Consider the following 57,671-nt stretch of genomic DNA (forward strand, 5'->3'; position numbering starts at 1 on the left):
GGACCGCGCGCTTGTAGGCGTCGTCCGGTCCACCATCCCGCCGCGTGTCGGCGCTGTAGAGAGCCGCGGTGAATCGGGTGCACACCTCGCCGGGGTCCAGGTACGCGAACCCGGCCTGCGAAGGCGGCGGCACCGGGGCAACGACGCCAGCCGAATTGGGGGCGGACGCGGCCCTGGTTGTGCTCGGCGCGGTCGGCGCCGGCCGTCCGCCGCCGGAACAGCCGGTAACGGACAGCGTCAGGACAAGTGCCGCGACTGCTTGAGTTCGCGCGTTCATGGTCACGACGGTGCCGAAGCGCGTAGGCCGTTACCGCTGCCAGTCGGGGCTGGTAGCGACGGTAACGGTGGCAGCAATCCCAGGGTCAAGTCTGCCGTCAGCCCTACCCGGCCAAGGTCCAGGGCAGATGCCCAACCGAGGGCATCATGACCTTCGGGAGACTGCTGTGTTTGCTCACTACCTCGCTGGGGCTGCGCTCGACGCCCTGGCAGTCCCTACTCCCCCGCCCGCCGCCCCACCCGGCCTCGAGGCCACAGGGAATCTGTTCATCGGCTGGATGAAATGGGTCCTCAAGGTCGTTGGCGTTGGCGGCATGCTTTATTGCGGGATCATGATGGCCGTCGGTCGCCGGAACCGGTCGGCGTTCGCGGCCGACGGCGCGGCTGGTATCCCGTGGGTGCTGGCCGGGCTCACGTGCGGCGCGGTTGGGGCCGTGGTCGTCGGCGCAGTTCTGCCGGGCTGAGTCATGACCTACGACGTCATCACTCGCGCCCACCGCACCACGCGTCGCCGGGTTACCGCCCTCTGTCTGGCCACTGCGGCGGTGCTCGGCGCTGCGGCCGTGGCAATGGCGTTCGACGCGGACTCGGATCGTCCTGCTTCCTCGACCTTGAGACCGGTGCTGGTCCGTCCCGAGACCACCGCCAACGGGCAGGCAGTTCTGCCTCGTGACCTGGATTGGGTTGACGTCGCGGGAGTCTCGATGCCTGTGTCGCGACAGTCCGGTCCTCGCGTCTCTAGTGAGGGCCAGGCTCGGGGATTTGCACACGACCTTGGTGGTGCCGTGCTGGCCGCCGTACACATCGTCGTGCGCGTGAACCCGCAGGTCGGTCCGGCTGTTTTCGAGCCCGCACTGCGTACTCAGATCGTCGGAGCCGACGCGGCCGCGATGCGGGTTCAGGTCAGGCAGGCGTACGACGAGCTGCGCGGCCAGACGAGCGTGGCGGATGGGCAGCCCGTCGGACGCCTGAATGCGACTCTGCTCGGCTACCGGATCGTCAACTACACCGAAGACGAGGTCGTCCTTCGCTTGCTGACCGAGGCACCAGACGGCTCGGGTAGGTCGCTGATGGTCAGCACCGAGGTGCATATGCGCTGGACGGGTTCGGACTGGGCGCTGCTGGCACCCGCCGGCGGGACGTTCGACCAGGCCGTGACCGTCGTCTTGGATCCGTACACCGCCATGTTCCTTCCCTTCAGCGCAGGCGGGTGATCGTCGTGCCTTTCTGCAACCCCTTCATGCCCGCGACCTGCGCCGGCGTCATCGTCGATGGCGTTCAAGCCCCGGGTGCCGTCCGGGATTCAATGGTCGACGCGCTCCTCGATGGGTTGGCCGACGCGACGAAGGACGCCATTCAGTGGGTCGCCGGCCTGCTGACCAGCTGGACGCTCATCCCGTCGAACGACCTGTGCCCGACTAGCGGATCTGACCCGGGTCAGTGGGCTACCGACTGGGTGGCCCAGTGCAACGGTGCTGCTGGGCCTGCGCAGCAGCTGCGTGGGTTCATGCTGCCGATCACGATCCTGGTCTTGGTGGGTGGATTGGTGTGGCAGGGCATCACCGTCGTCATCAGCCGCAAGGGTGCGCCGCTTCTGCAGGCGGTCCGCGGAGTCTGGAACACCGCCCTCTGGGGCAGCGTCGGCGTTGCCGGCACCCACCTGGTCCTCAAGGCCGGGGACAGCTACTCGACGTGGTTGCTGAACGAGGCGATCTTCAAGGAGTCCAACGAGCCACCCAACGAGGCGATGAGCGCCGCGCTCGGGGCCCTGCTGCTTCCTGGCACCGAGGTGGCCCCGTTCGTAATGATCCTCGTCGGTGTCGTCGTCATCCTCGCGGCCGTGGTGCAGACCATCCTGATGGTCTTCCGCGAAGGCGCCGTGGTCATCCTGGCCGGACTGCTTCAGCTGGCAGCGGCGGGCTCCATCACCCGAGGCACCAGTCAGTGGCTGCACAAAACTCTCGGCTGGTCGATGGCGCTCGCGCTGTATAAGCCAGCGGCGGTGTCCGTGTATGCCACCTCGTTCGTGATGATGCGCGGCAACGGTCGGGACTGGCTGATGGGTCTCGGCATGCTGGCCCTGTCGGTGATCGCCCTACCCGCGCTGATGAAGTTCTTCACGGTCTTCACCGGCGGCGTCGCCTCCGGGGGCGGAGGCCTCGGCATGGCCGGCGCCGGCGCTGCCGCGGGCCTGCACGCCGCCTCCTCGATACGCGGAGCGGCCGGCGGTCACAGTGCCGGCGACCACGCCCGCTATATGGACTCGAGGGGTCCTGGTAACGGCGGCGGCAACGGCCCCACCGGGGCCATGCCGACTCCGGCCGCGTCCTCGCCCACGAGCGGATTCGGTGGGGGTACGACCGGTGGCGCTCCGACGGTGATCAGCGGTAGCGCCACTGCTGGCGGCATGCCGGGTCCGGTAACACCCACGGCCACCGTGCCCGCCGGTACCGGTGCTACCGCGTCTGCCGGTGGCAGCGCCGCGGCCTCGGGTGGCGCGGCGGCTGGCGGTGGCACCGCGGCGGCCGGGGCGGCGGGAGCTGCGGCCGGGCCGGCGGCACCGGTGGTCATCGGTACCGTCCTGGCCGCGCAGGCCGGGGCCGCGGCAGCGAAGGCGGGCGCGAACACGGCCAGCTCCGCGATGCGGGACGGGAGTACGCCGTCATGAGCAGCGACCAGGCGCAGATTCGTACCTACGGAGGTTGGCGGCGGGCGCGGGGCATGGGGCTGTTCGGCCTCGGGCCGACGCAGACCTTCGTCGTTCTCGCGGCGATCACCACGCTGATCATCTCCGGATCGATGGGACTGCGGGCGCTGGCCGTTGCCGCCGGTCCCTGTGTGCTGCTCGTGGTTCTACTGGTCCTGCGGTGGGACGGGGTGCCGCTGTCAGCCGGAATCGCACAGCGAGTGCGATGGCTGATCGGCACCAGCCGCGGCTACACCTCGTACCGCTCCGGGGTGATGGTGGCCGGCGAACACGCCTGGCAGCTTCCGGGTGTGCTCGCCCCGACCACCCTGCTGACCGTCGAGGACGAGGGCAGCGGCCGGTACGGGGTGGTCTATAACCGCCGGTTGGACACCATGACGGTGACGCTTCGCTGCGCGGCCACCTCGACCTGGCTGGCCGATCCCGACGCGAGCGCGGCGTGGGTGGCCAACTGGGGCGGCTGGTTGGCGAACCTGGGCTACCTGCCGATCGTCGACCACGTCACAGTCACCGTGGACACCGCGCCGGATCCGGGTTCCCGGTTGGCCGATCACGTCAGCCGACGGATCGTCCCGCACGGTCCGGCTTCCGCCCGGCGGGTGCTGCAACGGCTGGTGGAGGTGTCCCCGGCAGCCGCCGCCGACGTGGAGACCCGGGTGTCGGTGACCTTCAAGCCCGGTGCCTCCCCCAGCAAACCCAAGAACGTCGACGAGGCTCTGGAGGAGATCAGCCGGGCCTTGCCGGGTCTGCAGGACTCGCTGGGCAGCTGCGGACTGACCGTCCTCGGCCGAGCCAGCGCGGAGACCATCTCGGCCATCGTGCGGACGGCGTTCGACCCGGCCAGCCGAGGTGACATGGCCCGGCTGGCGGCGACTCCGGGTCTTGATCTGAGCCGGTGGTTGGACTGGGACACCGCCGGACCGGTGATGGCCGAGGAGCACCTCGACCGGTACGTGCACGACTCCGGCACCTCGGTCTCGTGGGCATGGCACGAGGCACCACGTCAGCACGTGCACGCCGACGTCCTCGCCCGGCTGCTAGCTCCTGGCCCGTACCCGAAGCGGGTTTCGCTGCTGTACCGGCCTTTCCCCGCTGGGGAGGCCGCTCGGATCGTGGAGAGCGAGGTCAACGCCGCAGCGTTCCGGGCGGCGTACAACCGGGCGCAGAAACGCGACGAGTCCGCTCGCGACCACGCCGATCGGGATCGGGCCTTGCAGACCGCGCGGGAAGAGGCGACCGGGTCTGGGGTGGGTCTGATGTCGCTGTTCGTCACCACCACCGTCGTCTGCGCCGACGACCTAGGCCGGGCCATCGCCGACGTCGAGTCCCGCGCCGACGTCGCCAAGATCCGGCTGCGGCAGCTGCGCGCCAGCCAGGCCGCCGGCTTCGCCACCACCCTGCCCTGCGGCGTATGCCCGCCGCAGCTGGCCCGCCACTGGCCCCGCTGACTTCAAGAGCAGGAGCAATCAATGAAGAGCACCGCCGCCGTAAGTACGGCCGCGCCGGCGCCAGCATGGGGTGTACGGACACCCGGCGCCGGCCGAGCCAGCCACATCTCCCCCGGCATGGAGTACCAGGGCACCACCGTTCAGCTCTGCGGCCTGTTCCCCTTCGTCGCCGGCTCCGGAGCACCCACGATCGGCGTACCGATCGGGCGGCACATGCTGTGGGGCGAGGTCGTCTGTCTTGACCCTCTCGAGTGGCTCCGCGAAGGCCTCATCACCAACCCCGGTGTGTTCGTCCTCGGCCAACCCGGCGTCGGCAAATCCACGGTGGTCAAGCGGCTCATCACCGGCATGACCGGGTTCGGCACCAGCGCCCTGATCCTCGGCGACACCAAACCCGACTACACCCGACTCGTCGAGCACCTCGGGGGGCAGGTCATCCGGGTCGGCCGCGGCCTCGACCGGCTCAACCCACTGGACTCCGGCCCGCTCGGTAGTGCACTCGCCCGCATGGGCAGCGCCGACGCCCGGCAACTGCGCCTCGAAATCCGGGGCCGCCGCATGTCCCTGCTGCTGGCGCTGTGCGCCCTGGTGCGCGGGCGGGCGCTGAACAACACCGAGGAGATCGTCCTCGGACGGGCGATCGACGTACTCGCCGAACGCCTGGACCACGACCCCACGGTGCCCGACGTGCTGAGCCTGGTCGAAGCCGGCGCCGACGAGCTGCTCACCGCCGCCCGGGCCCGGACCGACGGCGAGTACCGCCGCCGTGTCGACCAGCTGGTGCCTACCTTGGCGCTGCTGTGCGAGGGCAGCCTGCGCGGGGTGTTCGACGGCCCGACGACCAAGCCGCTGGACCTGGATGCCCCGGCTGTCAGCGTTGACATTTCCCAGGTTGCCGCTGCCGGTGACCAACTGGTAGCGGCCGCGATGCTGTGCACCTGGGCGTACGGCTTCGGCATGGTCGACGCCGCTTCGGTGCTGGCCGACCAGGGCCTCGCGCCACGCCGGCAGTACCTCGGCGTGATGGACGAGCTGTGGCGAGCCCTGCGCGGGGCATCCGGCCTCGTCGAGCACGCCGACGCGCTCACCCGGCTCAACCGGCAACGGGGGATGGCCAGCGTGATGGTCACCCACTCCCTCGCCGACCTTGACGCCCTGCCCACGCCAGAGGATCGGGCCAAGGCGCAGGGCTTCATCGAACGGTCCGCCATCAAAATCCTCGCCGGGCTGCCGCCACGTGAACTGAACCGGGTCAACGAGGTGATCAAGCTGTCCGCGCCCGAGCGGGAACTGGTGGCGTCCTGGGCTGCGCCGGAGGCGTGGTTCGCCGGGTCGGTGCATCCCGGCCGGGGCAAGTATCTGATCAAGACCGGTGAACGCAACGGGCTGCCGGTGGCGCTGACTCTCGTCGGCGACGAGTGGGAGCTCTACGACACCGATGCCGCGATCCGACAGGTGCAACCATGAACACCCGGCCGGTCGAGCCGCGCGGCAGTGCCGGAGGTCCGCTCACCCCGTTCCTGATGCTGGGGCTGGCGTGGGCGGTCATCGCCCTGACGTGGCTGTCCTGGCTGGCCGGGCGGATCGCCGCTGCTGCAACCGGGCGGCGAGCCAGTGGGCCCGGCTTCGGATCGGCGTACCTGGATCACCTGCTGCGTACCAAATGGTCACTGTTGTGGCCCGGGGTGTCCCCCACCGTTGTCGGTCTGGTCTACGCGGTTCTGCTGCTGATGCTGGTCGGCCTGGTCACCCTCGCGGCGGTCTGGTGGCAGGGGCGCAGGCCCGACGCCGAAGACCCACTGCCGGCGCTGGCCGGCCCGGCCGAGGTGCGGGCGATGACGCTGCCCGCGGTGGCCGCCAAGACGCGGCGTCTACGGCATGGCCTGGCGAATGCGGCGGTGAAGGAGATCTCCGCCGAGTCCGCTGGGGTCGTGCTCGGTGCGCATCGGCGGCGGCGCGGCTCAGGTCCTCGGCTTTACTCCTCCTGGGAGGACGTCATCCTCGCGGTGATGGCGCCCCGCGCCGGAAAGACCACCGCCCTGGCCGTGCAGTCCATCCTCGGCGCGCCGGGGGCGGCCCTCGCCACCAGTAACAAGCCCGATCTGTGGGCTACGACAGCAGCCGTCCGCTCGGAGCACGGCACCGTCTGGGTGTTCGACCCGCAGTCCATCGCCCACGTGCCCCAGGGCTGGTGGTGGAACCCGCTCGCCGCAGTGGAGGACGTTGAGGATGCCCACCGGTTGGCCAACCACTTCGTCCAGCAGGTCCGCAACTCCCAAGGCAGCGATGACTTCTGGATCCAGGGTGCGCTGGACCTGCTCACGTCGCTGATCCTGGCTGCCGCGCTGGAGGGCCGCACGCTGACGTCGGTGCAGGCATGGTTGTCGGACTCCACCTCTCGGGAGCCTGCAACGATCCTCAAGAGCCATGGGTTCGGCGCTTCCGCGCGGGCGATGTCCGGCCGGCAGGCCGGCGCACCGGAAACCCGCGAAGGGCTCTACGAGACGGCCCGGACCGCTGCGTCGTGCCTGGCCAACCCGACCATCATGGCCTGGGTAACCCCACCGGACCTGCCCCTCCAGGCACTAGACGTCGAAGCGTTCGTCGAGAGCACCGACACCCTTTATCTCCTGTCGAAGGACGGCGCTGGAGCGGCGGCACCGCTCGTCGCTGGTCTGACCGACCAGGTGCTGCGTGCCGCGGTGACGCTGGCCGAGGCGCACGGCGGCCGACTCGATCCGCCCCTGGTCGCGTGCCTGGACGAGGCCGCGAACATCTGCAAGATCGCGGACCTGCCGGAGCTTTACAGCCACCTCGGCAGCCGCGGCATCATCCCGCTGACCATCCTGCAGTCCTATCGGCAAGGGACCAGGGTGTGGGGTGAGCGGGGGATGGACGCGCTCTGGTCGGCCGCCACCGTCAAACTGGTCGGCGCGGGCATCGACGACGCGCGGTTCGCCGAGGACCTGTCCCGGCTCGTTGGCGAGCACGACGTAACCGTTGCCTCCCGCACCCGGGACAGGAAGGGCCACACCTCGTACCAGACGTCGGTGCGTCGGCAGCGGATCCTCGATCCGGCGCGGATCCGGGCGCTGCCGAAGGGCTCGGCGTTGTTGTTCGCCACCGGCGTGAAGGTGGCCATGCTCAACCTGCTGCCCTGGTACGACGAGCCGAGCGCCGATCGGCTGACCACGGCCGTCGTCGCATCCACCGCTGAGATGACCCGTCAGGCGCAACGCGCCCGCGCCGCCCGACGCGACCGAATGGCGCAGCGCTCCTGGCGGGGACGGGCCGGCTGAAGCTAGCCAACTGACATCCCCGGTACCCGCCGCCGCGCAGGGCCTGGTCGCGGCATTTGACGCCGACCCGGCGGGCCGTACGGCGGTGGATCGGGCGTGGCACCTGCTCCGACAGCCTCGATTTCCCGGCCCGCTGCTGGCGGCCGCGTTCAGCGCCGGTGCCGACCCGGCAGACCTGCTGCGCCGGCCGTACGGCAGAGTCAGCTGCGCGCGGCCCACAGCGACAGGCGCAGCCCATGCTCGACACGGTGCTCGACCACCGCCTCGCCCGGCTCGTCGAACGGCATCCCAGACTGCTGGAGGACATCGCCGGCAGGTGTGCCGCGGTACGCATCGTGGTGCCGCTGGCATTCGAGGCGGTGAGTCCGCCCGAGGCCACCCGGGTGGCCCGACGCATCGCCGCTGGCACAGGTGTCGGGGTCGACACAGTCGCGAATCACTGCACTCGCGCAGCTAGAGGACGCGCTATGCGACCTCCGCCTGTCTAGCGAGCCTGCCCGGATTCCCGACACGACTTGAGGGCGCAGCCGAAGGATCATCTGGACAGCTGCGTCGCCCGCAATCTGGATGGCGGCCGAGCGAGTGATCAAGCCGGTAATACCTTATAACAGAGCGTTCTGCCGCGGCATTTTACGAACTCTAACCTGCCGACCCCAGCAGTAAGGCGGCCGGACGCAAGCGAGGCACGGCCAGCGGACGCCGCGCCTGCCCGGGAGGCCGGTTCTAGTTAGCGTCATAGGGTCATCGGCATGCGCATGCCGCCGTTGCCGAAGCCGTCGCCCCCGGCTCACCTCCGACGGCCTCGCCGCCGGAACAACAGAAGATCGAGCACAGACGTTCCGGTCTCGGCGGTCTTGCCGTCCCGCGCTCCGTCAATCGATCCGTCTGTCGTCATGTATCGCTCACGATGTCGGTAAGGGGCTCGGACCGCTTAACATCGAGCCGACGGACCGATCGGGAGGTGAATGGGTGCGGAGCCGGCGGCGGTGGATGACGGCAGCGCTGCTGACCGCCCTGGCCGTATTGCTGACCGAAGGGCTCCTCGCTTTCTCGGTTAGCGCAGCCAGTAACGTCGACGTGACTTGGCCGTACGGCCTGGAGACGATCCGGCGCCACCCCTTCCGGTGGGCCAGCGTCCTGCTGGTGATCGTCGTCGTTCTTTGCATGCTTGCAGCCTGGCTGACCGAGCGGTCGTTGAAATCTGAACAGGACGATGTTGCCAACGCACCTGGACCGCGCCGCGATCCCGTTCCGTTCGGTGCTAGGCGGGCGGTCGTCGGACTCGAACGAGGGATTCCATGGATCCGCGAAGGGGTGGTGCGCTCCACCGTCGACAGGTTGCTCGCCAACGGCCCACCGGTTGTGTTGGTCGGGCTGCCCGGTAGCGGCAAAACAGTACTACTAGCACAGATCGCCGCACTGGTGGTCGATCGCATCCCTGAGGCGGTCGTAGTCAGTTTCGACGGGCCCGCAGCAGTGGAGCCGGGATACTTGCATACGGAACTAAACCGGATCCTGCACTCGCACGGGATCGGCCTGGACGCCGAGCTACTGCAGCGGATGCCCAACGATGTGGCCTTAAGAAAGCTCGCGGCGACGGCAGCGGATCTACCACTTCTCCTCGTGCTCGATGGTTTGGACTGGCTTGACGATCAGCGCCGTTCAGTCCTGCTCCATACCTTCGCGGACCTCCCGCGCTTGAAGGTCCTCGCAACCGCGCGGCGTCGGCCTCCGCCGGGCGAGCCAGCGGTTGTCGTGTATGTCGAGGCGCTCAACGACGAAGAGGCGGCCGCGCTAGCGGAGGCAGCCGTCGAATACCTCGGGCTCAGCGTCGACCCTGTAGACGTGCTAGCCGCTGCGCCGGCGGCGGTGAAGCGGCATCCGAGGTCACTGCTGTTCGCTCTTGCTCGGTGTGACCGTCTACCGTCGGCTGTGGCACGACGGCATCTGGCCGGAATGAAGGCACAGACCACGACCGTGCAGGAGATGATTAAGGCCCTGCCCGACGCCGATCGAACCCTGTTGCTCCGCTTGCTGCCGGTCGTCGGGATCGCACCTTCGCGCTTGATTGGGTGGTCACCGGTATTCGCCGGGGCGGAGGCCGGCGAGACTGGTGCCGAGCTACTGCACAGCGCCTTGGTCGAGATGCTGGAGCCCGAAATTCAAATCTCCGAGCTCGTACAGGAAGCCGCGCTGACCGTCGCCGCGGACACCGTCGCCCGCCTCGCACAAGACACGATTCAATCACTGTTAGAGGTGGCACCGGGCTACGCCGTATCTGCTGAATCGGTAGCGCCGACGCTCGCATATCGGCTAGAACGACTGGGACTTCCGGAACTGGTGGTGCGAATCTGCCAGGAGCGAGCGCTGCTTGACAGGCTCAACCACACAGGCCGTTGGGACGACTACCTTGCGCTCGTCCGGATTGGCGCCACCGCTGCTGAGTCGAGCGGCGATCTTGCGCTCGCTGCTGAGATGTGGCTGCGACTCTCGGGCAAGCTGCCCGAGCGTGGTGATGTCGCTGGTGGCGAGGAGGCGCTGCGCCGGGCCGAGCCGCTGGTCGGCCAGCTACCGGTACCGCTTCTGCGCAGCCGGTTAGCGAGTCAGCGGGGCCTTCTCCAGTTGTACCAGGGTTCGCCTGAGCAAGCGCTGCGCTCCTATCAGACCGCGATCGAGCTGGCAGACGATGCGGCCGCCCGGTGCGTTGCCCAAAAGCAACTGGGCCACGTATACGAGATGCTCGGCTACTCGGATCAGGCCCTGTTGCATTACGGGGCGGCCGCTGCGGAGGGTGCACACGACGACCGGCATGCCCTGGAGGCGCGGATCGACCTGGCACTCGCCTCCTCCCGGAGCCGATCGATGGATGAGGCCGACGAGAAGATCCGTGCGGCCATCGACGACATTCGTTCGCTTCCGCAGGATTATCCAGCCGGGCTCTGCCGGGCGCTACTCGCGCTCGCCGTGATCGCGTGGCGTCGGAACGATCGGCGGACCGCCCTGAGCTCGGCGCGGTCGGCGCTAGCGGTAACCGCCACCGATCCGCGGCTTCGGTTCGCGGCATATGAGTTGCTGCGCCGCTGGCAGCGCCCTTGGTGGCGGCAGGTGACCGCAACTCTCACCCGCCCCGCCAGCTTCGTGCAGGGGATTCGAGCGACGGATGCGGCGAACGCCCTCCCGGCAGCAGCGAAGAGCTACGAGGACGACGTGCGGCAGTTCTATGAGTGGCGAGATCGGTCGTCGACTGAGCTGGGACAGCGCAGCAACCATCTCACTAAACTCCGGGGCGACTTCGTCGCCTTCGCCTTAGGCACTGGAGCCGACCGTAAGGCGATGGAGTCGATCTTCCACGACGTCGAAACACGGACAATTGAACTCATCAGTGGATGATCTATACGACGAGCAAAGCACCGCCTTGCGGGCTGCTCTCGAGCACGCCGGGACCATCCACTTTCATCGCAGTCGACTCCCCCCGTTGTCGCCGCCAGTCGACCCATGGGACGCACTCGCACAAACGCCGCCAATGTCGCGTCGAGACGTGCTGGCATGGCGGGATGGCTTACTGTCCCCCACTGGTGACCGCAGCACGTGGGTGCGCACTGCGACCACTGGCAGCACTGGTGAACCCGTGTCCGTGGCCCACGACGCCGCATCTCGGGCGCTGGAGGAGCGAGTACTGTCTCGGTTCGTCGCGCAACACGGCGCCGCCGAGGCGTGGCACAATCGCGGTCTCGTGCACGTCGTATTGCACCCAGGCGGACGATCGCGGGCTGCGCGGAGCGGGTGGTCGCCGACGGCCACAGCGACGAAGTGGAATCTCATCCGCGCCTGGCAGCTAGATGACCACGACTTTTTGGCCCGACTGCAGACACTCGAAGGAATGGTGGTTACGGGCAGCCCGTCAACCCTCGAACTCGTCGCAGATCGAATTTTCAACGCCAATTTCAAAATCGAAGCGCAGCCAGCCCTGGTTGTGCTCTCCGGCGAGCCAGTGTCGACAGAGGTGCGCCGCAAGATCATTTACGCATTGAGCTGTGCGGTAACAAGCGTCTACGCGATGGGCGAGGTAGGAATTCTCGGCACGGAGTGCCCAGAAGGGGGTTACCACACCGAACCTAACGTCGCCGTGATAGAGGTGCTCGATGAGCGTGGAAACTCGGTGCGCGTCGGGGACATCGGAGAACTCACCGTTACTACCTTGCATAACCGAGCCATGCCACTGGTGCGATACCGCACGGGGGATCGAGTGGGTCAACTGCCGCCCTGCGGCTGCCAAGATCGTGGCCTGCGGGTGCGTCTAGCGAGTGTCCGCCCGGCCCAGTGGCTCGTTACCGACGGCGGAGCAGCTGTTCACACGGTCCGATTCGCGAAACTGTGGCGGACCTTACAGGTTTCGGGGGCACGACTCCACCAAGCCCCTGACGGCAGCGTCGAGGCGCAGTACTGGGCCCCGGATCCACTGACAGAGGGCCAGCAAGCCGTCGTAATCGGGTCACTACGGTCCGCCCTTGGTAGACAAAAGACGATCACTGCTACCTGGACCTCCGGCATGCGGCAACGCGTCCGGCCGGACACTCCCGCCGCCCCTGAACCCTCAACGCGACCTGAACCTCTGCCGGACGCACCGGGTGACGTGGCGGGCTGTTTACGGGAGGCGTTAGCGCCCGCATCTAATGAGATCGACGCTGTGCTGATCACGGGAAGCTACCTCGACTTCACCGGAGGCACCCGCTTCAGCGACATCGACGTCACCGTCCTCACGTCAGCACCCGTGCAGGTTCCAAGTTGGACCAATCGAATCCGTGACCTGCGAGCGCAGTTGCCCCGCCTGCGTATAAATGTCGAACACCCAGTGGGACTAGTAACCCGCTCACCCCTGATCGTTGCACGCATGCAGCAAGAGCGGTTGCTGGTGCTGGGGCAGATGCCAATCGCGTTGAGCGGATGGCCGGACCACGAGGCGCTGCGACGGGATGCGCTCACCTGGGCCTGGCAGTCGCTCCCACTACTTTGGCACCAGCTGAGCGCACCGCAGACCGAGCTGGAAGATCCGGTTTACACGGCATACCTTGCTCAAAAGTTCATCGTGGACGCTTGCCGCTATCACCATCTCTTGACTGGCGGCCGCACGACTAGGGCGTTAAGAGTCATAGCGGCAGAACTCGCCGCCCTGGCCGGTCCCACGCTATCTACTGATGGCCATGAAGCCTTCGAGGTAGCCCGGGAGTTACGGCCCCCACCGCCAGACGGCGGTGATGCATGCGAACGGTACCTAACGGTCGCGTCCGTGGTGCTGCGCGCGCTGTCGTCGGCCCTTGATGGAGGGAGTGGAGGTTTCGCAAACCAACAATCTCGGCCCTGAATCCCCATAATTGTGAGAGAGGATCAGAAGAGCTGACCTCCCCGCACTTAGGTGCGTCCCGTTTCAGCGAACGAGCTGGACTCAAGCACGCTCTCCGGGAGCCCGTATTTCAGCGGGGTACTCACGACGAGACGATTCTCAGCGTCGTGCTGCTACGCGAGCCGATGGTGAGCCATGTAATGCCGGTCCTTGTTGTTGGCGTCAGCTGGTGCTGTGGCTGCGCCCGGTTCCGGCGGTTGAGCTCTCACACCCTGCTTTGGGACTCCACCTACGGACCGGTGAACAAACACCTAGTGGTCAACGCCTATTACCTCCGACGGCACCGCCATTTTGCACCGCGGGGAGTGTCAGGCCCACCATCTCCACCAATTTTCTGGCGCGGCCACCGCGAGGACCTCTGGGGATGAGCGGTGTTGTTGCTCCCAGAGGTCGCCGCCCGCAGCACAGTCGCGGAACGGACCGTCGTCGCCGTAAAGGATGGGTAGTTGGTGGTCGAGTTCTCGTAGCCAGGACAGCATGCCAGTCATCTGCAGTCGGGCTTGTTCCCAGCCGTACCACAGGGCCGTCAGCCGTGTGACTGCTTCGTCGTGGCGCCACCATTGCTCGCACCAGTGCCACCGGGTCATGCCTACCTCGCCGACCGGGCGCGGGAAGGTCGGCAGCAGGTAGTTGGTCACCCACTGCTCGACCGTCGAGTACAGCGGCGGCTGATCGTCTTCATCGCCATGGTGGGTGCGTTCGGCTTGGGCCTGCTGCAGTTCGCTAACCTGCGCCGTCAGCCTCGCCACCTGAACCTTGAGTTCGTGAAGTTGCGTAGCCGCGTCAGTTCGGGTTCCCTGCGACGTGGTGGCTGTCATCGTGTCCTGCCCCGCATCGGCACCGCGGTGGCCGCTGCCGCTGGGTGCTTCCCGGCGACTGCGGCATTGACCTGGGCTACGCGAAGCTTTGGGAAGGCCTGCACCCAGGCTGGCGTCGCGAGCGTGTCAGCGTGGTGGACGGCAGCTGCGGAGGCGACGAGGTGATCGGCGTTGTCGTCGTGGAGCACGCTCGCCGACTGCCCGGTTGCGTGCTCGTTAGCCGGGGTGCGGTGACTATCGACCGTCCCGCCGTCGCGGACTCCTTCACCGCGCTCGGCAGCCGCTCGACTCTTCAGATCGAGGGCCAGCGCCTCCTCCACATGGCGCTGAGCGAGGCGGATAGCCTCGACCGGCCGCCCGTCGGCCTCGCCGACCCCGATCGCCTGGTTCATCTCGGCCGCGAGGTCGCGGAGCAGTTGCATTGGATCGCCAGCGGGGAGTTTCCCCGTGGCGCGCCACTGGCGCTGCAACTCGTCGAGGGACTCTGGCCGGACGTACTCGGCCAGCTTCATCGCCTCCTGCCGGACGGCGGCGTCGAAATGATCGACCACTGCAGGGCCACCCGGTGGCAGCGCTGCTGGGCCGTCCGGGGTGATTTCCCGCCGCCCGGGTGTGCTGCTGTGCGCACGAGCTCCGCCGTGGTGGCGGTGACCTGAGCGCGCGTCACGCTCCCACACCTCCCGGGCAGCGGTACGCATGGCCTCCGGGATCGGTACTCCCGCCTGCCGATGGCGTTCGTAGGCGGCCATCAGGTCCGGGCGGATCTGCCGCAGCCGTTGCTCGGCGAACTCGGCGGCCCGTTGGGCTACCGGGTCGCTGCTGGCGTGGATCGTCGCGGTACGCCAGACGGCGGCAGCCTCGGCGAAGCTGGCCTTGTTGACCAGCCAATCACCGTCCACCGACGCCGCCATCCACTCCCGGTCCGCCCGTACCTTCGCTGCCAGCCGGTCGGCTTCGCGGCGGGCCGCCGCGGCGGCCATGTCGCGGCGGGCATAGCGTTCCCGCTCGGCGGCCTTGTTCTGGATGCCCACGGCGGCCCAGCGGGCGCCGGCCTCGCCGACAGTCGCCATCGTCGCCAGCCCTTGTAGAAACTGTTGGCGGGTCTCGGCCATTGGGTCCTCGTGTTGCTGCGGGTGCGGCACGTGCACCTCCCTTGCCTGCTCAGCGGCCGCGCGCGGTGCGCCGGCCGCCTTCCACTGTCGGTGCGGGTGTTGACGTCGGAGTTAGCGGCAGCGTTACCGCCCGTTGCCGGGCAGCCGCTGCCAGCCGCAGTGCGTCGGCTGCGGTTCGAGCCGCTTCGGCCTGGTGCAGGCGTTGCTGGGCGTTCCGCAGCTGCTTGAGGGTGTCGGCGAGCCGGGCCAGGTCCATGACCAGCGCGAGGGCTGCGATGGTGTCGTCGTCGCCGGAGATGCGGCCCATGAGCGCTACCAGGCGCGACATGGCGCGCATCTCCTGGGATCGGCTGGTGGATTTCTGGACCCGCCCGTATAGGTCCCGGGCCGCCCGGTCGAACACCTCGGCTGCCCGGTGCAGCGGGCCGCGCCGGTCACCCTCCGCCGAGGAGGCCAGGCTGGTGAGCAGGTCCGCTGCGGCGACGGCGGTGGCTTGTGCTCGTCCGGGCGCGGCGTGGGCGTTGCGGCGGATGTCGTCGGCCGCCGCGGTGACCACCTTGGCGGCCTGACGCATCGCGTCGACCCGCTCGCCCCGGCCGGCCGTCGGCTTGGTCGGTAGCAGCGTGGGAGTGTCCCACCGCAGCCGCAGCTTCGGCAGGGTCATGTCGGGCGCCAACCGGCCCCCGCCGAAGTACACCGGTTGCCCGCCGGCGGTGCGTGCGCCGGGCAGGGCCACCGCGTACCCGGTGATCTCGCGGGGATCGGTTCTGCTGTGCCGGAGCCGGACCAGGATGCCCGCCTCGCGTAGCCGGGCGAAGAACTCCTCCTGCGAACCGGCCGCGGCCACGGCCGTGCGTACGCGCCGACGCAATTCGTCCCGGGGTGTCTGGGCGCGGCCGGTGCGGCGGGCCTTGCTGACCTCGGCGGGGTGGGGGCGGCGGTGGGCGGTGCGGTCAGCCGGCGGGACCCGGCGGTTCAGGTTGTAGCGGCGGGCGACGTTGTAGGTGGCCTTGACGCAACGCGGGTAGTCATTGCGCAACCAGTTGGTACGGCCGTCCTCGCGCACCAGCGTGGCAACTATGTGTACGTGGTCATCGGCGTGGCGCATGGCGATCCACCGCAGGCCCGGATCGGCGGTGGTGGTGGCGACGCCGACCTCGGTGAGCATCTGAACCGCCATGTTCGCCCACGTCGTGTCGCTGATACTGCGCTGGCGATCCTCGGGGGCGAGCCGCATGCTGGCGTGCCAGACAAACTTTTTCGGCGGGCGGTAGCCGGCGCGGACTGGCTGCTCCAGCAGTGCCGTCAGCACGCGCAGGTCCCGCTTGTCGCTGGCGGTGACTCTGGGCTCTAGGTCTGCCAGAGGGCCTGCGCCATCCCAAGCGGCCACCAGGCGCGGGTTGATGTGTTCTTCCGCCTTGCCTGGGCCCCACAGGTAGCGCAGCAGGCCGCCGATGCGCGAGCCCCGCCGGTGCACCCGCGTGATCATCGCAGCTTCCTGTCGATCCGGGAGATCACCTCGTCGAGCCGAGCCACCGCCGCCGCGCAGAGCCGGACGGCCTCGGCGGCCCAGTCGGGCAGTTGGCCGGTGGCGTTGAACGCGGCGGCGGCCTGGTTGACGTTGTTGCCGAACATCACCATGGCGCGGCGAGCGGCGAACAGCTCGTGCTGCAGATCGCGTAGGTCGCCGGTCGTATCACCGGGTGCGTGAGCTGCCGACGCGGCGGCGACCGCGACCTTCGCCGCGTAGCCCGTCGCGGTCAGCTGCGCGATCGCCGCCGCTGCGTCTATGGCTTCCTTTTCCTCGTCGGACAGCCTGAGCAACATCGCGTGCAGACGGGCGGGACGGTTGTGGGCACGGTGACGCGCCTTTCGTCGCGGGGCAGGCTGCTCACGGTCCATTGCCTCCACTGTGCGGCCTGGGCGTTGCCGGCCATGTCAGCGCTAGCGGCTACGGAGGTCCGCCAGGTCGACGTGGCGGGCAAAGCCCAGCCTCCAATGCCAATCTGCGACCGCGCCCGGTCGCAGATTGATTAGCAATGGCCATATCTTGCTCTGCCAGTCCCAGCCCGGTCGAATCAACTACCCCCGGCGGCGCGCGTCCTGGGCAGTCACCATCAACGGGCCCCGGCGCTCGCCGCAGACCAGGATCCGATCAGCCTTTGACGGATTCGGACGCGGCCGACATCGGGGCCGCCGGCACCCGGCGTGACTGTCGGAGTATGGCACCGACCACGGACGGTTCCAGATCTAGCACAATAGCCGGCAAGCCGGGCATTTGGGGCTAGGCCCGGAGATGATCGATCGGGCCGTGAATCGATGCACACGGCCCGATTACTCGTACGAACCACCGATGCGGCACCGTCTCGGCTGCGCAATGTCAGGCAAAGCCGGCCTCACCGAAGGGGTCGTCGAAGTAGATCAAATCAGGCCGGCCGACGAAGACATAAAAGAACGACTCGGGTACGTAACCCGGACGCTTTAGCCAGTTTCGGACCTGCGGTCCAACTCCCATGGATTCCGCCATCTCGCACAGCACCGTCTCAGTGTCGGAGTATATGTGCCCTCGTCGAAGGCGACCAACGGACCAGCGTTCCATGAACTCAGCGAGAACCGACGAGCCTGATTCGGTGCGGCTCATTCCCCAATCGTGTAGTGAGCGCGAGCTCCAAAGCACATCATTGATCGCATTCGACGTTTGGGTGCGGTGCCAGACCTCGAGAAGGTTGGAATGAGATTCCCGACCCGCCAGCACTTCGCCGATATAGACGAAGAAGCGGACCATCAGCGTGGCGTTTTGGCGAACATCGACCGGGACTTGGGTGCCCAGAACGGCCAACGCGCCTTGCCGAAGCAAAAGATCAGCAACGCCCACGATAGCCCGGCCACGAGGGGCCGTATAACAGGCACTCAGGATGACCACTGGTGGCACCTCGTCCAGTTCCGGTCCGAGGCACAGGTCCTCCCCGATCACCAATGCGGCGATATTACTATCGCGTGAGAGCGAGCCATGTGCGCTGATTACGAGAATGTCAGGTTTATGGGCTTTGATGGCAGCTCGCAGTTCGGCTATTGACAAGGCCTCAATTCGCTCAAGCTCCACCAATGGCGCCTGCCCCGCAAAATACTGTTCCGAAACGTCCCAGCCCTGACGGGATGCGACTCCGACCGGATCAGATGTTGGGATGCATTCGGCCACGAGAACCTTACAACGGCGCCGAAGGATGATACCGGGAGATCTGCTTAGTTCCAGCTGAAGCGTACGGGTCAGGGGCATAACAGGCCGGTATGCGATGGGAACGCGCGTCATCAGTGGAGCGCTGTCAGACGGCAGTCGCAGGAGGCCGATCGGAAAGTTCGTGTAGGCGTAAATCATCGATGCGCGACTGATGGCCGTGAGGACACCCGGAGTCCAGGACACGTTGGCTGCATGGTTGAGCTTCTCAAGCATCCGCCACACCTTGGCGCTGTTCACAGTCCCCTCAAGATGCCGTTCGAGCTCGGCCAGTTGAGTGAAGGCGTCCTGCGGGACCTCGGGCAGGGGAATCCCGATGCCGCCTCGTCCGACCGCTCTCCGGGTGACGACGAGTTCGATCGCCGCTCGTTCTGCCAGGGAATCGGGTCTCGTCCCGATCTCCAGTGACCACGTGTCTTCAGGATCGAGAGGAGGCATTCGACGCACCCGCGACCGTGCGCCCGCGCTCAGCGCCATTCGCGAGTAGCTAGCGGGGACGCCCGGCATCGACACTGCGATGACGGGCGAGAACCGCTTGAACTGTTGGGCAATTGTGTCGTCCCAGCGGGCACTGGCTTCCTCTGGTGTTGCGCCCGCTTGATCGAGTGCGTTCGTCGCCGCATTGATCAAGAGAAGGCGGATGGCTTCCTTCACGAGTGAGTCGATTTCGGAGTCTGTTCCGATTTCTGCCCACGGTTTATCACTGTATTGCCTTGCCAGCCACCGTGTCGGCAGGGCCGCCGGCGCCAGATCAAGTCGCCCGGGCAGGTTCGGTTCACGTCCGAGGTAGGGCTGGTTGGGCAGGTGGTGCCGATGAATCTGGCGCCAGTGTTCGCGGAGAGATTCGTCGGACAGACGTGAGAAGCCGATCGCGGCCAACGCAAACCCGAGGCTCGCCGAGATGGGTGCGACCTGGTCGAGTTGATCATCTGGACAAATAACCAGCATCGGCTGCGTTGCCTTGGCCAAGGCACGGACGCGCATTTCGGTGAAGAGATTCGTCGGCATGAGGAGGATGTCATGCGAGAGATCGAGACGCTGCAACGCGGTGATGACCGTCGCCGGCAAGTCGAGGAGTTGAGTCAGGTCGTTCGGCAGGTGAAGGCAGTACCAGAGCGCAGGCAACGCGGCCGCGACTGCCCCGTCGAGGTGGTGGGGAACGGTTCCCGGCTCGCCCGCACCGAACGGCTCCCACCGTATGGGCTGGTCCGAACCCTCCTCGTCCGTATTAAACAGGACGACGTAAAGCGGTCGTTGTGCCCAACTCGCCGAATTCTCCACGACTTGATTATCCCCTCTGCCGTGCCGCTAGTGGCATCCGGCCGGTGCCGCCCTCGAGACGCTGCTCAGCGATTACCAGCGGGTGCTCGGCCTGACCACCCTGATACCTACCTTTCCGCCACAACCTCGCCTACTTGGGTGGTGAGGCTGGAGGCCCAGCCCGCGCTGACCACCGGCTTCGAAGAACTACTTGTCGACCATCTGCGGGTACTCCGCCCCAGCTATCCCGCCACTCCGACTACCAGCCCCAGCCCTGCCCACCAGCGCAGGCGGGCGAACACGTACAAGCGGTCGGTTATTGCGTCCGGTCAGATGCCGGCGAACTTCCACCGATCGAATACGCTTTCCTGCCAATAACCGCCGTCGGCGTAGGAGGTCCGGTCTGTAGTCTCCGTACGTTCGTCCGAGTGGCGTTGCCGGTCGGTCCACCGGCGGACGGGCCAGGGTCGACGCCATGCAAGATTTCCTCACGGTGCTTGTCGGCCCACTCGTCGGTGGTGTGCTCACTCTGGCCGGTGTCGGATGGAATCAGCGAAGTAGCCGACGGCAGCAAGAGCGGGCCGACCATGCCGCCGTGAACGACAAGATCGAGATGGTAAGCGGCGAGTTGATCGCTGCTGTATTCGATCTTCGCATGGTGATGGCGACGCAGCAGCCGCAGTGGAACTCATGGCCGCCACGCCTGATGGCGCTCGGTCGCGCCTTCGTCGAGTACCAGGCCGGCCGACACAGCTCGGGCGGGGCGCACGGCGCGGCGATGGCCAGCCGTGTGGTGGAGGCCTTCCACGAACGGTCGAAAACGGCGGCGGAGACGGTGCTTGGCGTCCCGGTCCAGCGACTCACGACGGCGATCAGCCGGGCGGTACTGCTACCTGATGAAGCCGTCACCGCCGCCGCGGCGGAACTCGGCGTCGTCGCGATGGAGGCGATGGGCGCATACGCGGAGGACAGCCTGTACCGGCCCAAGGCCGCAGCCGCCCGCCGGCTGGCCGCCGACACCGCGCTCGAAGAGGCGGTCGGCGCCCTGACCCAGGCGGTACGGCAGCGCCGCGACCAGCCGCTGACGCCAAAGCGCCAGCGGTGGTGGCGGCGCCGCCGATCCGTGTAGAAGCGGACCTTCAAACCTGCTCCGTCACGCCGGTACCGGCGAGCCGGTTGAAGAGGCGTCAATCCCAGCGCGACGGAAGGCCTGCGACAGCAGACAGCGCGCTGCCATACGCTCGCACCTGAGGCGACAGGCTGAGAATGGAGAAGGCATGGACGGAGAAATCTGGGGCGAGGCGAACGTGACCTACCCCGACTGGAAGGGCACGGCGCAGCTAGACGAGCGCATGACGGTTCCGTGGGAGGGGCTGGCGCGGACTGTCGGCCTCGACGGTGACCAGTGGCAGGTGGTCGGGTTCAGCATCGGCGGCGGTGAGCATGGGTACGACCTACGGGTGGTCGCCACGCCCGTTGATGTGTGGGAGAAGGTCAAGCCCGATGATGATGCCGAGATCGAAGTAACGGAGTTCCTCGTTCACAATGTTGACCCGCTCGCGATCCTTCAGCAGATGACGCACGTGTTCGAGTTGAAGATGCGGCTTCGCGGGCTCGACGGTCGTCGAGTGCGGGTCCGGGCGTTGTCTGACCTTCCTTCAGAGTTGTTTGTAGATGAGATTTTCGGGCCCCAGGAGGGCTAGCGACATTCAGCGGTGGGGGCCTGCCACGCGGCGCCGGCTGCGGTGCCAGCCACCAAGCGGGCACCGGCCGGACGTAGCCACCAGTGCCTCGGCGTGGATCTGGACTCCCGCCCGACGCACCCCATTGACCAGCCCGGCGCAGCGCAGCCGGTCGAGCCAGGTGCCGCACGGTCCTGACCGGGGCACTGATCGCCGGGGCCAACTGGCCGGTCGTCAGCATCCGATGCGTGTTCAGCAGTACCAGCAGGTCGTGCGACGAGCCGCCCGCCGTGGGCCGCCGCTCGACGAACGGCCGGGCCGGTCGGCTTGGCTCTGACGCCGAAGCGCGCCGCCGGCATCGAGAGATACGTCGACCGGATGACGTCCCGCAGCCTGAAGACCTATCCGGTAGCGGCCCGGTCGGATTTTCCGGCAACGCCGCGGGCATCATCTCGGAAGCCGCTGGTAGCCCGACACCTACTGCGGGAAGCCTCGGAACACCCCGTCCGGGTCCGCCGCGTCCGCGAACTCGAAAAAGTCCATGTTGGCAATCGAGAGGTTGTTCTCGACGCTCCACATCTCCGCCGGGACGACCCGGAACCAACGACCTGGCTCGTGAAGCAGATCCAGCGCGACAAGCGGCGTTTCCGGGTCGGTGACGGTGACGTTGTCAACGAGGAACAGGAAGCTGCGGTAGGTCACCATCGGGAGCGCCGCCACCTGCTCAGGGGACAGATCAGCGAATGCTGAGTCGCTGACGAAGGACAGGCTCGCCGCGAATCCATCGACCGAGGGCGCGATACTCGCCGCACGCACTGCGTCCCAGGCTCCCTCGTCGGTGAAATCGGTACGGAGCACCAGCGCGCCTGGCGTGTCCCGCAGGTTCAACATCGATGCAGTCTTGCAGAGCAGCGGGATGGGTTCTCCGAGCCGCGCCGCAGCGCTACCGGTGCTGCTGGTTGGCCGCTACCACGTCGGCGGTAGCGCGCCCGTGAATGGTCGGCCGGGATCGTCGTGTCAGGGCATGCCAACTGGTGCCTCGACAGCCGGTCGCCTCGGCGTCCACTCCCCTCACCCCGGAGGATTGGGCAAGATGATCACCAGCTCGCTGACCCACGAGGAACTGCTGCGACTCCCCGCGATTGTCGACCTGTCCACCGCTGCTCGCGCCCTGGGCGTCGGGCGAACGAAGGCATACGAGCTCGCGAAGCAGGACGTGTTTCCGTGTCCGGTGCTTCGGATCGGGACGTCCTACCGCGTACGCACCGCAGACCTGCTGAGGCTGGTCGGCATCGACCGGCACGGCGCCGATCAGGAGGACTCATCGGACCGGACGCGCGGTTGATCAGTCGGTTTGCCCTGGCTCCTGCGGCACAGCCCATCCCGGTCGATACCGCCCGGCGAGCACGTCGTCGACGAGCAGCGCGACAATCCCGGACGGCGTGAGATCGGGCCGCATCACCGCCAGCCTCTCCATCTCCGAAGGCGTGAGCCGGATCTTGACTTGCTGATCCCGCTTCTCGCGCAGCGGCAACGGCAATGGCGGCAGGTTCTCGGCGACAGGACGCTGTCGCGGCATGCCTCAACTCCTCGGCGAGCTCTCGAACGGCTGGATGACGAGTTGAGGTTCCCATATTCCAGATCGCCTATCACTAACCGCCAATGCACGCGCCATATCGGGCACACTTTTAGGTACCACTTTTAGGTACCATTAGCGTCAAGCTCGCCGCCGCTTCCGGCACTGAAGCTCGGGCGTTGACCACCCCTCCACGGAAGGAACAGGACCGACGTGAGCACCTCGGACCCGATCAAGAAGATCACGCTTCGAAGCGGCAAGACCCGTTACCGGTTCGTGCTCGACGTCGGGCGCAAACCAGACGGGCGCCGGGACCAGCGGACGTACACCTTCGACACCAGGAAGGAAGCCAGGGCGGAGTACGCCCGGATCAAGCACGAGACCGACCGCGGCACATACGTCAAACCCGGCAAGATCACCGTCAACGACTTCCTCGACGAGTGGTTGGCGTCCGCCACCCGCGATGTCGAGAAGGCCACCGCTGCCAACTACCGCGATGCGCTGCTGCCGGTTCGCGCCCGCCTTGGCAGCAAGCCACTCCAGGACGTCACCGAGGCCGACATCGAGGCTCTGATCGACTGGATGCTGACGGAGGGCCGGAAACGTGGTGGCAAGCCGGGGACCGGGCTCGGTGTCCGGTCAGTGCGCCTGACGCTCGGCCGCCTTCGGACCGCGCTGAACGTGGCGGTTCGGCGTCAGCTCGTGGTCCGCAACGTCGCCGCGTTCGTCGCCATTCCCAGAGCGGCCGCGAAGGCCGCAGCCGAGGCACAGGCTGAGCACAAGCCCTGGACCCAAGAGGAGGTGAAGGGGTTCCTGACCGGCATCACGGGCGAACGCCTGTACGCCGCCTGCCTGCTGTCGCTGATGGGCCTTCGACCGGCCGAGGTGTGCGGGCTGCGGTGGTCCAGTGTCGACTTCGGGGCCGGCACGATCGCGGCCGGGGACAACACCCGGACGCTCGTCGACGGCGAGATCGAAGAGAAGGAGGCCAAGTCGACGGCCGGGAAACGCGGCCTACCAATGCCGGCAACGGTGACGAAGGCGCTGAAAGCGTTCCACACGCAACAGAAGAAGGAGCGCCTGAAGGCTGGCGACGCCTACGTCGACAGCGGCTACGTCCTGGTCGACGAACTCGGTCAGCCGCAACGAACCGACTGGTTCCGCCGGCGAGTGCACGAGCTCATGGCCAAGGCCGGGGTCCGCAAGGTCCGGCTGTACGACGCGCGGCACGCCTGCCTGACCTACCTCGCCGGCGCCGGAGTGCCCGACGTCGTCCTCGCGGCCTGGGCCGGCCACGCCGACGGCGGCACGCTCGCCAAGCGGGTCTACGTCCACCCCGACAGCAGCCACCTCAAGGTGGCTGCCGAGCACCTCGAATCAGGCCTCTTCGGCTGACTCCAGCCCAGGAGATCCAGCAGTACGAGCGTTCGTGAGAAATTGTGAGACGAAACGGCAAAAGGCCCAGACTCACCGAAGTGAATCAAGGCCTCTGACCTGCTGAAACTCTGTCGGGACGGCCGGATTCGAACCGACGACCCCTTGACCCCCAGTCAAGTGCGCTACCAAGCTGCGCCACGTCCCGCCCCCGCGCGGTTTCCCTCGCGGCAGCCGGTACAGCTTAGCGCAGCCGCCCCGGGTCTTCCGCACAGGCCCCACCCGCATCGCCAGGTGACCGAACCACCGCACAATCCCTAAAGCGTCCTAGGAGGGTGGGGTGGGGAAATGCCGGATGGTCGGGGTGGACCATCCGGCATTTCCGGAGAACGGGTCAGCCGTGCGCCTTGCCTCGGCCACCGGGGCCGAGCTTCTTACGCGGGCGGACCGAGATCTCGATGGGGCTGCCCTCGTACCCGAATTCCTCGCGGAGCTTGCGCTCGACGAAGCGCTGGTAGCCGGCGTCGAGCGGGCCGGTGGTGAAGAGCACGAACCGTGGCGGCGCCACCCCGGCCTGCGTGGCGAACAGGACCCGCGGCGCGCGACCGCCGCGCACCGGGTGTGGGGTGGCCTGCACCAGCGCGGTCAACCACTGGTTGAGCTGCGCGGTCGGCACCCGGGTTTCCCAGCTGGCCAGGGCCTTGTTGAGGGCCGGAGCCAGCTTGTCCACCGCCCGGCCGGTCATCGCGGACAGGTTCAGGCGGATCGCCCAGGGGATGCGGCGCAGTTCCCGGTCGATCTCCTTGTCCAGGTAGTACCGCCGGTCGGCGTCGACAAGGTCCCACTTGTTGAACGCGATGACCATGGCCCGGCCAGACTCGGTCACCATCGACAGGATCCGCTGGTCCTGCTCACTGATCGGCTCGCTGGAATCCAGCAGCACCACTGCCACCTCGGCGGCCTCGATCGCGCCGGCGGTGCGCAGGCTCGCGTAGTACTCGGTGCCGCTGGCCCTACCGACCCGCTTGCGCAACCCGGCCGTGTCCACCAGCTGCCAGGTCTGACCGCCGATGTCGACGAGGCTGTCCACCGGGTCCACAGTGGTGCCCGCCACCGAGTCGACGACCGCCCGCTCCTCACCGGAGAACCGGTTGAGCAGGCTGGACTTGCCCACGTTCGGCCGACCGACAAGCGCCACCCGGCGCGGTCCGCGCGGCCGGTTCTCCACGATCGCCGGAGCTTCGGGCAGCGCGGCGAGGATGGAGTCCAGCAGGTCGCCGGCGCCTCGCCCGTGCAGCGCGGAGATCGGGAACGGTTCACCGAGGCCGAGCGACCAGAGCGAGGTCGCCTCCATCTCGATGGAGGCGTTGTCGGCCTTGTTGGCCACCAGGATCACCGGCTTGGCGCTGCGGCGCAGCATCTTCACCGCGGCCTCGTCCACGTCGGTGGAGCCCACCATCGCGTCGACCACGAAGATGACCACGTCGGCTGTGGCGACCGCCGTCTCGGCCTGCGCCGCGATGGCCGCGGCACGGTCCTTCGCGTCCGGTTCCCAACCGCCGGTGTCCACCACGGTGAACACCCGGCCGTTCCACTGCGCGTCGTACGGCACCCGGTCCCGGGTCACCCCGGGGACGTCCTCGACGACCGCCTGCCGGCGGCCGATGATCCGGTTGACAAGCGTGGATTTGCCCACGTTGGGGCGGCCGACCACGGCCACTACCGGCTGCGGGCCGCTCGGTTCCTCGACGGCTACGTCGGGCTCACGCAGCTCGACCCACCCCGCACCCTCGCTACTCATGCCGCTCCCCCGCTGCGCTCCGGACCGCCATGAAACACAACCGCACCGCTCATGCCACGCCTCGCTCGGTGAGCAGGTCGCGCAGCCGCGCCACGACCTCGTCGATACCCAGCTCCGTGGTGTCCAGCACCACAGCGTCGGGTGCCTGCGCCAACGGGTTGACCTTGCGGGTCGAGTCGAGACGGTCCCGTCGGGCCAGGTCGGCGGCGGTGGCCGCCACGTCGGCGGCGTCCTCGGCGCTGCGTCGCGCCGCACGGGCCGCCTCGGAGGCGGTCAGGAAGACCTTCAGGTCCGCGTCCGGCGCGACGACCGAGCCGATGTCCCGACCCTCGACGACCATCCGGCCAGCGTTGTCGATCATCTCGCGTTGGCGGGCGACCAGCAGCTCGCGGACCGCCGGCATCGCGGCGACGGCAGAGACCGCCCCGGTCACCTCCGGGCCCCGGATCTCGGCGTCCACGCCGACCCCGTCGATGGTCACGGCGTACCCCTGCGGGTGGGTGCCGATGCGCAGGTTGACCTCGCCGGCGACCTTGGCCACCGACGCGGCGTCGGTGAGGTCCACGCCGGAGCGCAGCACGGCCCACGTGATCGCCCGGTACATCGCCCCGGTGTCCAGGTAGCGCGCACCGATGCTGGCGGCGAGGCGCCGCGACACGGTGGACTTACCCGAACCGGACGGCCCGTCCACAGCGACCACACATCGCTCGGCCCGTACGTTTTTCTCCACCGTGTCCTCCTCAGCCCGTACCTCACGGATCGCCCGGTGATCTGGCGCCGCAAGCGGTTTGTCAATCGTCATCAATCATGCCCGCGGTCCGTGTCGGACCCGCGCGCGCCGCCGTCGAAGGCGACCCACGCCACCCCCGGTGGCCGCGTCCCGGCCGTCGGTGGAGCCTACCGGCAGCCGTACCCCGAACTCCGGGGGTCAGTCACCCACCGCGTTGAACAGGGCGGCGACCTCGGCGTTTGTCAACCGCCGGATCCGACCGGTACGCAGGTCACCCAGCCGGATGGGGCCGATCGCGGTACGTACCAGCCGGGTGACCGGGTGTCCGACCTCCTCCATCAGCCGCCGGACGATGTGCTTGCGGCCCTCGTGCAGACTCAGCTCCACCTGGGCGCTTTTACCCAGAGTGTCCACCACCTTGAACGAGTCGACAGTCACCGGCCCGTCCTCCAGCTCGACCCCGGCCAGCAGCCGCTTGCTCAGGTTGCGCGGAATCGGCCCGACCACCTCGGCGAGATAGGTCTTCAGCACCTCGTACGAGGGGTGCATGAGCTTGTGCGCGAGGGTGCCGTCGTTGGTGAGCAGCAGCAGGCCCTCGCTGTCCGCGTCGAGCCGCCCGACGTGGTAGACACGCTGCTCCACCCGGTTGCCGATGAACTCGGCCAGCTCGTTGCGTCCCTTGTCATCCGCCATCGTGGTAACCACGCCGCGTGGCTTGTTCATGGCCACGTAGACCAGGCGGATGTCGACCTGGAGACGCTCCCCGTCCACGTGGATCACGGCGGTGGCCGGGTCGACCTTGTCACCGAGCTTGGCGACCCGCCCGTCCACGGTGACCCGGCGGCGGAAGATCAGGTCCTCGCAGGCGCGCCGGGAACCCACGCCAGCGGCGGCGAGCACCTTCTGTAGGCGCTCAGCCCCCTCGTAGACGGGGGCGTCGGTCTTCGGGGAACGGTTATCGGGTCGCATCAGCAAGCTCTTCTACGTCGTCGGGCAGGAAGGGTGCGAGGGGTGGCAGCTCGGCAACGGTGTTCAGCCCGAGCTTCTCCAGGAACAACGTGGTGGTCCGGTAAAGGAACGCCCCGCTGTCCTGTTCGGTGCCGCACTCCTCGACGAGGCCGCGGGTGACCAGCGTACGGATGACCCCGTCGCAGTTCACACCCCGGATGGCTGAGATTCGCGAACGGGTCACCGGCTGCTTGTAGGCGACCACGGCGAGCGTCTCCAACGCCGCCTGGGTCAGCCGTACGGACTGCCCGTCCAACACGAACCGTTCAACGTACGTAGCGTATTCCGGCCGGGTGTAGAGCCGCCACCCACCGGCCGCCCGGCGCAACTCGAACCCGTGGCCGGCGGCGGTGTAGCCGGCGGCGATCTCGTCGAGCAGCGGCCCGACCCGTTCGGCCGGCTGCTCCAGCACCTGCGCCAGGACCAACTCGCTGACCGGCTCGTCGACCACCAGCAGGATCGCCTCCAGCGCGCCGCGCAACTCGGCGTCGGACAGCTCAGGCGCCGGCTCCGGCGCGGCCGTCACCCGCCGCCGTCCCGCGCCCTCCCGACGAGGTACGCCGACAGCCGCACCCGACTCCCCCACCGCACCCGGGTCCGGCTCAGCCGAGTCCGGCTCGCCCGGGTCCGGCTCAGCCGAGTCCGGCTCAGCCGAGTCCGGCTCAGCCGAGTCCGGCTCAGCCGAGCCCGAAGAATTCGCGCTCGGATCATCCAGGTCTGAAGAGGGCGCTCCCGGCTCGCCCGTACCGGGAGGGGTCCCGCCTGGCGTGGCCGAGCCCGGCAAAGTCACGCCCGACTCGCCTGAACCCGGAGCGGCCTCGCCTGGCACGGCGGAGCCCGGAGCGGTCGGGACGGGCTCGACGGCGGTGACGGATTCGGGCGTCGGTCGGGACGGTTGCGCGCCGCTGCCCTCGGTGTCCGGTGCCGGGGGTACGGCGGCCGACTCGTCCGACGGAACGTCGGTGGGCTCCGGTTCGGGGGCGGGCGGCCGGGGGCGCTCCCACGGCGGAACCCAGGCGGCGGCCTGGTCGGCCAACGAATCCCGGCGTTCCTCGTCACTCATTCCGCTCACCCTCCGTCGCTCCCGTCCCATCCGGCCCGGCGGCCTCCCCGGTCAACTCCGGCCCGCCGGGCAACCCGGACAGCTCCGGGTCGACAGGCAACGCCGACAGCTCCGGCCCGCCGGGCAACGCCGACAGCTCCGGGTCGGCTGGCGACCCGGACGGCTCCGGGTCGACGGGCAACCCCGACAACTCCGGGTCGGCGGGCAACCCCGACAACTCCGGGTCGGCTGGCGACCCGGACAGCTCCGGGTCGGCGGGCAACCCCGACGGCTCCGGGTCGGCCGGGGTGCCGGCGTACTCGTCGACGTGCAGCTCCGTGTCGCCGTCGACGGGGCCGGTCCAGCGCACGGTCAGCTCCTCCAGGGCCTGTTCCTGCACGAAGGCGACAAGCCCCTCCCGGTACAGCTCCAGCAGCGCGAGGAACCGCGCCACCACCTCCAGGGTGGCCTCGCAGTCGGCGCAGAGCAGCGAGAACGTGGCACTGCCGACCCGCCGCAGCCGGGCGCTGATGATCGCCGCGTGTTCCCGGACACTGACCCGGACCATGTGCACGTGGGCGATGGAGACCTCCGGCACCGGTTTCGGGGTCATCGCCTTCACGGCCAGCTTCAGCAGCCGCTGCGGGCCGATGCCGAGGACCAGGTCGGGCAGCGCCTCGGCGTAGCGGGGTTCCAGGCTGACCGCCCGCGGATACCGCCGGCCGCCGACCGCCTCCAGCTCGGCGATGTACGCCGCCGCCTCCTTGTACGCCTTGTACTGCAGCAGCCGGGCGAAGAGCAGGTCCCGTGCCTCCAGCAGGGCGAGGTCGGCCTCGTCCTCCACCTCGGCGGAGGGCAGCAGCCGGGCGGCCTTCAGGTCGAGCAGGGTCGCGGCGATGAGCAGGAACTCGCTGGCCTCGTCGAGGTCCCAGTCGTCGCCCATGGCCCGGATGTAGGCGATGAACTCGTCGGTGACCGTGTGCAGGGCCACCTCGGTGACGTCGAGCTTGTGCTTGCCGATCAGTTGCAGCAGCAGGTCGAACGGGCCGGTGAAGTTGGCCAGGCGCACCGTGAAGCCGGTCGCGGCGGGCGGCACACCATCGACCACGGCCAGAGTGGCGGCGTCAGGCGGGTCGAGGGGTGGCGCGGTCACCGCACGACCGTAGTCCACGAGGCGGGCACCGGGCGTTCCGGCTACCGCTCCGACTGGGCGGCGATCACCTCGCGGGCCAGCTGACGGTAGTTGCGTGCTCCGGACGAGGCCGGGTCCATCGTCGTGATGGGGGCACCGGCCACGGTGGACTCCGGGAACTTCACCGTCTTGGTGATGACCGTCTGGTAGACCTTGTCGCCGAACGCCTCGACGACCCGCTGGAGGACCTGGCGGCAGTGCGTGGTGCGGCTGTCGTACATGGTGGCGAGGATGCCCTCGAGCTCCAGATCGAAGTTGAGCCGTTCCCGCACCTTGTCGATGGTGTCCAGCAGCAGCGCCACGCCGCGCAGGCTGAAGAACTCGCACTCCAACGGGATGAGGACCCCGTGCGCGACGGTCAGCGCGTTGATCGCCAGCAGGCCGAGCGACGGCTGGCAGTCGATCAGGATGTAGTCGTACTCCTTGCGGACCGTGCGCAGCACCCGGGCCAGGGCCATCTCCCGGGCCACCTCGTTGACGAGCTGGATCTCGGCGGCGGAGAGGTCGATGTTGGCCGGCAGCAGGTGCAGCCCCGCGACGTCGGTCTTGATGACGACGTCCTCGGCGAGGATGTCGTCCTGCATGAGCAGGTTGTAGATGGACAGGTCGAGGTTGTGCGGGTTGACTCCCAGCCCCACCGAGAGCGCGCCCTGCGGGTCGAAGTCGACGAGCAGCACCTTGCGGCCGTATTCCGCGAGCGCCGCGCCCAGGTTGATGGTGGTGGTGGTCTTGCCCACGCCACCCTTCTGGTTGGCCATCGCGATGATGCGCGCCGGCCCGTGGCGGTCGGTGGGCATGGGCTCGGGGATCGGCTTGCGCATCGTGTAGGCAGCCGGGTCCGCCGGACCCAGGTCCGCGCCGAGCGTGGCCTGCTGCTCGCGGAGCTCCGACGTCCAGGTCTCGGCACGGTCACCGTTGCCAGCCATGTGCTCGTTGCCCCCTCCCGACGACCCACCCGGCGTCGGAGCCGTCCGACGTCCTTCGCGGCGCCGCTGCGCACCCCGGTCGTGTCGCTCCAGGAGGTCCGCGCCGATGCCGACTGTACGCCACCGACCAGCAGGGGGTTCGGCACCGGCCCGGCGTGTCGGAGCCGACCGCGACCGGGTTCAGTCCCGGGCGCGCGGATGGGCGGTCGCGTACACCTCGCGCAGCCGCTCGACGGTGACAAGTGTGTAGACCTGTGTCGTGGTCACCGATGCGTGGCCGAGCAACTCCTGGACCACCCGGACGTCGGCGCCGCCGTCGAGCAGGTGGGTGGCGTAGGAGTGGCGCAGGGTGTGCGGTGAGACGGCGGCGGGCCCGTCGACGGGCAGCCCCGCCCGGCCGGCGGCGGCGCGCAGGATGCCCCAGGCGCCCTGGCGGGTCAGCGCGCCGCCGCGGGCGTTGAGGAAGACCTGCGGGGTTCCCCGACCGGCGGCGGCCAGGCCGGGTCGGGCCCGGACCAGGTAGGCGCGCACCGCGTCGACGGCGTACCCGCCGATCGGCACCAACCGCACCCGGCCACCCTTGCCGCGCAGCAGCACGGTGCCATCGTCGGTGTCCAGGTCGTCCACGGCGGCGCCCACCGCTTCGGAGATCCGCGCGCCGGTGCCGTACAGAAACTCCAGCAGCGCCCGGTCGCGCAGCGCGGTCGGCGCGTCCGCGCCGATGGCGCTGATCGGGCCGGCGGTCTCCAGCAACCGGACCACGTCGTCGACCGGGAGCGCCCGGGGCAGCCGGCGGGGCGGGGTGGGCGGGCGCACGTCCCGACTGGGGTCGACGCCGGCCAGCCCCTCGCGCAGCGCGAAGCGGTGCAGACCGCGGACCGCGCTGGCCGCGCGGGCGGCGGAGGAGACCGCCAGCGGCGGGTGCGCGTCGTCGCCCGCGCGCAGCCGCGCCAGGTGCGACTCGACGAGACCGGCGCCGACCGACGCGAGGTCGGCGACGCCGGCGTCGACCAGGGTCGCGAGATAGCGGTCCAGATCCCGGCGGTACGAGGCGAGCGTGTTCGGCGACAGTCCACGCTCGACGGTGAGGTGGTCGAGGTAGCCGCGCACGGCACGGCGCAGCGCCGGCGTGGGCTGGTCGCCCACGCCGGCGCCGGAGTCCGTGCTGCCGGTCAGCCCGCCACCGCTCAGGCCAGTGCGTCGGTCAGCGGAAGCGCGTCCATGCCGTGCGCCTCGGCGACCGGACCGTAGGTGACCTGGCCGTCGTACGTGTTCAGGCCCAGCCCCAACGCCGGGTCGCGGCGCAGCGCCTCCCGCCAGCCGTGGTTGGCCAGCTCCAGGGCGTACGGCAGGGTGACGTTGGTCAGGGCGTACGTGCTGGTGTTCGGCACCGCGCCGGGCATGTTCGCCACGCAGTAGAAGATCGACTCGTGCACCTTGTAGACCGGGTCGGCATGGGTCGTGGGGCGCGAGTCCTCGAAGCAGCCGCCCTGGTCGATCGCGATGTCGACGAGCACGCTGCCCGGCTTCATCCGGGAGACCAGCTCGTTGGAGACCAGCGTCGGCGCCTTCGCGCCGGGCACCAGCACCGCGCCGATGACCAGGTCGGCGTCGAGGACGGCCCGCTCGACCTCGTAGGCGTTGGACGCGATGGTCTGCAGGTGGCCGCGGTAGATCGCGTCGGCCGAGCGCAGCCGGGCGACGTTCTTGTCCAGCAGCAGCACCTCGGACTGCAGGCCCAGCGCGATCGCGGCGGCGTTCATGCCGGACACGCCCGCGCCGATGACGACGGTCTTGGCCGCGTACACGCCGGAGACACCGCCGGGCAGCACACCGCGCCCACCGCCGGTACGCATCATGTAGAAGGCGCCCACCTGCGGGGCGAGCCGGCCGGCGACCTCGGACATCGGGGCGAGCAGCGGCAGCGACCGGTCGGGCAGCTCGACCGTCTCGTACGCGATGCCTGTCACCCTGCGGTCGATCAGCGCGTCGGTGCACTCCTTGGAGGCGGCCAGGTGCAGGTAGGTGAAGAGCACCTGCCCCTCGCGCATCCGGTGGTACTCCTCGGCGATCGGCTCCTTGACCTTGAGCACCAGCTCGGCGGTCTCCCACACCTCGTCGGCGGTGGCGAGGATCGTCGCGCCGGCGGCGGCGAACTCCTCGTCGGTGATGCTGGAGCCGACCCCGGCACCGGCCTCGACGAAGACCTGGTGACCACTGCGGGTGAACTCGTTGACGCCCGCTGGCGTGATCGCCACGCGGTACTCGTGGTTCTTGACCTCGCGTGGGATTCCGACCTTCACGATGCAGACACCTCTCTTCGGGGCTGCTCTCCCCCGACTGCTCGGTGCCGCGGCGGCCCCTTTGCCACCACGGTCCACCGGTCCCGCCGGCGGCAGTCTAGGCGCGCCCGGTGCCGCCGTGAGCCAGCACAGTGGCATCCGGTGCCCGGGTGTCCTGACGGAGTGTCAGGGCACCGCGCGGATTCGCCGCCTCAGCCGTCGGGACAGCGTTCGACCATTATCGCCCCATCTGCCGGATGCCGCTGGGGACAGGCGGCGAGGGGCCCCGCGGCTGACCGCGGGACCCCTCTCGCGCGTACTCCCTGCCGGTGTAGGACCGGCGGCGGCGCTCAGCGTGGCAGCGGCGCGTCCGCCCGGCGCAGCGCCGACCAGCCGGTGTCCCGGGCGCGGGCCGCGGCGAGCAGCCCGGCCACCGCGGACGCGTTGGTGATCTCGCCGGCCAGGACCATGGCCACCGCCTCGTCCAGGTCGATCCGGACGACCTGGAGGTCGGCCTCCTCGTCGCGGCGCTCGTGGCGCTCGTCGGCCGGCACCTCGGCGAGGTCCCGGGCCAGGAAGACCCGCACCAGCTCGTTGGTGAACCCGGGTGAGCTGTGCAGGTCGACAAGCACGTCGACCTGCCCGGCGGTGAGGTCCGCCTCCTCGGCCAGCTCCCGCAACGCGGCCGCCGGCAACTCCTCGCCGGAGACGTCCATCAGCCCGGCGGGCAGCTCCCACAGGTGCCGGCCGACCGGGTGCCGGTACTGCCGGATCAGCACCACCTGGCCGGCGTCGTCGAGCGCCACCACGGCCACCGCCCCGACGTGCCGGACGAGGTCACGCACCCCCGTCCCGCCGCCGGGCATGGTCACCTCCTCGGTGACGACGTCGAAGATCCGCCCCCGGTACCGCTCCTCGCGGGACCGCACCTCGTAGCGGTGCTCAACCCCGCTCACGACGCGGACGCCGCCTTCGTCGCGGCGCCGTTGCGGGCGGCCTTGCGCGTCGGCGGGGCCTCCGTCGCCGCGTCCAGGTCGACCGGCAGCTGGTCGGCCTGCGAGTACGTCACCGCGGCCTTGACGAACGAGGCGAACAGCGGGTGCGGGCGGGTGGGTCGGCTCTTCAGCTCCGGGTGTGCCTGGGTGGCCACGAAGAACGGGTGCAGGCTCCGGTCCAGCTCGACGAACTCGACAAGCCGACCGTCCGGCGACGTGCCGGAGATGTGCAGGCCCGCCTTGGTCAGCGCGTCCCGGTAGGCGTTGTTCACCTCGTAACGGTGCCGGTGCCGCTCGCTGATCTCGGCGCTGCCGTACGCCTCGGCGACGATCGACCCCTCGGTCAGCGTCGCCGGGTAGGCCCCGAGCCGCATGGTGCCGCCCAGGTCGCCCCGGCCGGCGACGATGTCCTCCTGGTCGGCCATCGTGGCGATGACCGGGTGCGCGGCCTGCTCGTCGAACTCCAACGAGTTGGCGCCGTCCAGGCCGGCCAGGTGCCGGGCCACCTCGATGGTCATGCACTGCAGGCCGAGGCAGAGGCCGAGCAGCGGGATGCCGGTCTCGCGGGCGTACCGGGCGGTGCCGATCTTGCCCTCGATGCCGCGCACGCCGAAGCCGCCGGGGATGAGGATGCCGTCCACGCCGGCCAACGCCGCGGCGGCGCCGGCCGGGGTGACGCACTCGTCACTGGGCACCCAGCGCAGCTGCACCCGGGCCCGGTGACCGAAACCGGCAGCGCGGATCGCCTCGCTGACCGACAGGTACGCGTCGGGCAGGTCGACGTACTTGCCGACCACCGCGACGGTGACAGTGTGCCGGGGCCGGTGCACCCGCTCCAGCAGGTCGTCCCAGCTGGCCCAGTCCACGTCCCGGAAGGAGAGACCGAGCCGGCGCACCACGTACGCGTCGAGCCCCTCCCGGTGCAGCACCTTCGGGATGTCGTAGATGCTCGGGGCGTCCGGGGCGGCGACGACCGCCTCGGTGTCCACGTCGCAGTAGAGCGACAGCTTCTCCTTGAGCTTCACCGGGATCTCCCGGTCGCAGCGCAGCACTATCGCGTCCGGCTGGATACCGATGTTGCGCAGCTGCGCCACCGAGTGCTGGGTCGGCTTGGTCTTCAGCTCACCCGACGGCGCCAGGTACGGCACCAGCGAGACGTGCAGGTAGAAGCAGTTGTCCCGGCCCAGGTCGTGGCGGACCTGGCGGATCGCCTCCAGGAACGGCAGCGACTCGATGTCGCCGACCGTGCCGCCGACCTCGGTGATCACCACGTCGGGGAGTTGGCCGTCCTCGTCCGGGTCGGCCATCGCCAGGATCCGCGACTTGATCTCGTTGGTGATGTGCGGGATGACCTGGACGGTGTCGCCCAGGTATTCCCCCCGCCGCTCCTTGGCGATCACGTCGGAGTAGATCTGGCCGGTGGTGACGTTCGCCTTGCCGGACAACGCCCGGTCCAGGAAGCGCTCGTAGTGCCCGACGTCGAGGTCGGTCTCGGCGCCGTCCTCGGTGACGAAGACCTCACCGTGCTGGAACGGGTTCATCGTCCCCGGGTCGACGTTCAGGTAGGGGTCGAGCTTCTGCATCACCACCCGCAACCCGCGCGCGGTCAGCAGGTTGCCGAGGCTGGAGGCGGTGAGGCCCTTACCCAGCGAGGAGGCGACGCCCCCGGTGACGAAAATGTGCCTGGTCGTCCGTGCTGATGGGGCCAAGGCCTGCTCCCGTGTCGTCTGTCGCGGTCATGCAGACCGCCGTGCTTGATCAGCTCACTGATCACGCGATCCACGGGATTCGACGGTAACACCTCCCGGGCGGGTACCCGCAGGCCGCACCCCGGCTGCGACACCACCGGGTCATCCGGCCGAGAGCCGGCGCTCAGGGAGCGGCAACCTCGGTCGATGATCGGTTGACCTGCCGGGGCGGCACGGGCACCGTCGAGGCGGCGTCCGGCGTCGACCCGCGCGCGGCCAGCCCCGCCGGCTCGTCGGCGGCGGCCGAGGGGTCTTCGGCGGCGGCCGAGGGGTCGTCCGGCGGCGCCGGCGGCGCGACCGCCTCCGGTGCGCCCGAGGGTGGTCCGCTGATCGGACGAGGGTGGACCGCGCCCAGCGGCCCCCCACCACGGGTCGGGCCGTCACCGGCCGGGCCCACCCCGCCGGACCCCGAGTCGTCGGCGCCGTCCGCGCGGGAGCGACCCGCCAGCGGGCGGGTCCGGTCGGCGGCATGTCCGAGGACCCGCAGCGCCGCCAGGGCGGCCATCGGCACCACCAGCGCGGCGGCAGCGCCCAGCACGTCCAGCGCAGCGCCGTCGAGCACCCCACCGAGCACCGCGGCGACCACGGTCCCGGCCATCGCGGCCCGGACCGCCGGGTAGATGCCGAACAACCGCATCAGCCCACCCCACGGCTGCAACAGGGCGAACCACACAAGCAACCCACCCACCAGCGCCAGCACGGTCAGCGGGCTGTTGACCAACGTCTCGAAATTCTCCGTGCTGGATCGGTGCACGGTGAACCCGCCGGTGCCGTCGCCGAGCGCGGAGAGGAACCTGCCCAGGCTGCCCCGCTCGACCGCCGAACGCCGCAGGTCCACAACGGCGAACCCGATGCCGACCGCCAGGGCGGCCATGGCGGCCCAGGCCAGCCGGGTGATCGTCAACCAGCCCCCGGCGCTGATCGCGGCGGCGACGCTCACCCCGGCGGTGAGCGCGATCGCGCCGACCGGGTCGGCGCCCAGGTACGGGCTGCCGACCACCACCACGGCGAGGCCACCCACTGCCACCATCACCGCGGGCCGCCAGCCCCGGTGCACCCGTTGGGCGAACCAGCCCCCGGTGAGCAACGCCGCGGCGATGAACACTCCCAGCCCCACAGTGCTCAGCCCGGCGTACCGGCCACCCTGCAACGCGGAGTAGCCGACCACGCCGTTGAGCTGGAGGCTGGCCCCGGTGAGCACGTCCAGCCCGACGACAAGCGTGGCGAGGCCGGCCACCGCGCCGAGCGGGCCGAGGGTGCCCGCGTACCCGGGGACGAACCGGACCGCCGCGGTGCCGGCGGCCACCAGCAGCCCGGTGATCCCGCCGAAGAGCCAGCCGGGGTGTTCGCCACGCCACCAGGGCACCGCGTCGGCCAGCAGCGCCGCCGGCACCGTCAACGCCACGGCGACAAGCAGCAACTCCGCCACTGCCACGATCCGCCCGGAGATGGCGGCCGGGCCGGTCGGCCCGGCGTGCGGGCGGGCACGGCGCAGCAGCGGCAGGACCGCCAGCGCCAGCAGCACCTGCACACCGGCGAGCAGCGTGAAGAACCGGCCGGAGACGGTCCGCTGGGCGGCCGCCTCCCGATCGGCGTCCGCCGGGGCGCTTATCGCGTCGGCGAGGTCGGCCGGACGACCACCGGTGCTGACCGCCGGCCGGCCGAGGAAGAGGCGCTCCGGCATCGGCCGGCCCAGCGCGGCGAGGGCGGTCGGCGCGAGGTCGACAAGTTGCAGGTACCCGTCGCGGCCGGTGCTGGCCGAGGTGAGCCACCCCCGCTCCCAGCCCGGACCGTCGGCGACCGCCACGTGCAGCCGCGACGGCTGGGCGGTGTCGGAGATCCCCGCGACAAGCACCAACGACCGCGGTGGGCGCGCGGCCAACACCCGGGCCAACTGGGCGTCCGCCGCTCGGGCCTGCACGGCGCGCGACGCCGCATCGGTCCCCTCGACGGTGCCGAGGTCGACGATGCTCAGCACGCAGGAGCCGAGCAGCACCTGCGGATCGGCCGGCAGCGCCGCGGCGTACCGGTCGACGCGGCCGAACGGTCGGGCGGCGGCCACTGCCGCACCTGGTCCCACGGCGACCGAGCAGCGGACCGACTCCGACAGCGAACCGGGCATGGCGCCCCAGGACAGGCGCTGCTGGTTGTACTGCACCACGCTCTCCTGGTCGGGCAGGTTCGCGCCGATGCCGTCGGGTTGTTCCACGACCACCCCGGCCGGCGGGCAGCCGTCGGGCGGCCGGCTGCCGTTCCACGCGGCGAAGCTGCCCGCGCCCAGGGTCAGCCAGCCGTCGACCGGGCAGGTGGGTCGGTGCGCGGAACGCACCGACAGTGAGCCGATCGACCCCTCCTGGGCCATCCGCCACAACGTCGGGGTGCTCTGCGGGTCGACGTCGTCCCAGCGCAGGCCGGCGATCCCGGCGAGCACCACGAAGTCGGCGGTGCGTTGCGGGACGCTCTGTGGCGGGCGGGCGGCCAGCGCGGTGACGCCGAGCGCCACCACGAGCACGGTCAGCAGGGCGGGGGCGATTCGGCGCAGCATCACCGGTGTCCCGTTCTCGGGGCGTCGGAGTCCGGGGTGGCCGCCGGGCCGGTGGGGTGCCCGGCCAACTCGGCGTAGAGGGCGGCCAGCGCGCCGACGGTGTCCGTCTCGGTCGGCCACGTCGCCGCCCGTTCCGCGCCCCGCCGGCCCAGCTCGGCCCGCGCGGCCGGGTCGTCCAGCAGCGCACGCACCGCCGCGTCGACAGCGTCCACATCGCCGGAGGGGACCAGCGTGGCGGCGTCGCCGACCAGCTCCGGCAGCCCGCCGACCGCGGTGGCCACCAGTGGTACGCCAGCGCGCAGCGCCTCCTGGGCGAAAAGCTGCCGGGCCTCCCAGTCGCTTGTCACCACCGCGAGGTCGGCGCCGGCGAGCAGGTCGGCCACGTCGGTGCGGTGCCCCAGCAGGGTCACCGGTGCGCGGGCCGCGGAGGTCCGGGCGGCCAGCGGCAGATAGGCCGGGCCACTGCCCGCGATCACCACGACCGGCGGTGGGGTACGCGTACGCCAGCGGGCCGCCGCGTCGATCAGCACGTCGTAGCGTTTCTGCGGGTGCAGCCGGCCGACTGAGACGATCAACGGTTGGTCCGGGCGTACGCCGAACTCGGCGCGTACCGCCGCCGGGCGTCGACGCGGCGCGGGCAGCGTCGGCGCGGCGACCGGGGCGAGTCGGGCATCGGTGGCGCCCAGCGCGGCGGCCCGGCGCACCAGATCCGTGGAGGCGCCCAGGGCCACCCGGGCACCGCGGGCCACCACCCGTTCGGCGAGGCGGGACATTCCGCCCCGTAATCCGCCGGCCAGCACCGCGTTGTGCCAGGTGACGATCAGTGGGGCGGTCGGACGGGCCAGCACGGCGACCAACCCGGCACGCAGGCCGTGCGCGTGCACCGCGTCGACGCGGGCGGCGGAGAGCACCCGCCGCAGGGCCAGCACCGCTCGGGCGTCGGCCGGGGTCGGGCTGGCCGGGATCTCCACCGGCTCGAAACGCGCACCCACACCGGTGAAGTCGAACTGCTCCTGGGTGGCGGCCGGCCCGCAGACCAGAACGGTCGCGCCGCCCGCGACGAGGCCCCGTGCCGCCGAGCGGACGTGCTGGCCGACCCCGCCGGTGCTGGACGCGAGCACCAACGCGACGCTGCCCGACCAGCCGGGCGGCAGAGCTGGCTGACTCATCGCGCTGCCGTCTCCTTCCCGTCGCCCCGTTCCGGGGAGACCGGCGTCGATCCGCCGTCCCCGCCCCGTGGCCCCCGCCGACCCAGACGCCGCAGCACCCCGGCGAGCAGCGGCTGCACGTCCCGCCGGTCGACGAACCAGACCACAGCGAGGAACACCGCACCGACCAGAACCCCGGACAGCATGCCCTGACCGAGTGCCGCCGCCGTCGTCGGGGTGCCGCCGCCCGGTGTGTCGAGCCAGCGGGTGAGGCCCAGCCCGGCGAGCGCGGCGAGCACACCGGCGAGGCCACCGGCCGCCCCGGCACGGGCCGCGCCGGCCAGCGCCGGACGGCCGGCACTGCGCGCCACCGCCAGGAGCAGCAGCGCACCGAGGACCAGCATCCCCACCGAGTTCGCGGACGTCACCGCGAGCACCCGGTCCCGCAGCGGCAGCAGGTCGCGGAGCACCAGCACGACCGCGGGCACCAGCAGGAAGCCGACGGCGGTGGCGACCGTCGCCGCCCGGGTCTCACCCCTGGCATAGAGCGCCCGGGTGAGCACCGCGAAGAGGCCGTAGCCGACCAGGCCGGGGGCGTACCCGATGATCGCCGCAGCGGCGGTCGACGCGGTGGACCCGGAAAAGAAGAAGTGCCCCACCGGCCCGGCGGTCCCGATCAACGCGGCCGTGCCGAGGCAACTGAACAGGAGCACACCCCGGACGGCCGGTGCCAGGGTCGCCCGGTAGGTGTCCTCGTCACCGGCGGCCCGCGCCGCCGCTAGGGTCGGGTAGGCCGCGATGGCCAGCGGCACCGCCAGCACCGCCCACGGCAGCAGGTAGACGGTCTGCGCCAGGTTGTAGACGCTGGGATTGGTCGCCGCGCCGTAGGTGACCTGGTTCAGGCTGACGATCAGGGCGATCTGCTGGGTGGCGACGGTGACCGCGCCGGCCACCGCCAACCCGCCGACCCGGGCCCGCACATCGGCGGTGAACCCGAAGCCGGGCCGCAACCCCAGGTGGAGCTGGCGGACCGGGATCAGCAGGGACAGTGACAGCACCAGCACGCCGAGGGTGGTGCCGGCGGAGAGCAGCAACTCGCCGCCGGGGCTGACCCCCGCGACGGTGGCGTAACGGCCCTGCGTCGCGCCGAACACGAGGTAGACGACGATGACGGTGAGACTGGACAGCAACGGGGCGAGCACCGGCCAGGCGAAGCGGCGGTGGGCCTGGAGCACGCCGGCGAGCACGATGCCGACCCCGTACAGCGGCAGTTGCGGCGCGAAGACCCGCAGCATCCGGACACCGCTCTGCTGCTGGGCGGCGGTCAGCCCGTCGCCGAGCAGCCCGATCACCGGCCCGGCGGCGACCACCACGAGCAGGGCGAGCGGGACCAGCAACGCCAGCGTCCAGGTCAGCAGCGCCCCGGTGGTCCGGGCGACGGCCGTCCGGTCGCCCGCCGCGACAGCGCCGGCCAGCAGCGGTACGACGAGGCTGGCCAGCGCTCCCCCGGCGACGATCTCGAAGATGAAGTTCGGCACCGCGTTGGCCACCACGTAGGTGCCGCCGAGGTCGGTGTGTCCCAGGCCCACTGTGAACACGGCGGTGCGGCCGAAGCCGGCGAGTCGGCTGGCCACGGTGAGGACGGCGATGAGCGCGGCTGCCCCGGCCAACCGGCCGGCGCCGGCGAGGGGTGCCGGTCTGCTCACGTCAGTCGGCGCGCCGACCCAGAGCGTCGAGCTCCCGCAGCCCCGGGGTCCGTTGGATCACCGCGGTGAAGCTGACCTTCTCGCTGGTGGCGGTGAGACCGGCGAGCAGCGCGAGCAGACCGGCCCGGCCGAGCGGGCCGGTACGGGCGGCGAGCGCGACGCCGAGCAGCGCCCCGAGCGCGTTCGCGCCGCTGTCGCCGAGCATCACGTCCTCGGCCAGGTCGTCGTGGAGCAGGCCGGCGGCGGCGCCGGCCGCGCCGGCGGCGATCCCGCCGTGCGGGCCGCCGGACAGCGGCGCGGCGAGCAGCAGCCCGGACTTGAGGGCGCGGCCCGGCCGCAGGTCGAGCAGGTTGAGCAGGTTGGCCGTGCCGGCGATCACGCCGGCGCCGAGCAGCACGTCGACGCTCCGGACGAACGCGCCGTGGCGCTGCCGGCGGGGGTGCGCGGCGACGCGGGGGTCGGCGGCGAGCAGCGCGGCGGCGCCCAGCCCGGCGGCACCCACTCCGACGATCTTGACCAGGCCCGCGGTGACCCGTCCCGCGCGCAGCGCGGCGAGGTGACCGGCGAAGCCCTTGGCCGCCTTCTGCTCCGGCCGCGCGCCTACCACGTCGTCGTACAGGCCGACGCCACCGGCGCCGAGGCCGGCGACCAGGGCGGCCGCACCGGAGGCGCCGCTGGTGGCACCGAACGCGCCGACGGCGGTCGCCCCGGCGGCGAGCGCCGGGCCGGCGGCCAGGGTCACCGTGCGGCCCCGGAAGTTGGTGCGCTCCAGTGCGGGTCCGGCCGGGGAGGTGCGCACCTCGCGCAGCGCGTACCGGGCCGCCGCGGCACCGGCACCGGCGATCAGCAGGCGCCCCAGCGCGCTCACGCCGCCGCCCTGCGGGGCCTCAGGCTCGCACGGGCGTCGGTTACGGACACGGGGGTACGTCGTTCGCTCACTGGGGCATTGTAGGCAACAGGCCGGAGGCGGCGTTGTCGCCGACGCCGTACTGGCCGGCCTTCTTCTCGGTGAGCTGCTGCACCAGGGCGAGGGTGGTGACCAGTTGGCCCTGCACCGTGTTGGCGTTGTCGACCGTGGAGATGGTCTGCGACAGCACCGGGTCGCCGCGCACCACGGACACCAGGTTGCCACCGGCGGAGCCGTTGCCGGCCACCACGATCGCTCCGGTCCGGTCGAACTGCTCGGCGATCTTGACGACCGACTCGTCGCGCTTGTCGGAGTCCTTGTCGACGTACGGCTGGCCGCTGACCACGACGACCGCCTCCGCCGAGCCGGTGACCTTGTTGTTGTCGGTGGTCAGGTAGCCGGCGTTGTTGTACGCGGCGAGCACCGCCCGCCGGTCGGCGTCGCTGACCGGCGCGACGCCCTGGGCCCGGTCCAGCAGGACGCTGGCCAGCAGCGCGCTGGAGGTCTCGACACCGTGCCCGTTGCCCGGCAGGCCGGTGGTCTGCGCCGTCGGGCGGGCCGCGGTGACGGCCAACTCCAGCAGGTTGGAGTTGTTGTCGGGGTTGACGAGCTTGTCCTGGAGGTCGACCCGGCCGGTGACGGTGGCGCCGGCGAGCTGAAGCTTCTTGAGCACGCCCTCGGTGTGGTCGCGCCCGTTGGGCAGGGTGACCACCAGCACGCGACGCCCGGTCAGTGCGCCCGGGAGGACGACCTGGGACATCTTCTCGGCGAACTCCTCCTCCAACCCGAGCTGCTTCTCCATGTTGTTGACCTGCTGGCGCCAGTACTGGTTGTCCTTGCGCAGCCCGGTGACCTGCCCCTCGAGCGAGTCGGCGACCGGGCCGTTGAGGGCGGCCGTGCCGACCACCAGGCCGATCGCCAGAGCCAGGAACACCGCGGTGAGGGACACCACGTGGTAGCGGAAGTTGATCACGCTTGCAGCCTCTTGATCGGTCGGGAACTAGAAGAGCCGGTACAGCTGGAACACGAAATTGTCCCACCACTCGGCGACCACGCCCAGGTACGCCTTCCCGACTGTCGAGACAGCCACCGCGGACGCCATCGCCGCGATCGCCGACAGCACCAGCAACAGCAACGAGGACCCGGAGATGCTCTGCCGGTAGAGCCGGCTCACACCCTTGGCGTCGACCAGCTTGCCACCGACCTTCAGCCGGGTCAGGAACGTCGAGGCCATCCCGCCGCGGCCCTTGTCGAGAAACTCGACAAGCGTGGCGTGGGTGCCGACCGCGACCAGCAGCGAGGCGCCCTTCTCGTCGGCGAGCAGCATGGCCAGGTCCTCGCTGGTCGCGGCGGCCGGGAAGGTGATCGCCGGGACGCCGAGACCGTTGACCCGGGGCAGACCGGGCGCCCGCCCGTCCGGGTACGCGTGCACGATCACCTCGGCGCCGCAGCGCAGCACGTCGTCGGTGACCGAATCCATGTCCCCGATGATCACGTCCGGGGTGTAGCCGGCCTCGACCAGGGCGTCCGCGCCGCCGTCGACGCCGATGAGCACCGGCTTGAACTCCCGGATGTACGGGCGCAGCACGTCCAGGTCAGCCTTGTAGTCGTAGCCGCGCACCACGATCAGGCAGTGCCGCCCCTGCATCTGGGTCTCGATGTCCGGCACGCCCACACCGTCGAGCAGCAGGTCGCGCTCCTGGCGCAGGTAGTCCATCGTGTTGGCGGCGAACGCCTCCAACTGCACCGACAGACCCTCCCGGGCGTCGGCCATCGCCTTCGCGACCGACTCGGCGTCCTGGAGGCTGCCGTGGGCCACCGGCTCGTTCCCGGCGAAGACAGTGTTGCCCTCGATGCGCACCTGATCGCCCTCGCGGATCTGCTCGAAGACGCCCTCCCCGAGGTCGTCGAGGAGCGGGATGCCGGCGGCGATCAGCACCTCCGGGCCGAGGTTCGGGTAACGGCCGGAGACCGAGGGCTTCGCGTTGAGCACCGCGCCGACCCCGACCGCGACAAGCGAATCGGCCGCCACCCGATCCAGGTCGACGTGGTCGATGACCGCGATGTCACCAGGGCGCAGCCGACCGACCAGGCGTTTCGTCCGGCGATCAAGGCGCGCGGTGCCGAGGACTCTGCCCGGGTCGGAGTTCCGGTTCCGGCGCAACGTGGGTAGACGCATCGTGACCATCCTGGCATGTGAGGCAGGCTTTTCTGTCGCGACATGCCTGAGCAGGGCCGCCTACCCAGGGAAGCACACGACGACACAAGCGGGTGTGCTTGCGCTCACAATACGCGGCGTCACAGCCGCCTTTCCTTGGCGGCCACGGCCAACAACTCCTCGGCGTGAGCGATACCCAGATCCGAATCGGGCAAACCCGCCAGCATCCGGGCCAACTCCCGGGCCCGCTCGGTGTCCTCCACGACCCGCACCCCGCTGGTCGTCACCGCGCCGCCGGTGTCCTTCGCCACCACCAGGTGCCGGTCGGCGAACGCGGCCACCTGCGGCAGGTGCGTGACGACGAGCACCTGATGGCTGCGGGCCAGCCGGGCCAGCCGCCGGCCGATCTCCACCGCCGCCTGACCGCCGACCCCCGCGTCGACCTCGTCGAAGACCAACGTGGGCGGGCCACCCGAGCCGGCGAAGACCACCTCGATGGCGAGCATCACCCTGGACAACTCACCGCCGGAGGCACCCCGCTGCAACGGCAACGACGGCGCGCCCGGGTGAGCCAGCAACCGCAACTCCACCTCGTCACCACCGTCCGCGGTGACACCCACCTCGACGCCGTTTACCGACAGCGTCGGCTCGGCGCGACCAGCCGGGCGGGGCAGCACCGCCACCTCGATCCGCGCGTGCGGCATGGCCAACCCGGCCAGCTCGACGGTGACCTGGTCGGCGAACCGGATCGCCGCCTCCTGCCGGGACGCGGACACCCGCCCGGCCAGGTCGGCCACCTCCCCGGCGAGCCGCTGGCCGTCCCGCTCCAACTCGTCGAGCAGATCATCGGAGGTGTCCAGGTCGGACAGTCGGGTGCGCGCCCGATCGGCCCAGGCGATCACCCCGTCGACGTCGTCGGCGTACTTGCGGGTCAGCGCCCGCAGCGCCGCCCGCCGCTCGTAGACGTGCTGCAACCGGGCCGGGTCCGCGTCGAGCGTCGCCAGGTACGCCGACAGCTCCGCCGACACGTCGGTGACCAGCGTGGCCGCCTCCTCCAGGCGGGCCGCCAGCTCACCCAGCGCCGGGTCGGTGCCGGACTGCGCCTCCAACGTCCGTCGGGCGGTGCCGAGCAGCACCGTCGCGTCGGGTGCCTCGTCGGCGGCCTCCGCACCGCCCGCCACGCACTGCTGGGCGATCTGCGCGGCGGTCCGCAGCCCCTCGGCGTGCTCCAGCCGCTGCGCCTCGGTCTTCAGCTCGTCATCCTCACCCGGTTGCGGGTCGACCCGGGTGATCTCGTCGAGGCCGAGCCGCAACAGGTCGGCCTCCTGGTTGCGTTCGCGGGCGTTGCGCCGCCGGTCGGCCAGGTCGTCGACCACCCGCCGCCACCCGGTGTACGCCTCGCGCAGCGCGTCGAGCAGCTTCTCGTGCGCGGGACCGGCGAAGCGGTCCAGCGCGGCGCGTTGCTCGGCCGGGCGCAGCAGCCGCAGCTGGTCGGACTGGCCGTGCACGGCCACGGCCTGCTCGCCGACCTCACCGAGCATCGACACCGGCATGCTCCGGCCGCCGACGTGGGCGCGGGAGCGCCCCTCCACCGTCACCGTGCGGCTCAGCAGCACCGAGCCGTCCTCGTCGGGCTCGCCACCGGCCTCGGTGATCCGCGCGTGCACGGCGTCGGCGACCCGCCCGTTCAGGCGCAACCGCCCCTCGACCACCGCCCGGCCGGGTTGGGCGCGGACCCGCCCGGCGTCGGCCCGACCTCCGAAGAGCAGGCCGAGGCCGGTCACCACCATCGTCTTGCCCGCACCGGTCTCGCCGGTGATGACGTTCATCCCGCCGGTCAACGGCAGCGTGGTGTCGTCGATGACGCCCAGTCCGGTGATGCGCAGCTCTTCCAGCACAGCCACCGACAGTAGACGCGAGGCCCGACAGTTGACCAGCCGACGGGCCCGGGTACGGCCGACACCCGGCCGCCGTACAGTTCTGCCCCGTGCTGGATGTGATCGGCCTGACCACGGCTGAGGAGGAGCTTTACCGCTGCCTGCTCCAGCTCACCACGGCCCGCATCGACGAGTTGGTCCGCCGGCTGAACCGACCCCGCGACCAGGTCGCCGCCCAGGTCGAGGCGCTGCGTGCCAAGGGCCTGGTGCAGCCCACCGACAACGACCCGGACGCGCCGCTGCGCCCGACCGCCCCGGACGTCGCCCTCGGCGGGACGCTCCTGCGCCGCCAGGAGGACCTGGAGGCGGCCCGCCGGCGGGTCACCCAACTGGCCGAGGAGTACCGGTCCGGGCTGCGACGGCACCACGTCGACCACCTCGTCGAGGTGATCGCCGGCGCCCGGGTGCTCCGGGACCGTCTGCGCGATCTGCAGAATGCGGCACGCACCGAGGTGCTCTGGTTCTGCCGCGCCAATCCCCTGGCCATGGCCGGGCCGGAGAACGTCGAGGAGTTCGACGCGCTGGCCCGTGGGGTCAGCTACCGGGCCATCTACGAGCGTGACCTGCTGCTGGAACCGGGCGCGTTGGCCGACCTGGCCAAGGGCGTCGCCGCCGGGGAGCAGGCCCGGGTCCTGGACCGGCTGCCGGTCCGACTGGCCATCGTGGACGCCCGCATCGCCATCTGCCCGCTGGTGCCGGATCGGGACGGCGGTGAACCGAGCGCCGCCGTGATCGGCCGCAGTCAACTGCTCGACGCGCTGCTCGCCCTCTTCGAGAGCCACTGGCGGGTGGCCACCCGGTTGCGGCTCGACGATCCCCTCGCCGTCCCGACAACCGACGGCCGGCGCCCGGCTCCGACGGATCAACAAGGCGACGGTTACCAGCCCGACGCCGACGAGGCGCGGCTGCTGTCGCTGTTCGTGGCCGGCGTACCGGACAAGTCCATCGCCTCTCAGCTCGGGGTGAGCCGGCGGACCGTGCAGCGGCGGATCGCCGACCTGATGGCCGCCGCCGGTGTGGACACCCGGCCCGGGCTGGCGTTCCAGGTCGCCCGACGCGGCTGGCTCTGACGCGGCAGGGTCCGCCGTCGACCGACGGCGGACCCCACCCGGGCGGGCGGAACGACTCAGCCGCCCCGCCCTTCCCAGGTCAGCGCAGCCCGTACGCCTGGAGCACCGTCTGCTCGACGGTGTTCCCGGCCCGGTCGGCGGCGCGCACCCGCAGCGACACCGTTCCGCGCCCGGCCGGCACGGTCGCGGTGTACCGGGTACCCGACCCCTTGGTCGTCGCGTTGCGCCAGGTGACGCCCCCGTCGAAGGAGACCTGCACGCGGACGCTGGTGCCGGTCGGCGCGGGCACCCCGGCGGGCTGACGCAGGGTTAGCCCCAGCTGGTGCGGCCGGTCGCCGCGTACCGTGCCGAGCAGGTCGGCCGGCACCCGGTAGTCCACCTGCAACAGCGACAACGGCGCGGCGGCGTCGCCCGTCGGGCGAGCCGAGGTGAACTCCCAGGCGGTGTCGGTCCGGGTGGCGTAGCGCCACTCAGCCGAGGACCGCTTCGTGGTCAGGTCCAGCCGGTAGCGGGCCCGCCCCGCGGTGGTGGGCACCGGCGCCCATCCGCCGGACAGATCGGCGAGCTGCTGCCCGTCCCGGCTGACCCGGGCCTCGACCGTGTCCGACTCCTCACTGTTTCCGGCCAGGCTGTAGTGCCCCTCGGCATCGACGAACTCCGGCACCCGCAGGTTGAGCGTGTCCCCGGTACGCGTGGGCACCGGCACCGTGCCTCCAGCCGGCACTGCCGGTCGGATCACCGGGGCGTGCCAGGTCTCGCTCACCCGGTCGGCACCGGAGTACCGCCGGGGCTGCTCGGCCAGGCCACCGGTCAACCGCCCGTCGCTCATGAACGTGATCTTGTGCATGACCTGGTGCTGCCACCAGGAGTCACCGGCGCTGACGAACTCCTGCCGGGTGGTGCCGGCACGCACCAGCCGCTGGTTGTCGTTCCAGGAGGTCTCCTGCCACGGACGCCAACCGAACCGCTGCTCGCTGGCCCAGTCGCCACCGACGCCCCCGTAACGGGCGGTCACCTCGGCGGTGTTCTGCGCGGTGACCCGGTACGTGATCCGCTCCGGGACCCGCCCCTTCGAGACCTGCCACACGTCGTACAGGTAGGGGCTCTCCACGGTCAGCGTCAGGTCCAGCGTGGCACGGCCCTTCCGGGCCGCCGCTATCACCTTCTGCCCGTCGTCGTACGCCATCGCCAGCGCCGGGATGGGCAGCCGGTCGCCCAACGGGGTCCAGGACGTCCACGCGCTCTGGTCGGCCGGCCGGACGATGAGCGCCACCTTCGCACCGGCGGCGGCGGCCGCGGCGATCTGGTCCTCCTCCGAGGCGTCCGGGCTGGTGGTGAGCAGCGCCGCGGCGCCACGGACCCGGGCCAGCTCGGCGGCGGTGCCGGTGCCCGCCCAGACCAGCGGCAGCTTGCGCCGGTCGGTCGGCGCGGGCGAGTAACCCATCAGGTTGATGTCCAGCGGACCGGACACGCCGCTGATCGTCGCGTCCACCATCGGCGCGACAAGTTGCCAGCGCGACGAGAACTCGAATTCGCCAGTGCCCACCGGGCGGGTCGGGGTGACGTTGACCTGTTGGACGGTGCTGAACGTCATCACCCCGTGGTCGACCTGCCGGCCGTTGCCGAAGACCCGGTGCTCGTAGAAGCTGATCGTCGACCGCTGCTCGGCGGGCTTCGGCGTCTCGATCCGCACCGGGGTGCCCTTGCGCGGATCGAGCACCACTGTGAGGTCCCGGTCGACAAGCAGCTCCGGGTCGGTGACCAGGGTGACCTGCTCGTCCAGCGGGGCACCGTGCTCGATCAGCGCCTCGACCAGGTACGGGCCCTCCTCGACCTGGATGTGCACCTCGCCGCCGACCCAGCCGAGCCAGTCGGATTCGGGCTGCTCGCCGAAGAGGGTGAGCACCGACGCGAGACCCGGCTGGCCCCGCATGTCCAACGCCCGCACGGTCACGGTGTGCAGCGGGCCGCTGAGGGTGAGCGCGACAGCGGTGCGCACCGCGACGCCGTCCGCGCCGGTGGCCACCAGCCAACCGCTGTGCAGACCCCGGTCCAGCTTCGCCGGGTCGGCGCGCAGCGGCACGGCGACGCTGCCGCCGGCCGGCACTGTCACCTCGGTGCCGTCGAGGGCGACCCCGTCGGTCTCGGCCGCGCGGGTGTCCAGGTTGCGCAGCTCCAGGGCCAACCGCAGGGTCTGCGACGCCGTGGTGCCGTTGGTGTACGTCACGGCCCGCTCGACCGTCGCACCACCGGTGCTGAGCCGACCGAAGTCGGCGGTGCCCGACGCGTACACCCGCTGGCCGAGCGCCCGGGCCACGTCGACCCGTCCGGCGCCCTGCTCGAAGACGGTGAGCGCCGGGTTCGCCTTCGTGGTGCTGACCAGCGCGTCCTTGAGTTTCGCGGCGGGCCAGTCCGGGTGTTCCTGGGCGAGGATCGCCGCCGCTCCGGCCACGTGCGGAGTGGCCATCGAGGTGCCGGACGCGGTCGTGTACGCGTCGCCCACCGGCGTACCCATTGTCGTGCCGGCGGCCCGCGCGGCGACGATGCCGACGCCCGGCGCGGTGATCTCGGGCTTGAGGCCGTTGTCACCGAGGCGCGGACCACGGCTGGAGAACTCCGCCAGGTTGTCGTCGCGATCCACCGCGCCGACGGTGAGCGCCGCGGCGGCCGCGCCGGGGGCCCCGACGGTACGCGCCGCGCCCTCGTTGCCGGCGGCGACCACGAACAGCGCGCCGGTCTCGGCGGTCAGGTCGTTGACGGCCTGGCTCATCGGGTCGGTGCCGTCGGTCGCGGAGCCGCCGAGGCTCATGCTGACCACCTTCGCGCCGGAGTGGGCGGCCCACTCCATGCCCGCGATGATGGACGAATCGTAGCCGGAGCCGCCGTCGTCGAGGACCTTGCCGATCAGCAGCTGCGCTCCCGGGGCGACCCCCTTGCGCAGCCCGCTGGACGCCGCGCCGCTGCCGGCGATGGTGGAGGCCACGTGGGTGCCGTGGCCGTGCCCGTCGCGGGCGCTGCCGCTCGCGGAGAAGTCGCGCGCCTCGGCGATCCGACCGGCCAGGTCGGGGTGGGTGGTGTCGACGCCGGTGTCGAGCACCGCCACCTTCACGCCGGTGCCGTCGCGGCCGGCCGCCCAGGCGGTCGGGGCGCCGATCTGCGGCACGCTGTGCTCCAGCGTCGGGTGGACCTTCCCGTCCAGCCAGATCCGGGCGATGCCACCGCCCAGCCGGGGCGCGGCGGTCGTGGTCCGGGTGGTCGGCGGGCCGGCGAGCGTGCTCCACAGGCCGCCGAGGTCACCCTTGCCGATCCGCAGGGCCGCGCCGTTGATGCTCTCCAGGGGGCGGGCGTCGGTGGCGTCGGCGAGCGGCCGGACCCGTCCGGCGGCCGGCTCCTGGTAGCGCACGATCAGCGGCAGGTTGCCCCGTGCGGCGTCGCCGTAGCCGGCGGCGGCCAACTCCTGCACGTCGAACAGGTCGGGATCGAGCACCCCCGCGGACAGGTACGGCATGACGTCGCTGGGCAGCACCCGCAGCCCGCCGTCGACCTGCACCGTCTGGAAGGTGATCCGGTTCCGGCCGGGGCCGGGGCGGACGCTGGCGGTGACCCGGCCGGGTGCCGCCTGCAGCAGGTCGACCTGGTCGCCGGTGATCAGGGTGAGACGAACGGGCGCGGCGCCCGAGGTGGGCGTGTCCGAGTTCGGGCCGGTGGGCCGGACGGGCGGGTCGGCGGACGCCGGTGCGGCGAGGCCGACCACCAACGCGCCGACCGCGCCGACGGCGAGCCAGCGTGGGGACCAGTGCATGCGATGTGCTCCTCTACTCCTCCAGGCCCGCCATCCGTGGATGAGGGCCGATCGGAGTCTGCGACGGAGCCTGTCACCAGGTCACTAGTCGCCAGCCGCCGCAGCGGCGACATGTCGTCAGGTGGACAACTGCCGTCCACCGACGGTGTACGCCGCGGTCACCGGCGGCTGCCGCGCCACCCGTGCACGGGAAGGCCGAACTTGGCGACCAGCCGGTCGGTGAACGGACGGGCCCGCAGCCGCACGATGCGCACCGGCAGGGCACCCCGACGCACCGTCACCCGGGCACCGGGTGGGAGGTCGTAGACGCGCCGCCCGTCGCAGGACAACACGGCGAGGGTGGTGAACGGGTCGACGGTGATCACGAAGGTGGACGTCGGGGCGGTGACCAACGGGCGGCTGAACAACGCGTGTGCGCTGATCGGCACCAGGAGCAGGGCCTCCACCTCCGGCCAGACCACCGGGCCGCCACCGGAGAACGCGTACGCGGTGGAGCCGGTGGGGGTGGCGCAGACGACACCGTCGCAGCCGTAGCGCGACAGGGGCCGCCCGTCCACGTCGACGAGCAGTTCGAGCATCTGCGCCCGCTCGCCCTTCTCGACGCTGATCTCGTTGAGCGCCCAGGACTCGATGGTCGGCCCACCGTCGAACTCGGCGGTCACGTCCAGGGTGAGCCGCTCGTGGACGGTGTAGTTGCGGTCGACGACGTCCCGGACCGCGCTGTCGAGGTCGTCGATCTCGGCTTCGGCCAGGAAACCCACCTTGCCGAGGTTGATGCCGAGCAGCGGCGCCTTCGCCGGCCGGGACAGTTCGGCGGCGCGCAGGAAGGTGCCGTCCCCACCGAGCGCGAAGACGATCTCGGCGCCCTCGGCGGCCTGCGGACCGGCGACCGGCACCACGCCGGGCAGGTCGAGGTCGTCGGCTTCGTCGGCGACCACCCGTACCTCGAAACCCGCGGCGATCAGGTCGGCGGCGACCGACCGGGCGTGCTCGGTGCTGCGTCGTCGGCCGGTGTGGGTCACCAGCAGCGCGGTCCGGCTCATCGGGCCGCCCGCCCGTCCGCGACAGGGCGGCGTCGCGCCACAGTCGCCCCGCTACCACCGCGTGTCGTCGCGGTGCCCTCGCTGCGCGCGTTCACCCTGCGATCTCCTCCGCCGCCACGTCCGGCACGTCGCCGGCCGTCGGGCCGTCCGGCCCGGCCGCCACCACCGCCCGCACCCGCTGCGGGTCGGCCGGTGGTGCGCCCCGGCGCAACCATACGAAGAACTCCACGTTGCCGCTCGGCCCGGGTAGCGGGCTGGCGGCCACGTCGGCCAGCCCGAGGCCGAGCCGCGCGGCGGCCGCCGCCACGTCCAGCACCGCTTCGGCGCGCAGCTCCGGATCGCGGACCACGCCACCGGCGCCGACCCGGTCCTTGCCGACCTCGAACTGCGGCTTCACCATCAACGCCAGGTCACCCTCGTCCCGGGTGCAGCCGGCCAACGCCGGCAGCACCAGCCGCAGCGAGATGAACGACAGGTCGGCCACCGTGAGGTCGACCGGCCCGCCGATCGCGTCCGGATCGAGGGTACGGACATTGGTGCGCTCCAGGACGCGGACCCGCTCATCCGTGCGCAGTGACCAGGCGAGCTGCCCGTAGCCGACGTCCACGGCCACCACCTCGGCGGCGTCGGCGCGCAGCAGCACGTCCGTGAAGCCACCGGTCGACGCGCCGGCGTCCAGGCAGCGCCGGCCGGCGACGCGCAGCCCACCGGCCCCGAACGCGGCCAGCGCGCCCGCGAGCTTGTGCCCGCCTCGGGAGACGTACTCCTCGATCGGGTCCTCGCCGGTCACCAGCAGCGGATCGGCGGGGTCGACCATCGCGGCGGCCTTGTGCGCGACGACCCCACGCAGCTGGACACGGCCGGCCTCGACCAACGCGGCGGCCTGCTCCCGGGAGCGGGCCAGACTGCGGCGGACGAGTTCGGCGTCCAGCCGGTTGCGACGTGCCATGGGTGGTTCTCCGGTCTGCTCAGGCCTGGTCGTCCCGCTCAGGTCTGGTCGATGCTGGCGAGGGTTTCGCGCAACGTCTCGTAGGCCGCCTCGTACTGTGCGATCTGATCGGCCGGGGCCAGCGTCGCCGCGTTGGCCATGGCCTGCACCGCGGCGTCCACCGCCGGATGCCGCGCCGCGTCGTCTCCGACGTCGGGCAGCGGCCCGGGACGGGCGACGACCGGCGGGCCGGGGCGGGCTGCTTCGCCAGCTGGTGAGCCGGGACGGACCGCTCCGCCAGCTGGTGAGCCGGGTCGGGCCGCTCCGCCAACTGGAGGGCCGGGCCGGGCTGGGAACGCCGCGTGGGGCGGAGGGCCGGGCCGGGCTGGGAACGACCCGCCGGCCGGTGGACCGGGCTGGCTCATTCGGCGTCGTCCGGAGGCTGCTTGCGGACCGCCTTCTTGGCCGGCATGTCCGCGGGAGTGGGGGCCTCGTCGACGGTGCTGATCGTCGTTGGCGGCCTCTTGGCGATGGCCTTCTTGGCGATGGCCTTCTTCGCCACGGCCTTCTTCGCGACTGCCTTCTTGGCCACCGGGGCACCCGCCGAGGAGTCGGAGGGCACGAGACCGGTGCCGGGCTGCGCGGCCAGCGTGGGGCCGGCTTGCGCCGTGGCGCCGGCGGTGGCGGCCTCGGTGACGGTCGGCGCGGCGGCGGCGGTCGGCGCGGCGGCGGCGGTCGGCGCGGCGGCCGGTGGGTTTATCTGCTCCACGCCGCGCGCCTCGCGTAGCTGCCGTTCCAGGTCGTGCACCCGTCGGGTCAGCTCGGCCACCTCGTCGGCGGTGGCCAGCCCGACCGCGCCGAGGGCCCGGTCGACCTCGAAACGGACCAGCTTGGTCAGCGCCTCCCGGTTGGCGGCGCCGGTGGTGACCAGTTCCTCGCCGAGGGCCTGGAGCTGGGCCGCGGTAGCGCCGCCGGAGCCGACGAGACGACGTGCCACGTCCTGGGCCTTCTTCCGGGGCGCCTCCGCAAGGCCCATGGCCAGCTCGAGGTAGGCGCGCCACGCGTCCTGCATGCCTGAGTCCTTCCACGGGGCGGCGGGGTGTGCAGGTGTCACGCTACCGGGCACCCCTGACTGTGCCGTGCGGTACGGTGCCGAGGACGGCGTGGCGATCAACGAGGGGGAGATGTGGCCAGCGTGGACGAGTGCCGGCAGGCTTTGCACGACCTGGCCGCCCGGCTGGATCGTAACGCCGAGACGGTGCGCGAACGGATCGATCTGGACCGGACACTGGCCTGCCGGATCACCGATCTGGACACCGCCTTCCACGGCCGGATCACGGGCGGTCGACTTGTCGAGTTGACCGACGGCGACGACCCCAAGGCCAAGATCGCGCTGAGCACGTCCAGCGATGACCTGCTCGCCCTGGTCCGCGGCGACCTGGACATCACCAGCGCGGTGACCTCCCGCCGGGTGTCGATCAAGGCCAACCCGTTCGATCTGCTGAAGCTGCGCAAACTGCTCTAACGAATCCGCTCACCTGACCCAGGTCAGGCAGCGGCGGTCAGACCGAAGCTCTCCACCGCGTGCGTCGCGTCCGGGCCGATCGGGCGGATCTTTGGCAGCGCCGGCTCCGGCGCCGACCAGGCCACCGCGCAGAGCGCCGCCAGCGCGTCCAGTTGCCGCCCCGAGCCGGCCAGCTCCAGGGTGCCGTCGCGGTCGGTCACGGACCAGCCGCCGGCGTCCGCCGAACCCGGGACCCGCACGGCGGCAGCCGGGTCGAAGAGCCCCGCCAGGTCCCTCGCCACGTACGTGGGACGCCGCTGCGGAGCAGCGGCCAGCAGATCCGGTACGCCGTTGACGCCGGTGAGCACGAGCAGGCTGTCCAGCCCGGCACGGCGGGCACCCTCGATGTCGGTGTCCAACCGGTCACCCACCACCAGGCTCCGGCCACCTCCCGCGCGCCGAGCGGCGGTCTCGAACAGCGCTGACTCCGGCTTGCCGACCACCACGTCCGGGTCCCGCTCCAGCGCCGTCCGCAGCACCGCGACCAGCGACCCGTTGCCCGGCAACGGTCCTCGCCCACTGGGCAACGTCCGGTCGGTGTTGGTGGCGATCCAGAGCGCACCAGAGCGCACCGCGATCGACGCTTCGGCCAGTTCGGCCCAGCCGACCTGCGGGCCGTACCCCTGCACCACCGCGGCCGGATTCTCGTCGGCCTTGCTGACCGGGGTCAGGCCGACCGCGCGCAGCTCCGCACGCAAGGCCTCCGCCCCGACCACCAGCACCGGCGCGCCGGCGGGCAGCCGATCCCGCAACAGCTCGGCCGACGCTGCCGCGGAGGTGAGCACCTCCTCCGGCCGGGCCGGCACACCCATCCCCGTCAGCAGGTCGGCGACCTCGCTGGACCGGCGGGACGCGTTGTTGGTGGCGTACGCCACCGCCCGTCCCTCATCGTGCAGGCGGGCCACCGCCTCGACGGCACCGGGGATCGGCCGGTCGATCAGGTAGATCACCCCGTCCAGGTCGAAAACGACAAGGGTGTACCCGTCGACCAGCCGCTCCCCCGCGCCCGCGTTCACCGCTGCGTCGGCTCCGACTCGTCGCCCCGGGCCGGGGCGGTTTCGTCGGCGTTCACCGTGTCGCCGGACGTCGCACCGCCGTCGACAGCGGTGTCCGCGTCGGCGTTGGCGGCCTCGTCCGGGTGACGGTCCTCGTCCTCGACCTCGTCCTCGTCGACGGAGTTCTCGTCGTCAGGACTGCCGACAGCACCGTCCTGCTCGTCGTCGTCGAAGTCCTCGTCCTCGTCGTCGTCGTCGTCCTCGTCGTCGTCCTCGTCGAAGTCCTCTTCGTCGTCGTCGCGGTCGTCGTCGTCGCGGTCGTCGTCTTCGTCGTCGCGGTCGTCGTCGTTCTCGCCGGTCAGGTCGGCGTCCGGTTGGGCCGGAACCGCTCCGGGAGCGCCCGGGCCTGCGGCGATCTCCTCGGCGGCCTCGTCCTCGTCGTCGCCCTCGATGACGACGCCGTCGAGTTCCAGCAGCCGCTCGGCGGCGTCCGTCTCGCCCTCGGTGTCCACGTCAGCGGCCCGGGAGAACCACTCGCGGGCTTCCTCACGTCGGCCCACGGCGAGCAGCGCGTCGGCGTAGGCGTACCGCAGCCGAGCCGTCCACGGCACCGTGGCCTCGCTGGTGAGGTCCGGGACCTGGAGCATCGCGACGGCGGCGTCCTTCTGTCCGAGGTCACCCCGGGCACCCGCGGCGACGATGAGCAGCTCGATCGCGACGGCCTGGTCCAACTTCTCCCGGTCAGCGCCGCGGAACAGGTCGATGGCCCGCTCCGGCCGGCCGAGCGCCCGTTCGCAGTCCGCGAGCACGGCCAGGTGACTCTGCAGACCACTCATCCGGTGGTACGTGCGCAGCTCGGCGATCGCCGACTGCCACTCCCCCGCGTGGTACGCGGCCAGGCCGACCGCCTCACGGACAGCGGAGATGCGCGACGCGAGCCGCCGGGCGGCCAGCGCGTGCGCCAACGCCTCGGCCGGGTCCTCGTCGATCAGCTGACCCGTCGCCACCAAGTGCCGGGCCACCGTCTCGGCCACCGGCTTGTTCAGCGAGAGCAGCTCAGCGCGAACGTCCTTGTCGAGGTCGGTCGCGACGATGTCGTCCGGCAGGGCCGGGGCAGAGCTACGCCCACCGTCGAACGAGTCGGAGCCGCCAGCACGGTCGTCGCGGCGGAACTCGCCCTCGCGACGAGGCCGATCCTCGGCCCGGGAAGCACCCGCCCGGTCGCCACCGCGGAAACCACCCTCACGGGGAGCACCGCGGAAACCGCCTTCGCGAGACGCGCCGCCTTCCCGACGGTCACCGCCGCGGAAGCCGCCCTCACGATCGCCACCCCGGAAGCCGCCCTCACGACGGTCGCCGCCGCGGAAGCCGCCCTCACGAGGCGCGCCGCCGTCACGCGGCCCGCTCGGCCGGGAACCGGCCCGGTCACCGCCCCGGAAGCCACCCTCACGCGGGGCGCTGGAACGGGCGCCGTCCCGGAAGCCACCCTCACGCGGGGCGCTAGAACGGGCGCCGTCCCGGTCGCCGCCCCGGAAGCCGCCTTCACGACGGTCGCCGCCGCGGAAGCCACCCTCACGGTCACCGCCACGGAAGCCACCCTCACGCGGGCCGCCCGAGCGCGAACCATCGCGGTCGCCGCCACGGAAGCCACCCTCACGACGGTCACCGCCCCGGAAACCACCCTCACGGTCACCGCCACGGAAGCCGCCTTCACGAGGCGCGCCGCCGTCACGCGGCCCGCTCGGCCGGGAGCCGTCCCGGTCGCCACCACGGAAACCGCCTTCACGACGGTCACCACCCCGGAAACCACCCTCGCGGTCACCGCCACGGAAACCACCCTCACGCGGGCCGCTGGAACGGGAGCCGTCCCGGTCGCCGCCACGGAAACCGCCCTCACGGCGGTCACCACCGCGGAAACCGCCCTCGCGGTCACCGCCACGGAAACCACCCTCACGG

At 70.8% G+C, this 57,671-nt stretch carries 47 protein-coding genes, 1 tRNA gene and 1 pseudogene (2 of these 49 cut by a window edge); 15 read left to right on the plus strand and 34 right to left on the minus strand.

Annotated features, from left to right (window positions below; all coding sequences use genetic code 11):
• A protein-coding gene (locus ABZU25_RS17050; protein ID WP_355030280.1) for a hypothetical protein crosses the window boundary here: on the minus strand, window positions 1–283 show its beginning. It extends 308 nt beyond the left edge of the window; only the first 283 of its 591 coding nucleotides appear in the window; the start codon lies at window positions 281–283; the stop codon falls past the left edge of the window.
• A 160-nt stretch (window positions 284–443) separates the two neighbouring features.
• Between ABZU25_RS17050 and ABZU25_RS17055 the strand changes: the two genes are divergently transcribed.
• The 8 genes from ABZU25_RS17055 to ABZU25_RS17090 all read left to right on the plus strand — a co-directional run bounded on the left by ABZU25_RS17055 (window position 444) and on the right by ABZU25_RS17090 (window position 13,092).
• Window positions 444–740: a hypothetical protein gene (locus ABZU25_RS17055; RefSeq protein ID WP_355030281.1), complete on the plus strand. Its 297-nt coding sequence runs from the start codon at window positions 444–446 to the stop codon at window positions 738–740.
• A 3-nt stretch (window positions 741–743) separates the two neighbouring features.
• Window positions 744–1,490 (plus strand): hypothetical protein, encoded by a 747-nt coding sequence (locus tag ABZU25_RS17060; RefSeq protein WP_355030282.1) that lies wholly within the window; start codon window positions 744–746, stop codon window positions 1,488–1,490.
• Window positions 1,487–2,944, plus strand: a complete 1,458-nt coding sequence (locus tag ABZU25_RS17065) for a hypothetical protein (RefSeq protein ID WP_355030283.1) — start codon at window positions 1,487–1,489, stop codon at window positions 2,942–2,944. Before ABZU25_RS17060 ends, ABZU25_RS17065 begins: the two co-directional genes overlap by 4 nt.
• Entirely contained in the window at window positions 2,941–4,431 is a 1,491-nt protein-coding gene (locus ABZU25_RS17070; protein ID WP_355030284.1) for an SCO6880 family protein, read from the plus strand. The genes ABZU25_RS17065 and ABZU25_RS17070 overlap by 4 nt, the downstream gene beginning before the upstream one ends.
• Before the next feature lie 21 nt (window positions 4,432–4,452).
• Window positions 4,453–5,898 carry a hypothetical protein gene (locus ABZU25_RS17075; RefSeq protein WP_355030285.1) on the plus strand — a complete coding sequence of 482 codons (1,446 nt, stop codon included), beginning with the start codon at window positions 4,453–4,455 and terminating at the stop codon, window positions 5,896–5,898.
• Complete coding sequence (locus ABZU25_RS17080; RefSeq protein ID WP_355030286.1) at window positions 5,895–7,730, plus strand: TraM recognition domain-containing protein; 1,836 nt, start codon at window positions 5,895–5,897, stop codon at window positions 7,728–7,730. The genes ABZU25_RS17075 and ABZU25_RS17080 overlap by 4 nt, the downstream gene beginning before the upstream one ends.
• 990 nt (window positions 7,731–8,720) lie before the next feature.
• A complete protein-coding gene (locus ABZU25_RS17085) occupies window positions 8,721–11,120 on the plus strand; it encodes a hypothetical protein (protein ID WP_355030287.1) in 2,400 nt (799 codons plus the stop codon).
• Window positions 11,121–11,610: 490 nt separating this feature from the next.
• On the plus strand, window positions 11,611–13,092 hold the full coding sequence (locus tag ABZU25_RS17090; RefSeq protein ID WP_355030288.1) for a hypothetical protein: 1,482 nt from the start codon (window positions 11,611–11,613) through the stop codon (window positions 13,090–13,092).
• A 347-nt stretch (window positions 13,093–13,439) separates the two neighbouring features.
• Here the strand turns inward: ABZU25_RS17090 and ABZU25_RS17095 are convergent, their stop codons facing one another.
• The 5 genes from ABZU25_RS17095 to ABZU25_RS17115 all read right to left on the minus strand — a co-directional run bounded on the left by ABZU25_RS17095 (window position 13,440) and on the right by ABZU25_RS17115 (window position 19,577).
• Window positions 13,440–13,949 (minus strand): DUF4913 domain-containing protein, encoded by a 510-nt coding sequence (locus tag ABZU25_RS17095; RefSeq protein ID WP_355030289.1) that lies wholly within the window; start codon window positions 13,947–13,949, stop codon window positions 13,440–13,442.
• Window positions 13,946–15,091 carry a hypothetical protein gene (locus tag ABZU25_RS17100; protein ID WP_355030290.1) on the minus strand — a complete coding sequence of 382 codons (1,146 nt, stop codon included), beginning with the start codon at window positions 15,089–15,091 and terminating at the stop codon, window positions 13,946–13,948. Before ABZU25_RS17100 ends, ABZU25_RS17095 begins: the two co-directional genes overlap by 4 nt.
• A gap of 19 nt (window positions 15,092–15,110) precedes the next feature.
• Window positions 15,111–16,550 carry a relaxase gene (locus ABZU25_RS17105; RefSeq protein ID WP_355030291.1) on the minus strand — a complete coding sequence of 480 codons (1,440 nt, stop codon included), beginning with the start codon at window positions 16,548–16,550 and terminating at the stop codon, window positions 15,111–15,113.
• Window positions 16,547–16,888 (minus strand): hypothetical protein, encoded by a 342-nt coding sequence (locus ABZU25_RS17110; protein ID WP_355030292.1) that lies wholly within the window; start codon window positions 16,886–16,888, stop codon window positions 16,547–16,549. Before ABZU25_RS17110 ends, ABZU25_RS17105 begins: the two co-directional genes overlap by 4 nt.
• 553 nt (window positions 16,889–17,441) lie before the next feature.
• Window positions 17,442–19,577 (minus strand): CHAT domain-containing protein, encoded by a 2,136-nt coding sequence (locus ABZU25_RS17115; protein WP_355030293.1) that lies wholly within the window; start codon window positions 19,575–19,577, stop codon window positions 17,442–17,444.
• Between the two features lie 574 nt (window positions 19,578–20,151).
• Here ABZU25_RS17115 and ABZU25_RS17120 point away from each other — a divergent pair.
• Together ABZU25_RS17120 and ABZU25_RS17125 are read left to right on the plus strand one after the other, a co-directional pair.
• On the plus strand, window positions 20,152–20,685 hold the full coding sequence (locus ABZU25_RS17120) for a hypothetical protein (protein ID WP_355030294.1): 534 nt from the start codon (window positions 20,152–20,154) through the stop codon (window positions 20,683–20,685).
• Window positions 20,686–20,833: 148 nt separating this feature from the next.
• Window positions 20,834–21,259 carry a hypothetical protein gene (locus tag ABZU25_RS17125; RefSeq protein WP_355030295.1) on the plus strand — a complete coding sequence of 142 codons (426 nt, stop codon included), beginning with the start codon at window positions 20,834–20,836 and terminating at the stop codon, window positions 21,257–21,259.
• A gap of 456 nt (window positions 21,260–21,715) precedes the next feature.
• Here the strand turns inward: ABZU25_RS17125 and ABZU25_RS17130 are convergent, their stop codons facing one another.
• The gene (locus ABZU25_RS17130) at window positions 21,716–22,129 is read right to left on the minus strand and encodes a hypothetical protein (protein WP_355030296.1); all 414 of its coding nucleotides are present in this window, start codon (window positions 22,127–22,129) and stop codon (window positions 21,716–21,718) included.
• Between the two features lie 202 nt (window positions 22,130–22,331).
• On the opposite strand from ABZU25_RS17130, the gene ABZU25_RS17135 reads away from it, so the two are divergent.
• Window positions 22,332–22,583 carry a helix-turn-helix domain-containing protein gene (locus tag ABZU25_RS17135; protein ID WP_088947537.1) on the plus strand — a complete coding sequence of 84 codons (252 nt, stop codon included), beginning with the start codon at window positions 22,332–22,334 and terminating at the stop codon, window positions 22,581–22,583.
• Here ABZU25_RS17135 and ABZU25_RS17140 read toward each other — a convergent pair whose 3' ends face one another.
• Window positions 22,584–22,817, minus strand: coding sequence for a hypothetical protein (locus tag ABZU25_RS17140; RefSeq protein WP_355030297.1), 234 nt, complete (start codon window positions 22,815–22,817; stop codon window positions 22,584–22,586).
• 210 nt (window positions 22,818–23,027) lie between these two features.
• On the opposite strand from ABZU25_RS17140, the gene ABZU25_RS17145 reads away from it, so the two are divergent.
• On the plus strand, window positions 23,028–24,209 hold the full coding sequence (locus tag ABZU25_RS17145) for a tyrosine-type recombinase/integrase (protein WP_355030298.1): 1,182 nt from the start codon (window positions 23,028–23,030) through the stop codon (window positions 24,207–24,209).
• Between the two features lie 113 nt (window positions 24,210–24,322).
• Here the strand turns inward: ABZU25_RS17145 and ABZU25_RS17150 are convergent.
• The 19 genes from ABZU25_RS17150 to recN all read right to left on the minus strand — a co-directional run bounded on the left by ABZU25_RS17150 (window position 24,323) and on the right by recN (window position 46,274).
• A tRNA-Pro gene (locus ABZU25_RS17150) sits at window positions 24,323–24,396 on the minus strand.
• A 186-nt stretch (window positions 24,397–24,582) separates the two neighbouring features.
• A complete protein-coding gene (der, locus tag ABZU25_RS17155; protein WP_355030299.1) occupies window positions 24,583–25,989 on the minus strand; it encodes a ribosome biogenesis GTPase Der in 1,407 nt (468 codons plus the stop codon).
• 49 nt (window positions 25,990–26,038) lie between these two features.
• Window positions 26,039–26,719, minus strand: a complete 681-nt coding sequence (cmk, locus tag ABZU25_RS17160) for a (d)CMP kinase (RefSeq protein ID WP_355030300.1) — start codon at window positions 26,717–26,719, stop codon at window positions 26,039–26,041.
• A gap of 198 nt (window positions 26,720–26,917) precedes the next feature.
• A complete protein-coding gene (locus tag ABZU25_RS17165) occupies window positions 26,918–27,688 on the minus strand; it encodes a pseudouridine synthase (RefSeq protein WP_355030301.1) in 771 nt (256 codons plus the stop codon).
• Window positions 27,675–28,253 (minus strand): SMC-Scp complex subunit ScpB, encoded by a 579-nt coding sequence (gene scpB, locus ABZU25_RS17170; protein ID WP_355030302.1) that lies wholly within the window; start codon window positions 28,251–28,253, stop codon window positions 27,675–27,677. Before scpB ends, ABZU25_RS17165 begins: the two co-directional genes overlap by 14 nt.
• The gene (locus ABZU25_RS17175) at window positions 28,250–28,438 is read right to left on the minus strand and encodes a pentapeptide repeat-containing protein (protein ID WP_355030303.1); all 189 of its coding nucleotides are present in this window, start codon (window positions 28,436–28,438) and stop codon (window positions 28,250–28,252) included. Before ABZU25_RS17175 ends, scpB begins: the two co-directional genes overlap by 4 nt.
• A 344-nt stretch (window positions 28,439–28,782) precedes the next feature.
• A complete protein-coding gene (locus ABZU25_RS17180) occupies window positions 28,783–29,922 on the minus strand; it encodes a segregation/condensation protein A (protein ID WP_355030304.1) in 1,140 nt (379 codons plus the stop codon).
• Window positions 29,923–29,963: 41 nt separating this feature from the next.
• The gene (locus tag ABZU25_RS17185; RefSeq protein WP_124817891.1) at window positions 29,964–30,887 is read right to left on the minus strand and encodes a ParA family protein; all 924 of its coding nucleotides are present in this window, start codon (window positions 30,885–30,887) and stop codon (window positions 29,964–29,966) included.
• Between the two features lie 180 nt (window positions 30,888–31,067).
• Window positions 31,068–32,033, minus strand: coding sequence for a site-specific tyrosine recombinase XerD (locus tag ABZU25_RS17190; protein WP_355030305.1), 966 nt, complete (start codon window positions 32,031–32,033; stop codon window positions 31,068–31,070).
• Window positions 32,034–32,074: 41 nt separating this feature from the next.
• Complete coding sequence (gene ald / locus ABZU25_RS17195; protein WP_355030306.1) at window positions 32,075–33,190, minus strand: alanine dehydrogenase; 1,116 nt, start codon at window positions 33,188–33,190, stop codon at window positions 32,075–32,077.
• A 329-nt stretch (window positions 33,191–33,519) separates the two neighbouring features.
• A complete protein-coding gene (locus tag ABZU25_RS17200) occupies window positions 33,520–34,125 on the minus strand; it encodes an NUDIX hydrolase (RefSeq protein ID WP_355030307.1) in 606 nt (201 codons plus the stop codon).
• Window positions 34,122–35,873, minus strand: a complete 1,752-nt coding sequence (locus ABZU25_RS17205) for a CTP synthase (RefSeq protein WP_355030308.1) — start codon at window positions 35,871–35,873, stop codon at window positions 34,122–34,124. Before ABZU25_RS17205 ends, ABZU25_RS17200 begins: the two co-directional genes overlap by 4 nt.
• Before the next feature lie 163 nt (window positions 35,874–36,036).
• Window positions 36,037–38,457, minus strand: coding sequence for a hypothetical protein (locus ABZU25_RS17210; protein ID WP_355030309.1), 2,421 nt, complete (start codon window positions 38,455–38,457; stop codon window positions 36,037–36,039).
• Entirely contained in the window at window positions 38,457–39,626 is a 1,170-nt protein-coding gene (locus tag ABZU25_RS17215) for a glycosyltransferase family 4 protein (protein ID WP_355030310.1), read from the minus strand. The genes ABZU25_RS17210 and ABZU25_RS17215 overlap by 1 nt, the downstream gene beginning before the upstream one ends.
• On the minus strand, window positions 39,623–41,311 hold the full coding sequence (locus ABZU25_RS17220) for a lipid II flippase MurJ (RefSeq protein ID WP_355030311.1): 1,689 nt from the start codon (window positions 41,309–41,311) through the stop codon (window positions 39,623–39,625). The genes ABZU25_RS17215 and ABZU25_RS17220 overlap by 4 nt, the downstream gene beginning before the upstream one ends.
• A gap of 1 nt (window position 41,312) precedes the next feature.
• Window positions 41,313–42,179, minus strand: coding sequence for a hypothetical protein (locus ABZU25_RS17225; protein ID WP_355030312.1), 867 nt, complete (start codon window positions 42,177–42,179; stop codon window positions 41,313–41,315).
• A gap of 67 nt (window positions 42,180–42,246) precedes the next feature.
• The gene (locus ABZU25_RS17230; RefSeq protein ID WP_355030313.1) at window positions 42,247–43,191 is read right to left on the minus strand and encodes a copper transporter; all 945 of its coding nucleotides are present in this window, start codon (window positions 43,189–43,191) and stop codon (window positions 42,247–42,249) included.
• Window positions 43,192–43,218: 27 nt separating this feature from the next.
• A complete protein-coding gene (gene steA, locus ABZU25_RS17235) occupies window positions 43,219–44,397 on the minus strand; it encodes a putative cytokinetic ring protein SteA (protein ID WP_355030314.1) in 1,179 nt (392 codons plus the stop codon).
• 119 nt (window positions 44,398–44,516) lie between these two features.
• On the minus strand, window positions 44,517–46,274 hold the full coding sequence (gene recN, locus ABZU25_RS17240; protein WP_355030326.1) for a DNA repair protein RecN: 1,758 nt from the start codon (window positions 46,272–46,274) through the stop codon (window positions 44,517–44,519).
• Window positions 46,275–46,363: 89 nt separating this feature from the next.
• Here recN and ABZU25_RS17245 point away from each other — a divergent pair, with 89 nt between their 5' ends.
• Window positions 46,364–47,383, plus strand: coding sequence for a helix-turn-helix domain-containing protein (locus ABZU25_RS17245; RefSeq protein ID WP_355030315.1), 1,020 nt, complete (start codon window positions 46,364–46,366; stop codon window positions 47,381–47,383).
• 79 nt (window positions 47,384–47,462) lie between these two features.
• On the opposite strand, the gene ABZU25_RS17250 is transcribed toward ABZU25_RS17245, so the two are convergent.
• The 5 genes and pseudogenes from ABZU25_RS17250 to ABZU25_RS17270 form a co-directional block, all read right to left on the minus strand.
• A complete protein-coding gene (locus tag ABZU25_RS17250) occupies window positions 47,463–51,185 on the minus strand; it encodes a S8 family serine peptidase (RefSeq protein ID WP_355030316.1) in 3,723 nt (1,240 codons plus the stop codon).
• A gap of 158 nt (window positions 51,186–51,343) precedes the next feature.
• Window positions 51,344–52,228, minus strand: coding sequence for an NAD kinase (locus ABZU25_RS17255; RefSeq protein ID WP_355030317.1), 885 nt, complete (start codon window positions 52,226–52,228; stop codon window positions 51,344–51,346).
• A gap of 91 nt (window positions 52,229–52,319) precedes the next feature.
• On the minus strand, window positions 52,320–53,177 hold the full coding sequence (locus ABZU25_RS17260) for a TlyA family RNA methyltransferase (RefSeq protein ID WP_355030318.1): 858 nt from the start codon (window positions 53,175–53,177) through the stop codon (window positions 52,320–52,322).
• A 38-nt stretch (window positions 53,178–53,215) separates the two neighbouring features.
• Window positions 53,216–53,434, minus strand: a pseudogene (locus tag ABZU25_RS17265) (hypothetical protein); the annotation flags it as partial.
• A gap of 143 nt (window positions 53,435–53,577) precedes the next feature.
• A complete protein-coding gene (locus tag ABZU25_RS17270) occupies window positions 53,578–54,228 on the minus strand; it encodes a hypothetical protein (protein ID WP_355030319.1) in 651 nt (216 codons plus the stop codon).
• A 114-nt stretch (window positions 54,229–54,342) separates the two neighbouring features.
• On the opposite strand from ABZU25_RS17270, the gene ABZU25_RS17275 reads away from it, so the two are divergent.
• Entirely contained in the window at window positions 54,343–54,681 is a 339-nt protein-coding gene (locus ABZU25_RS17275) for an SCP2 sterol-binding domain-containing protein (protein WP_355030320.1), read from the plus strand.
• 23 nt (window positions 54,682–54,704) lie between these two features.
• Here ABZU25_RS17275 and ABZU25_RS17280 read toward each other — a convergent pair whose 3' ends face one another.
• Window positions 54,705–55,736, minus strand: coding sequence for an HAD-IIA family hydrolase (locus tag ABZU25_RS17280; protein WP_355030321.1), 1,032 nt, complete (start codon window positions 55,734–55,736; stop codon window positions 54,705–54,707).
• Complete coding sequence (locus ABZU25_RS17285; protein ID WP_355030327.1) at window positions 55,733–56,737, minus strand: hypothetical protein; 1,005 nt, start codon at window positions 56,735–56,737, stop codon at window positions 55,733–55,735. The genes ABZU25_RS17280 and ABZU25_RS17285 overlap by 4 nt, the downstream gene beginning before the upstream one ends.
• Here ABZU25_RS17285 and ABZU25_RS17290 point away from each other — a divergent pair.
• Window positions 56,726–57,671, plus strand: the 5' portion of a protein-coding gene (locus ABZU25_RS17290; RefSeq protein ID WP_355030322.1) for a hypothetical protein. The gene runs 956 nt beyond the window's last position; only the first 946 of its 1,902 coding nucleotides appear in the window; it begins with the start codon at window positions 56,726–56,728; its stop codon lies beyond the right edge, outside the window. The two genes, ABZU25_RS17285 and ABZU25_RS17290, sit on opposite strands and share 12 nt — an antisense overlap.

Source organism: Micromonospora sp. NPDC005215 (genome assembly GCF_040607915.1).
In the GTDB taxonomy this organism is placed as follows: domain Bacteria; phylum Actinomycetota; class Actinomycetes; order Mycobacteriales; family Micromonosporaceae; genus Micromonospora.

Coding starts and splice junctions, on each gene's coding strand:
- der (WP_355030299.1), bottom strand. CDS start 25,989: ATGAGTAGCGAGGGTGCGGGGTGGGTCGAGCTGCGTGAGCCCGACGTA.
- ABZU25_RS17255 (WP_355030317.1), bottom strand. CDS start 52,228: ATGAGCCGGACCGCGCTGCTGGTGACCCACACCGGCCGACGACGCAGC.
- ABZU25_RS17185 (WP_124817891.1), bottom strand. CDS start 30,887: ATGGCTGGCAACGGTGACCGTGCCGAGACCTGGACGTCGGAGCTCCGC.
- ABZU25_RS17130 (WP_355030296.1), bottom strand. CDS start 22,129: ATGTTGAACCTGCGGGACACGCCAGGCGCGCTGGTGCTCCGTACCGAT.
- ABZU25_RS17215 (WP_355030310.1), bottom strand. CDS start 39,626: ATGAGTCAGCCAGCTCTGCCGCCCGGCTGGTCGGGCAGCGTCGCGTTG.
- ABZU25_RS17095 (WP_355030289.1), bottom strand. CDS start 13,949: ATGACAGCCACCACGTCGCAGGGAACCCGAACTGACGCGGCTACGCAA.
- ABZU25_RS17175 (WP_355030303.1), bottom strand. CDS start 28,438: ATGATCCGAGCGCGAATTCTTCGGGCTCGGCTGAGCCGGACTCGGCTG.
- ABZU25_RS17260 (WP_355030318.1), bottom strand. CDS start 53,177: ATGGCACGTCGCAACCGGCTGGACGCCGAACTCGTCCGCCGCAGTCTG.
- ABZU25_RS17105 (WP_355030291.1), bottom strand. CDS start 16,550: ATGATCACGCGGGTGCACCGGCGGGGCTCGCGCATCGGCGGCCTGCTG.
- ABZU25_RS17165 (WP_355030301.1), bottom strand. CDS start 27,688: ATGCGACCCGATAACCGTTCCCCGAAGACCGACGCCCCCGTCTACGAG.
- ABZU25_RS17125 (WP_355030295.1), top strand. CDS start 20,834: ATGGACGGAGAAATCTGGGGCGAGGCGAACGTGACCTACCCCGACTGG.
- ABZU25_RS17060 (WP_355030282.1), top strand. CDS start 744: ATGACCTACGACGTCATCACTCGCGCCCACCGCACCACGCGTCGCCGG.
- ABZU25_RS17090 (WP_355030288.1), top strand. CDS start 11,611: ATGGTGGTTACGGGCAGCCCGTCAACCCTCGAACTCGTCGCAGATCGA.
- ABZU25_RS17210 (WP_355030309.1), bottom strand. CDS start 38,457: ATGCTGCGCCGAATCGCCCCCGCCCTGCTGACCGTGCTCGTGGTGGCG.
- ABZU25_RS17250 (WP_355030316.1), bottom strand. CDS start 51,185: ATGCACTGGTCCCCACGCTGGCTCGCCGTCGGCGCGGTCGGCGCGTTG.
- ABZU25_RS17085 (WP_355030287.1), top strand. CDS start 8,721: ATGACGGCAGCGCTGCTGACCGCCCTGGCCGTATTGCTGACCGAAGGG.
- ABZU25_RS17110 (WP_355030292.1), bottom strand. CDS start 16,888: ATGTTGCTCAGGCTGTCCGACGAGGAAAAGGAAGCCATAGACGCAGCG.
- ABZU25_RS17270 (WP_355030319.1), bottom strand. CDS start 54,228: ATGCAGGACGCGTGGCGCGCCTACCTCGAGCTGGCCATGGGCCTTGCG.
- ABZU25_RS17075 (WP_355030285.1), top strand. CDS start 4,453: ATGAAGAGCACCGCCGCCGTAAGTACGGCCGCGCCGGCGCCAGCATGG.
- steA (WP_355030314.1), bottom strand. CDS start 44,397: ATGCGTCTACCCACGTTGCGCCGGAACCGGAACTCCGACCCGGGCAGA.
- ABZU25_RS17070 (WP_355030284.1), top strand. CDS start 2,941: ATGAGCAGCGACCAGGCGCAGATTCGTACCTACGGAGGTTGGCGGCGG.
- ABZU25_RS17080 (WP_355030286.1), top strand. CDS start 5,895: ATGAACACCCGGCCGGTCGAGCCGCGCGGCAGTGCCGGAGGTCCGCTC.
- ABZU25_RS17140 (WP_355030297.1), bottom strand. CDS start 22,817: ATGCCGCGACAGCGTCCTGTCGCCGAGAACCTGCCGCCATTGCCGTTG.
- ABZU25_RS17135 (WP_088947537.1), top strand. CDS start 22,332: ATGATCACCAGCTCGCTGACCCACGAGGAACTGCTGCGACTCCCCGCG.